Source organism: Allokutzneria sp. A3M-2-11 16, from assembly GCF_024213555.1.
Taxonomy (GTDB): domain Bacteria; phylum Actinomycetota; class Actinomycetes; order Mycobacteriales; family Pseudonocardiaceae; genus Allokutzneria.
This window is the reverse complement of record NZ_JANAVO010000011.1, coordinates 115,344-173,014: the sequence shown is the minus strand read 5'-3', so window position 1 is coordinate 173,014 and position 57,671 is coordinate 115,344. Positions and strand designations below refer to the sequence as shown.

Here is a 57,671-nt window from a genome sequence, read left to right as displayed (position 1 = left end):
GTGCGGGAGCTCGTCCGGCACCGCGCCCTCCGTTGCGTGGTGCGGGCTCTTGCCGTCCAGCACCAGGGTCACGCCGCTGGGGGACCGCACCTCCAGCCAGCGCGCGCCCTCGCCGTACTCGGCGTCGGTCTGCACGGTGAAGCCCATGCGCTCGACCCAGAACTCCTTGGCCGCATCGCAGTCGCGCACCGTCAGCACGACCTTGCTCACGCCAGAGATCACGGAAAACCCTCCTTGTATATCCATGGTGGATACAACGGGGGCGGACTGTATCCTGTTCGAGTGACCCCCGCAACGGCACCGCCGCTGACCCCGGCGGCCTTCCAGGTGCTGCTCGCGCTGGCGGGCGGCGCCGGGCACGGCTACGGCGTGATGGCCTTCGTCGAGCAGACCTCCGGCGGCACCGTCCGGCTCGGCCCCGGCACCCTGTACCGGACGCTGGCGCGGCTGGTCGCGGACGGGCTGGCCACCGAGACCGAGGGCGCCGACCCCGACGCCCCGCACGACGCGCGCCGCCGCTACTACGAGCTGACCGCGCTCGGCCGCGAAGCCGTGCGCCGGGAAGCGGAGTTGCTGGCCGCGTTCGTCGAGGCCGCGCGGACCGCGGGACTGCTCGGCGAGCGGCGGTGCGCGTGAGCACCCGCCCGACCGGTTTCGCACCGCACCTGTTCGTCAAGGACACCGAGGCCGCGATCGCCTTCTACACCAAGGTTTTCCATGCGCACGAGCTGTGGCGCAACCTGCTCCCGGACGGCACCATCCTCTTCGTCGAGCTGGCCATCGGCGACCACCGCCTGCTGATCAGCGAGGAGACGCCGTCGCTCGACGCGCTCGCCCCGCCGACCATCGGCGGCAGCCCGGTGCAGCTGCACGTGGAGGTCGAGGACGTCGACAAGGTCTACCGCAAGGCGCGGTGGGCGGGCGCGGAGGAGGAGATCCCGCTCCAGGAAGCGTTCTGGGGTGAGCGTTTCTGTGCTTTCCGCGATCCGTTCGGGCACCGGTGGGCGGTCTCGACGGCGCGGGAGCAGCTGAGCCCCGAGGAGATCTACGGCCGCACGCCGCCCGAGGTCTAAGGCAGGTACGAAGAGACTTCGGCGAGCACGTCGAGCGCTTCGCCGCCGACCTTCCCCTTGGCGGATTCGGCTTCCGCGATGGTGACTGTGCTGCCGTTGCGGCGAGAGCCGTAGTGGTGCGCGGTGAACCGAATGTCGGCCAGATCGAGGAGGCTGCTGGCCAACGGTTTGACGTCGCCGTTGCCGTGGACCTTGTGCAGCTTCTCGAAGCTTTCCGCGTGGCTCCGCGCGTGGAAGCGGACCCACACGACTGATACGACAGCGACGTTCCCCTCATCGTCGCCGATCGCGAAGATGTTGCGCTCCAAGGATTTGCACGGTGTGCGAGCGAAGAACCCGCGTATCTCGCCGAAGGAGTTGAGCAGGCAGTTCAGCTCGCTTTTCGCGTGCTTCTTCAGCTCGCGCAGTCCCATTCGTTGCCACGCTTGCCGCGCGTTGCCGCTCTTCGCCGCCTTCGTGCCGTCGGCCTTCTTCGCACTGATGTTGCGCAGTGCGGCCGACTCCGCCGCTGAGCCCAGGGTCGACACACCCCCGGCGCCCATGCCGCTCCCGATGACCAGCGCGCCAGCCGCGGCGATCGCCACGGCGGCAGGGGCCTTCGTGCCCGGATCCGAACCGCCTCCGGCGCCACCGATTCTTCTCTTCGCCATACGGCGTCAACGGAACAAGGGACAGGGCATGACGCGGAATCGGGCTGGCTCAGGCAGATGCCAAGAGTCCCGCACCCGGAGCGCGGATCCGGGTGCGGGACTCAGTGGTTCGTTACAGGCCCGCGGTGAACAGCAGGCGGTTGACGGTGCCGCCGGTGGCGCCGCCGTTGACGACGTTCGGGGTCGCGTTGGTGTTCAGCCAGTTGTGCACGGTGGCCGAGGGTGCGTCACCGAACTTGGACTTGTACAGCGCGGCGACGCCCGCGACGTGCGGCGTGGCCATGGAGGTGCCGCTCATCGTGCCGCTGCCGCCGGTGCGCACGGTGGAGATGATGCTGCCGCCGGGCGCGTAGAGGTCGACGCACGATCCCGTGCTGGAGAAGGACGAACGGCCGTCGTTGCTGTCCGAGGACGCCACCACGGTCGCGGTCTCCACCTTGCGGGGCAGCCGGTCGCAGGAGTTGCCGCTGGTGTTGCCCGCCGAGGTGGCCAGGAAGACACCGGAGGAGATCATGTTGCGGATCGCGGTCTCCAGCGAGGCCGACGCGGTGAAGTTCCACGAGGTGTTGGCGACCGCGGGCTTCTGGGCGTTCTGGGTGACCCAGTTGATCGCGTTGATCGCGGACGTGGTGGTGGCGCCGCCCGAGCAGTTCATCATCTTCACGCCGTGCAGCCGCGCGCCCTTGGCGATGCCGTAGGTGTTCGAGCCGATGGTGCCCGCCACGTGCGTGCCGTGGCCGTGGCAGTCGGTGTTGTTGGTGTCGATGGCGTTGTGGTCGAAGGTGGCCCGCCCGCCGTAGTCGGGATGGCTGGGCGTGATGCCCGTGTCGATGATGTAGGCGTGCACGCCCGAGCCGTTCACGTTGTACGTGTAGCTCTTCGACAGCGGCAGGTTCTTCTGGTCGACCCGGTCGATGCCCCAGGACGGCGGGTTCTGCTGCGTCGCGTCGAGCGCGTCGGTGACGAGCACGTCCTGCTCGATGCTCTTGACCGCTGGGTCGCGGCGGAGCGTGCGGAGCTGGGCCGGGGTCAGCGTGGCGGAGAACCCGGTGACCGCGGCGTCGTAAACGGCGTTCGGCACGACGTTCGCCGCGGCGGCGACGCTGTTCGCGTGGGCGCCCGCCTGGGCCGGGTCGAGCAGCACGATGTAGGAGTCCTTGACCGGCTGCACGGTCGCCGACGCGGCGGTGGTGATGAGCGGCGCCTCGTGCGGCGCGGCGGTCGCGGTCGTCATGGCCAGTGCGCTGAGGGTGGCCGCTGCCGAGAGGACGGCGACGCTTCTGCTGACAGGATGCACGTGTTGGCTCCTTTGGGTCACCAACGATCGCGCGCGCCCCGCCGCAGGGTTGGCGGGGCAGACCTTCACACGATCGTGGCGCTGCCCTTAGCGTGACCAGTCACGATCCTTTGGTCAACACTGTTGTTTCAACGCCAGGAATCATTCGTTCGGCCCTGGCGTCCGCGCCACCACCTGACTAAACGTGACCGCACTCCGCGTTCGCCCGTTTCGTACTCATAGCAGGGAAAAGAGCGCTCCCAAATCCCGATAAGAGTACGAAACGGGAGTTCTCTAGCCAGCCCGGCGGACGATGCGGGGGTCGGGGGCGAGAAGCACAGGACGGAGTGTAGTCGCTCAGGAGGAGACTTCCTTGTCCGCGGGCGGCAGCCAGTCCCGCGTGGGCTTGGGCAGATCGCCGCTGCGCACACCGAGATCCGCCCGCGCGCACCGGTAGAACTCGTCGCGGCGGCGGCCGGAGATCTCGTAGATGCCGATGAACTCGTCCCGGCCGATCGCCTGGCCCCTGGCCACCCAGCTGAGCTTCCAGATCGCCTCGTGCCAGCTCCGGCCCGCCGCGACGGCCTCGGGGGAGCCGAGCAGCAGCACCGCCTCCCACTTGACGGTGCGCTCGATCTCCGCCTCCGCCAACGCTTTCAGTCCCTCTTCGAGCTCGATCGGTTGTGCCCCGGCGGGGTGGCCGTGCGTCGCGGCGAGCCGGTATGACAGCTGCGAACACGTCTTCACGGCGTTGGCGTACTCGATGTACGCGGTCAGCCGCTTCTCGTCCCAGCGCGACGAATGCGTCCGCCGCCACTTGCTCCGCTCGACCAGCGTGGTGGCGGCGAACGACATCAGGCCGCCGACGAGGACACCGGCGAGTGTGACGATCTGCGGGACGGCGCTCATACCCGCAGTCTTCCAGCCCGGTGATCTACCGTGGACCCATGACCAGCGAGTCCCGCGAACAGCTCCGCGATTTCCTGCGCAGCCGCAGGGCCCGGCTCACGCCCGGCGACGTCGGCATGGTGGCCGCGGGCAGGCGCCGGACTCCGGGACTGCGGCGCGAGGAGGTCGCCGTGCTCGCCGGGGTCGGGGTGTCCTGGTACACCTGGCTCGAACAGGGGCGCGACATCACCGTCTCCGCCGAGGTGCTTGATGCGATCAGCACGGCGCTGCGCCTGGCCGAGCCGGAGCGCGAGCACCTCTACCTGCTGGCCGGTCTCAACCCGCCGTGGCCACGGGGTGCGCGCACCACGGCGGTCAGCCGGGAGCTCCGGCAGCTGATCGACGCGTGGTCACCGCGGCCCGCGATCCTGCACGACCGGTACTGGAACGTGTTGGCGGTCAACGATGCGACGCGGGCGGTGTTCGGCTACGGCGACGCCGACCACAACTGCCTGATCACGTTCTTCACGAGCGCCCGCTACCGCGACGCGCAGGTCCACTGGGCTTCGATCGCGCCCGATGTCGTCTCCGCTTACCGGGCCGACGCCGCGCACTTCCCGGAGGACCCGGAGTTCACCAGGGTCATCGACGACCTCAGCGCCGTGAGCCCCGAGTTCGCCGAGCTGTGGGCGCGGCACGACGTGGGCGCGCACAGCCAGGCGGTGAAGGCGGTGCACCACGTCGAGGTCGGGGACCTGGTCTTCGACAAGACGACCATGGTGGTCGCCGACCACCCCGACTGGCGTTTGGAGCTGTTCAACCCGCGCCCCGGCACCGAGTCCGCGGAGCGCGTCGACCGCCTCATGCGCATCCGGCTCGCCGCGCCCGCTTAGCCTGGTGGTGCCACACCCCGGATAGCTTCGCCCTGTTCGTCTCGCGCGGGCCGGTTCACGCTGATTTCCATGACCCGCTTCGAAAACAAGACCGCGCTCGTCACCGGTGGAACGAGCGGCATGGGCCTCGCGACCGCGCGGCGGCTGCTGTCCGAGGGCGCGCACGTCGTCATCACCGGCCGCGACAAGGCCCGTCTGGACTCCGCCGTCGAAGACCTCGGCAGCGACCGTGTCCTTGCGGTGCAAGGCGATGTGTCCGACCTCGACGACCTGTCCATGCTCGTCTCCGCGATCCGGGACCGCCACGGCCGCTTGGACGTCGTCTTCGCCAATGCCGGTGTCGCTTCGTTCGCGCCGATCCCCGACATCACCGAGGCCGAGTTCGACCGCGTCGTGGACATCAACTTCAAGGGCGTGTTCTTCACCATCCAGAAGACCATCCCGCTGCTCTCCGACGACGCCGCCATCGTGATCAACGCTTCGTGGACGCTGCACCGCGGCCTGGTGACCGGCACCCTCTACTCCGCGACCAAGGCCGCCGTGCACAACCTCGCGCACACGCTCGCCGCCGAACTCGGGCCGCGCGGCATCCGCGTCAACTCCGTGAGCCCCGGCTACATCGAGACCGCGATGTTCCACGAGGCCGTCTCCGAGGAGGTCAAGCCCACCGTCGCCGCCGAAGTGGTTTCCGGTCGCCTCGGCACCTCTGAGGACGTCGCGGGCGCCGTCGCCTTCCTCGCGTCCTCGGAAGCCTCCTACGTCAACGGCCAGGACCTGATCATCGACGGCGGCCTCGTCGCCGCCATCCCCGGCGCCCTGGTCTAGTGGTACCCGTCGGCCCGGAGTGTTCGTTCGGCGACCGAAACGCGCGCGGCGGCCTGCGGTGGCGAGCTGATCGTGACACCGGCCTTGGTCAGGATGTCCAGGTTCAACGTCCACGTCACCGCGGACCGCCGCTCCCACAAGGCGAATGCGGAACGGACATGCGTGTGAGCATCCTGTTCCGACATACCCGTCACGTTTCTGAGATGGCTGAACGCCTCGGCCGCAGTGCCCTTGATGGTCGCGAGCCCGAAATGGGTCACGGTGTGGCAAGAAGTGCACAGGCAGATCAGCCGTCGCAGGGTCTGCGTGCGATTCCGCTCCTCAAAAGTCCAGCGCTCGTGTGCCTCCAGCCAACGCCGTGCGGTCCGGTCCTCGCCCGCGCCGCACGCCTCGCACCGGTTGCCCGCCCTGCGTGTGATCATCCGTCGCAGGCGTTCCCAGTCGCGCGGGCTCACGCAGGAACGAACGTTGGTGAACCAGCACGATGACGGCACAAGATCCACGAACAGACCCGAACCGCACGATCGGTCTTCACCCGGGAGCAGGTCGGGAACGTCGGGGAGGGCCGCCCACCGCTCCAGCCCGGCGATCCCGGCCCGCGGCGAGTACCAGCGCTTGGCGTTCGGGTCCCAACGTGCCCCCTGCGCCTTTGCCTCGTTCTTTTCCGCGAACGGCACATCCAGCCACGCGCGTTCCGTCACGCTCTCAGCCCCCTGAAATGAGTGAACGGTCTTGGAGTACCCATACCAGTCGCGGACGGCCGATGTAATCGGGTGATTGCCTGGAACGTCAAGATGAGCGTATTCACGCGCGTTGTCGGGGCCTGTTCCTAGTATGCGGGCCATGCCGAAGAAGCGGAAGAAGTCGGATGAGCCGGAGAGCTCTGAGGGTGGGCAGCCCCACGAGTCAGGCCTGCCCGGCCGAATTGACTTGGCGCCGTCGATCTGGCCGCCGAGAGGGTACGGGTTTCTCCGGATCCTCCAGGACCGGGCTGAACGCGGTGATCCGGTGCCCACGCTGCGCGGCACACCCCCTCCTGGCTACACCTCGGACTTCGAGCCCGAGGTCGACGCCCCGCGAGCCCCGCTCCAGTCGGGCTGGTACATCCATCACGAGTCGGAGGTGCCCGTCTACGCGTGGGTTCACGACACGGTGGAGCTCGCCCGCGAGTTTCCGGAAGACGTTGATCTCTGGGCCAGAGGTTATGCGCCGTGCACCGTCCATTCCATATGGACTATGAAACGGGGGAAGAGGTCTGAGCGCGGGGAGGTCGACCACGTCAATCCGGTAAGGCTTGAAAGCTGGACGCCGATCGTCGCGCCGGATCCTGCGATTGTCGCGGCCGATCAACACGGAGTCGCGCCGGTGTACGCGACTCCGGTGGTCGGTCCACTTCCCGCTCTGATGCCTCACCGGATTGCCGCCATTGACGTCGACTACGCCCGTGTGGGCGGCGACAGCTTGCCGGAGAAATGGGACATCGACGTCGTGGGTGTCCTGGTCGTAGAACGAGAACCGGTAGGCGATCTCGTTGGCCACGGCCAGTGGAAGCAGGTGGAGTTCCATGTGCTCAGGGCCACCGACATCAGCCGCCTGGCCTCGATCGCCGCAGGAGTCGACCTCATCGTCGGGCACAACCTGTTCGACGCCGACTACCGCTGCCTGCGCACCTACGCGGACCAGGTGAACCTTGATCCAGTGTTGGAGAAGTCGGTCGACACGCTCTATTTCGCGAGGCGGGTCCTGTCGGGTGGCCACCGCAAACCGGCTGGGCTGGACCTGACGTCGCTTGTCGCTGTTCACCAGCTCAGGCAGCGGCGGAAGGTCCAGTCGCGAACCACTTCCCACCGTGGCATCACCAGCTTTCCGGATGCGGAGGAAAGATGGTTCTACGAGCCGGTTTCCGACGACTGCGAGCGCGTGCTGGAACTGTGGCTGGACATGGTGGCCAACGCTCGGCTGCTCGTTCCGGGCAGTGGTGGTCGTCCGAGCGAGCGGCCCCTCAGTCCGGAAGAACGACTCGGGCTGCTGACGCCGCCGTTGACCGGGTCTTCGTTTGCCGCCCTGCTGGCGGCTCGTGGAACCGTGTACGAGTTGCCGGGAAGCGCCTCCGAGGAGTCGGCCGCGCGCATTCACCGCCAGATAAACGAACTGCTCGCCTCCGGGGACTACGCGAATGATCATGGTCCGCTCGCGTCGACCCGGCGATGCCCCGCGCTGGCGGATGCGGCGGGAGGCCAATGCGCCGTTGTGGTCCATGGCGATGAGACGTACTGCCGGGCGCATCGCAAGTCGAGACTGTGTCGCGGCAATCCGGCGATCGACGAGCCGTGTGACGAGCACGTGGACGGTGAACGGTCACATTGTCACTGGCATCGCCGAACTGCCCTCTACGTGGCGCCGGGAACCAGGGTCCACGAGGATTTCCGCTGCCCTGTCGAACTGCCGGGGTGGGAGCAGATGAGCATTTGGGGGTTTGACACCGGATTGATGAGCTTCTTCGCGCAGCTGTGGCGAAACAGCGACAGCCCAGCCGACAACCCCCGCCATTGGCTCCACGGCGTGGACCCGGTTTACCAGAACATCGTTGAGCTTAGACCTGGTCTCAAAACTTAAGGGTGTGTCACTGCGTAACCTGCCGGTCCTGGTCGTCGATCGTGGGCAGTCGTGGCGAAGACGACGCAGCAGCGGCGGGTCGAAGACCGGCTCTGGGAGCTGATCGAACCCCTGATCCCGTCCCGACCAGCGCCGCGCGGTCCGGGTGGGCGGCCCCGGATCGATGACCGTGCCGCGCTAGAGGGGATCTTGTTCGTGCTCGACACCGGCTGCCGCTGGCGAGACCTACCCGAGCAGCTCGGATGCGGTTCCGGGCACACCGCGTGGCGGCGGTTACGTGAGTGGTAGGACGCCGGCGTGTGGGACCGGCTGCACCAGCTCGTGCTCGACGAGCTGTCCAACATCGACGAGCTTGACTGGACCAGAGGCTGCATCGACGCGGTGTCGGTGCGGTCGAAAAGGAGGGCGAGCTGACCGGCCGCAGCCCCACTGACCGGGGTAAAGCTGGCTCCAAGTACCACGTTCTGTGCGACGCGAACGGGCTACCGCTGCACATCATGTTGTCGGCGGCAAACACCCACGACAGCATGCTGTTCGAGCCGCTGATGGACACGAACCCGACCGTGCGTGGCCACCACGGCCGGGCGGGCCGGCCACGATGCCGACCGGACAAGCTGCACGCCGACAAGGGCTACGACTACCGCCGCTGCCGCCGCTACCTGACCCGCCGCGGTATCAAGGTCCGTATCGCCCGGCGCGGGATTGAGGGCAAGTCCCGCCTCGGCCGGGTCCGCTGGGTCGTCGAACGCACCATCTCCTGGCTGCTGCGGTTCAAACGCCTCGGGCTGCGCTGCGACCGGACCGAACGCACCACGCTGGCGCTACTCACGCTGGCCTGCACCGTGATCAACGTCCGCCGGCTCATAAGATCGAGCTCTGCGACCAGGTCTAACGCATCCATTCACTCGTTTGGGATACATCGGTAGCTCTGTGTCGTTGGGTGGGGGTGACTGGTGAGCTTCTGAGCGCGGAGCAGGTCCTCGGGTCGGCACGGGGCCCCGTCACCACGAGGGAGATCGATCTCCTGGAGGAGGCTGCAGCCGCGTTGCTGACGGCACCATCGACGGGGATGAACGAGCACTCTCGTCGGGAAGTGATCAGCCATCGGTGGGGCCGCCTCTTCAGAGGCGTTCGATGCGGTCGGCCTGCGGGCCCCGGTCGCTCTGACGCACCGCGTACCGGACCCGGTCACCCTTCTGCAGCGGCTCCGACCCCATGATCACGGACACGTGGGCGAAGAGATCGTCGCCGCCTGCGTCCGGGGTGATGAAGCCGAAGCCGCGGTCGCCGTCGTAGCGCGCGACGACGCCCTCGCCGCCTCGTACGGGCACGTCCCGCGCCGCCAGCCCTGCGGCCGCGGCAGGTGCCGACCGCTGCGGCGCCGTCTGGGGCTCGGCGCCCCGGACCAGGTGCACGTCGCGGGCCTGCGGGCCCTTGTCTCCACTAGCCACCTCGTAGGCGACGCGGTCGCCCTCCGCGAGCCACGTCAGCCCCTCGGCCAGGGCCCGGGCGTGAACGAAGACGTCCCCGGCGCCGGAGTCGGGGTTGATGAAGCCGAAGCCCTTGTCCTCGTCGTACCAGGCCACCGTGCCGTCGGCACCGTCCGCGATACCAGCCGCAGCGGGTGAGCCGGCCCCTGCTCCCAGCGGGATCACGTGCCCGGCCTGCGGGCCGCGCTCGCCTTCGACGATCAGGAAGGCCACCCGCTGCCCCTCGGTGACCACGCCGCCGGTCACGATGGCGGAGCTGTGCACGAAGATGTCGGCGCCGCCTCCGTCCGGCGACGCGAAGCCGTACCCCTTGCCCGGCTCGTACCAGTTGACGGTGCCGAGCAGGCCCACGGCGCTGCCGGTGGCCGCATCGGCGGTGACGCGAACGCGCAGCGCCTGGGGCCCGCGGTCGTTCTCGCCGACCTCGAACACGACGGCCTGACCCTCGCGGAGCACTTTCGCGCCGCCGTCCCCGACGATCTCGGAGGCGTGCACGAACACGTCCGGCGAGCCGTCCTCGGGCGCGAGGAAGCCGAAACCCCGTTCGGCGTCAAACCAACGGACGGTCCCTTGCAGCATCAAAGGCTCCAGGTCGAGAGGGCGGGCACTGGCCCCCAGTCTCTCTGACAGACCTCCGGTCCGTCGGGCCGGGCCCACAGGCGGGCGGTGCGGAGCCAGGGGCGGGCCGTTGGTTCACCTAGCGACACGCCGAGTTTTGAGACCAGGTCTTAGGGATGCGATCTGCCAGGTGACGGGTCTGGAGCGGGATGTCGTCAACAGGGCCCTCGTCTTTGAGCTGGATGACTGAACGGGCGCTTGAGTCCGCTGTCGCGACAACGGACGGGCCGCCTGAGGCGCTAGCGCCCCGTCCGGAAGCCCTCAGTAGCCGTGGTAGCGCCACTCCGCGAGGACACGTCGTCGATCAGTGACTCGAAGTCCTCGGGCGACCACGTCTTGCCGACCTCGCCAGGAAATACGGTGTTGCCACAGCGGTGAACAGCCGCTCTGGTGGTGTTACGGGGTTTCGTGTGGCAACCGGGGACGAGTCACCGGCACCACCGTCAGGAGATCCTGCAGCCCCTTGAAGTCATCTGGGTTCGTTGTGAAGAGGGGAAGACCCTCGGCCAACGCCGTCGCGGCGATCATGAGGTCCGTCATCCGGCGGCGTGGCTTGCGCCCGGCGGAAATCACGGCCGCGGTCACCCGGCCGTAGGCCCTGGCGGCTTCGGCGTCGAACGGGATGGGATCGAACTCGTTCTCCGCCCGCTGCAGGACGTCGAGCCGACGGGCGCGTTCGCCGTGTTCGTCATAGGTGCTCTGCTCGTCGTTCCTGCGAACCTGATGCGGCCCCGCCGAGAGTTCGGCAAGTGTGACCGCGCTGATCGCCATCTCATCCGGCAGTTCCGCCGGGTCGACCCAGCGACGCAAGATCAAGATATTGGTGTCGAGCAGCCCTTGGCGGTAGGCGTTACCGCTCATAGGGGTCACCGTGGTCCTGGTCGATCGCCGCTTCCTGGTCCAGACGGAACGCCTCGATGTCGACGGGGGCCGCTTTGCGAGATACGGAGGCGAACTGCGCCCGTGACACGAAACGCCGACGTCGGCGCAACGGGATCAGTTCGCCGATTTGGTGACCGTCGCGTGTGACTGTGAAGGCATTGCCCCCTTCAACCGCGTCCATGATCTCTTTTGACCGGCTGCGTAGATCGCGCTGCGTGATCTCGGGTTGGACGCTCATGGGTCAAGTTTAGCCCTGCGTGACGCAGGGTGCCACCATGTGGCACATGGTCAGTGGTACCGCCGTGCGCCGAGGTTTCTGCCCCGCAGTACGGTGCGAAGTTGACCTGAGTTGAGTGTAAAAGTACACTCAACTCAATGGAAGAAGGTTTTTATGAGCCGGGATCGCCCCTCCTGACAGGCGAGGATCTTCTCCGGCTTGAGGGGGTCGGCACGGTTCTGCGGCGACAGGAGGGGCATGTCTTCATCCAGGAGGGAGAGGGCACCAGCTTCGCGCTGCTGATCCGCAAAGGCCACGTCAAGGTGGTCGTCGGTGTGCCGGGTCGGATCGTGGCGGTCCGCGGTCCCGGCGACGTGGTGGGGGAAATGGCCGCGTTTCGGCGCAAGCCCCGGTCGGCGAGCGTGGTCGCCCTGGGTGAAGTCGAGGTTCTCCATCTACCCGCGTCTGCCTGGTTGGAGTTCATGTACGCCAATCCGCGGGCGATGCACGCACAGATCTTCGCCGCCGATGAGCGCCTCGAACAGGCGACGAAGAAGGTCGCGGAATCGGAGCTCGCCGTGGAGCAACGGTTGGCGAAGGCCTTGGTGGAGCTGATGGGGACTGGCTTGGGAAAGCAGGTGTACGCAGGTGTGGAGTTCCGGCTCAGCCAGGCGGATCTCGCGAGCCTCACCGGGGCATCGTTGGACTCGGTCAAGAAGGTCATCCGCGCCTTCAAGGAGAACGGAATCCTCACCACAGGGCGACAGTCCCTGGCAGTCCGCGACCGGGAAGCGCTCGAAGCGATCAGCTGCGGCAACCGCATAGCGGCGATATGAGGTGTGTGGATGCCCTGGAACCTGATCGGCAGTGCGGGATGGGTAGCAGCAGTGCTCGCTGCGACGACCGTCGCCAAGCACCTGTTTCTCCTGCTGAGGCACCGGATCAGCGAGTCGTCCGAAACACGCCGCTTCGTCACCGCGCTCAGGGGGAGCGCGCCTGGTGAGCGACCGGCGATCATCCGGGCTTACAGCAAGCTCGCCAAGCCGGGTGATGCCGACGAACCTCCCGCTGAGGGGAACTGACATGTCGACTCGCCTGTCGGACAACCGCCTGATCCAGCGGCTCCGCGACTTCTACTTCAACCCGGACGAGTTCGTCATCTTCGGCAGCGGACCCCTGCTCGCGCACGGTCTGCGAGATGACGTGCCCGATCTGGACATCGTTGCCTGTGGCGAGGTGTGGCGCCGCGTGTCCGCGTGCGGCTGCCCGTCGACCGGGGACATCACCGGTGATCGCGTCTGGACCTTCTGGAGCGGCCGCCTTCAGTTCTCAAACCGGTGGATATCCGAGGAGTGGGACGTCCGAAGCCTGATCGACCGCGCCGATGTGATCGAAGGGCTCCGCTTCGCCCCGCTGCCTGATGTGTTGAGGTACAAGAAGGTGCTCGGGCGGCCGAAGGACTCGGTCGATATTCGAAGGCTGATGAACGAGCTCGGCGATCACGGTTCCGAGGTGGCCTGACTCCCGAAGCGGCGGAGTTCGTCGACGAAACCCGACGGGCTACCCCGGTTGGCAGCCCGTCCACCGTGCCGCTCAGTAACCCCGGTCGCGCCACTCCGCGAGGTGCGGGCGCTGCTCGCCGAGGGTGGAGTCGTCGCCGTGGCCGGGGTAGAACCAGGTGTCGTCCGGCAGCGCGTCGAAGATCCGCGAGGACACGTCCTCGATCAGCGACTCGAAGTCCTCGGGCGACCACGTCTTGCCGACCCCGCCCGGAAAAAGGCTGTCGCCGGTGAACAGGTGCGGGTGGCCCGCCGGGTCGCGGTAGAGCAGGGCGATGGAGCCGGGGGTGTGCCCGCGCAGGTGGATGACCTCCAGCACGCACGCGCCGACCTTCAGCGTGTCGCCGTGCTCGGGCAGCAGGTCGCAGGGGACCGGCAGCTCGGGGGCGTCCAGGGGGTGCGCGGCGGTCTTCGCGCCGGTGGCGCCCGCGACGGCGCCGAGGGCCTGCCAGTGGTCCCCGTGCCGGTGGGTGGTGATGATCGTGCGCAGCTGCGGCCGGTCGGCGTCGTGGCCGAGCAGGTCGGACAGGCGCTCCGGGTCGTTCGCCGCGTCGATCAGCACGGCGTCGTTGGTTTGCCTGCACACCAGCAGGTATGCGTTGTTGTCCATCGGACCGACGGACAGCTTGGTGATCGTCAACTCGTCGAGGGTGCGCCGCGCGGCGGCCCCACCTGCGTCGACATGCCCCGTGTAGGTGTCAGCTACGTCCACGGGAGCACACGGTAGCCGGTGGACGTGACGGCCCTCAGCTCCGCTTCAGGCGGCGGCTCTAGGCTTACCGCCGTAGATCATGTTCCCCAGCCCCCAGTGAGTGCCGTGCTGAACTCGCGAACCGCCCCAGAGCGCCCCCGGCGACGGTCCGGCCGACGGATCAGCTGGGATGTGCTCCGCGTCGTGGCCATTCTCGCCGTGGTGGTGCAGCACGCCACGAACACCGCGCCGCACAGCCACCCGGAGCTCGGCGGGCTTCCCTGGGCGTTCACCCTTCAGATCGGCGCGAACTCGATCCTGATCATCTCCGCGTACTTCGTGTGCGTGACGCTGGCCCGCCGCCCGGCGATCTACTTCCTCAAACACCGCCTCGCCCGGCTGATCCCGGTGTACCTGTTCGCGGTCCTGCTCACCTTCGCGGCGATCAGGCTGGTGGCGCCCGCGGGCTGGAAAGCCGTGCAGGCCAGCGACATCCTGCCCAACATGATGCTGATGCAGCCCTGGATCGGCGTCGCCTACGTCGACTTCTCGTACTGGACGCTGACGATCCAGATCCCGGCGTTCATCGCGGCCGCGGCGCTCGCGGGCTCGGGACTGGTGCGCGGGCGGGCGGTCCCGGTGCTCGCGTGGTCGATCATCCTGGTCCCGCTCGGGCTGCGCTGGTTCCTCAACGACCCCTTCATCGAGCGGATCTTCGGCGCGCTCGTCCTGCACCACGCGCACTTCTTCGCCGTGGGCATCACGATCTGGCTGTGGTCGACCAGGCGCGTCGGCGCGGTGCACGCCCTGGCACTGCTGGGCGCGGCGGTGTACGCCCAGATCGTCCAGCTCGGCCACGACATCCCGTCCTCGATCGGTGTCGGCGTCATGGTCGTCCTCATGTGCTTCGCCGCGCTCGGGCCCGACTGGGACATCGCGCCGATCCGCGCGGTCAAGAAGCCGATCAGGTGGCTGGCGGGGATCTCCTACGGCGTCTACCTGGTCAACCAGGAGCTCGGGTACATCCTGGCGCGCAGGCTCGTCGACGTCGGGGTCGGGTCGTGGCCCCGCTTCGTCCTCGTCGTCGGCGCGGCGATCGCCCTCGGGTGGCTGCTCACGCGCTTCGTCGAGCAGCCCATCTACGACGCGCTCACGGCCGCCGTCCCGCCACTGCGCCGCGCCGCGCGCGTGCAGGTGCTGCGCACGATGCGGCTCGCGCTCGCGGTCCGCCTCGGCTGGGCGGTCCGCACCGGCGTGGCGGGTCAGATCCAGTCGGGCAGCCTCGGCGCGTCCCCGGACAGGGCGCTCGCGTCGCCGCGGCCGGTCAACCACGCGAGCACGGTGATCGCGTCGCCGCGCACCGCACCGACGGAGGAATCGTTGGTGCCGTTCACGATCCACTCCCGCTGAGAACCGTCGGCCAGGTCCGCGCGCAGGGTGAAGGACGGCACGCCCGCCATGCCGTCGTAGTGCGCGACGGCGTCGTCGATCAGCTCCTCCTGCACCTCCTCCGGCAGGTCGACCAGGTCGAAGCCGCACCGCAGGTCGGCCAGGTGGATCCACACCTCGCGCACCCGCAGCCACGGGATCTCGTGGCCGGTCAGCGGCCAGCCGTCACCGACGACCACCTCGGCCCGCCAGCCGGACGGCGGCAACGACCGGGCCGCGGCCGAGAAGCGCTCGCACGCCGCGATCAGGTCCTCCCGCAGCAACCGCCCCGACCGCCGGGCACCCTCGTCGATGTCCGCGTCGCGGTCCGCCCGGCTCGCGTACATCGGGTGCTCGACGCCGGTCCTGGCCCACGTCAGCAGGTTCAGCAGCGCGTCGGCGTTGCGCGCGAGGTGCGCGATGACGTGCCCGCGGCTCCAGCCCGGCAGGGCGCTCGCACCGCGGATGGTCCCCTCGTCGAGTCCCGCCACGGTGTCCAGCAGGCGCTCGGTCGCGTGCTCCAGTGCGGAGAGGCCATCGTTTGCGCGTCTCACGGCCTCGTCCGCGCTCATCCGCGGCCTGGGGACCCTGGCCCGTACGGCGCGGTCACGCGATCCGGTCTCAGTGCCTGCCATGGCGTTCCTCCCCGCTGGAAGGTGCTCGGATGGAATCAGCAAGCCTAGGTGGGACTTCCCCGTTCGGGTACCACCCGATCGTGGATGCTGCCTGTTTTGTCCGTCCCACGGACTGGAAGTCCGGAGTATCCCCGCGGAAATCCGCGTTCAATGCTGGTGCCAGTCGGTCCCGAGCCCGCGGAGGCGCCCGTGAGCAGCGAAGCAGCACCCCAGCACCGCAGGCGCGGACTCGTCGCCGCCTCGATCGGCAACGGCCTCGAATGGTTCGACTGGAACGCGTATGCGATCTTCGCGGTCTACTTCTCCGCCCAGTTCTTCCCCAAGGGCGGTGACGGCCTCACCGCGACGCTGAGCACCCTGGCGGTCTTCGCGGTCGGTTTCTTCTTCCGGCCGCTGGGCGGAATGCTGCTCGCCGCGTTCACCGACCGGCACGGCCGCCGCGCCGGGCTGACCCTGTCCGTGCTGCTGATGGCGGGCGGCAGCCTGGTCATCGCGGTCTCGCCGACCTACGAGCAGGCCGGGGCGCTGGCACCGGCGCTGCTCCTGCTCGGCCGGATCGCGCAGGGGCTGTCCACCGGGGGCGAGTTCGCGGCGGCGTCGACCTACCTCGCCGAGCTGGCCCCGCCCGGCAGGCGTGGCCTGTACTCCAGCTTCATCTACGTCAGCAACGTGCTGGGCACCCTGGCCGCGACGCTGCTCGCCACGGTGCTCGTGTCGGTCATGGGCAAGCAGGGGCTCGTCGACGGCGGCTGGCGCATCCCGTTCTTCATCGGCGCGCTGCTCGGGGTCTACGGCCTCTACCTCCGGCGCACCCTGGAGGAGACCGAGGCGTACCTGTCCGGCGGCCGCGAGCGGAAGGTCACCCGGCCGACCCTGGAGGTGCTGCGCCGGTATCCGTTGGCAGCGCTCAAGGTCGTCGGCTTCACGGCGGGCGCGACCATCGCGTACTACACGTTCGCGGTATATCTGCCCACCTACGCGAAGTCCGCGCACAAGGTCGGCGAGACGGACGCGCTGTGGGCCTCGACCGCGGCGCAGCTCATCATGATCGCGGTGTTGCCGCTGTTCGGAGCGCTCTCCGACCGGATCGGCAGGCGGCCGCTGCTGATCGGGTTCGCCGCCGGGTACGTGCTCCTGGTGGTCCCGCTGTTCTCGTTGCTGAACGCGTCCGCGTGGTCGCTGTTCCTGAGCATGACGTTGGGGCTGCTACTTTTCGCGCTGTACGGAGCGGTCGCGCCGACCGCGATGGCTGAGCTCTTCCCGACCGAGGTCCGCACCGCGGGCATCGGCCTGCCCTACGCGCTGACCGTCGCGATCTTCGGCGGCACGGCGCCGCTGGTGGTCGAGCAGCTGGGCGCGGTCGGCTCGGCGCACCTGTACCCGTGGTACATCGCGGTCCTGTGCTTGGTGAGCCTGGTCGTGTTCGTTCGTTCCCGGGAGACCAAGGACGTAGTCTTGGAACGGACGGTCGTCGAAGACCGCGCCTGACCTGCACGAACGGGCGGGAATCCGAGATTGTCAGACCCCCCGCCTAGCATGGGACCCGGCCAGTTGTGGACGCTCGCCCCGGTGGACCCCCACCCCGGGAGCGGGCCGCCCGCCGCCACCCCAAGCAGCCTTGAAGGGACCCCCGTGGCCGACCGCCTCGTTGTTCGCGGAGCGCGCGAGCACAACCTGCGCAGTGTTGATCTCGACCTGCCCAGGGACAGCCTGATCGTGTTCACCGGCCTGTCCGGGTCGGGCAAGTCCAGCCTCGCCTTCGACACGATCTTCGCCGAGGGGCAGCGCAGGTACGTCGAATCGCTCTCCGCGTACGCGCGGCAGTTCCTCGGGCAGATGGACAAGCCGGACGTCGACTTCATCGAGGGGCTCTCGCCCGCGGTCTCCATCGACCAGAAGTCGACCAGCCGCAACCCGCGCTCCACGGTCGGCACCATCACCGAGGTCTACGACTACCTGCGGCTGCTCTACGCGCGCGCCGGCAAGCCGCACTGCCCCACCTGCGGCCACCTGATCAGCAGGCAGACCCCGCAGCAGATCGTCGACCAGGTGCTGGCGATGCCGGACGGCGTCAAGTTCCAGGTGCTGGCCCCGGTCGTGCGCGGGCGCAAGGGCGAGTACGTCGACCTGTTCGAGCAGCTGCAGGGCCAGGGCTACTCCCGGGTGATGGTGGACGGGGCGGTGCACCAGCTCACCGATCCGCCCAAGCTGAAGAAGCAGGAGAAGCACGACATCTCCGTCGTGATCGACCGGCTCACCGTGAAGTCCAGCGCGAAGCAGCGGCTGACCGACTCGGTGGAGACGGCGCTGCGGCTGGCCGACGGCCTGGTGGTGCTGGACTTCGTCGACCAGCCCGAGGGTGGCGCGGAGCGGCAGCGCCGGTTCTCCGAGCGGATGGCCTGCCCCAACGGCCACGCGCTCGCCGTCGACGACCTGGAGCCGCGGTCGTTCTCGTTCAACTCGCCCTACGGCGCGTGCCCGGAGTGCACCGGTATCGGCGTCCGCAAGGAGGTCGACCCAGAGCTGGTCGTGCCCGACGACGAGCTGCCGCTGGCCGAGGGGGCCATCGCGCCGTGGTCGACCGGCCAGACCGCGGAGTACTTCCAGCGGCTGCTGGAGGCGTTGGCGGAGAACATCGGTTTCCGGATGGACACGCCGTGGCGCAAGCTCTCCGCCAAGGCGCAGAAGGCCGTGCTGCACGGTGTCTCGCAGCAGGTGCACGTGAAGTACCGCAACCGGTACGGGCGCGAGCGGGCCTACTACGCCAACTACGAGGGCGTGATCCCGTTCCTGGAGCGCCGCCAGGAGCAGACCGAGTCCGAGTACATGCGCGAGCGGTACGAGGGCTACATGCGGGAGATCCCGTGCCCGACCTGCCAGGGCAGCAGGCTCAAGCCGGAGATCCTCGCGGTCACCCTGGAGCACAAGCAGCGCGGCGAGAAGTCCATCGCCGAGGTCTGCGCGCTCAGCGTCGGCGAGTGCGCCGAGTTCCTCAACGGGCTGGTGCTCGACCGGCGGCAGAAGATGATCGCCGCAGCCGTGCTCAAGGAGGTGCAGGAGCGGCTGAGCTTCCTGCTCGACGTCGGCCTGGACTACCTGTCGCTGGACCGCGCCTCCGGCACGCTCTCCGGCGGTGAGGCGCAGCGCATCCGGCTCGCCACGCAGATCGGCTCCGGCCTCGTCGGCGTGCTCTACGTGCTCGACGAGCCGTCGATCGGGTTGCACCAGCGGGACAACCACCGGCTGATCGAGACGCTGACCCGGCTGCGCGACCTCGGCAACACGCTGATCGTCGTCGAGCACGACGAGGACACCATCCACTCGGCGGACTGGGTCGTCGACATCGGCCCCGGCGCGGGCGAGCACGGCGGCAAGGTCGTCCACAGTGGACCGTACAAGGACCTGTTGAAGAACAAGGAGTCCCTGACCGGCGCCTACCTCTCGCGCCGCAAGGAGATCCCGCTGCCGCTGGTGCGGCGGGCGGTGGACGCGAAGCGGCAGCTGACCGTGGTGGGCGCGCGCGAGCACAACCTGCGCGGCATCGACGTGTCCTTCCCGCTCGGCTGCCTGGTCGCGGTCACCGGCGTGTCCGGCTCTGGCAAGTCGACCCTGGTCAACGACATCCTGGCGACGGTGCTGGCGAACCGGCTCAACGGTGCGCGGCAGGTGCCCGGCAGGCACGTCCGGGTCAACGGCCTGGACGCCGTCGACAAGCTGGTGCAGGTCGACCAGTCGCCGATCGGCCGGACCCCTCGGTCCAACCCGGCCACCTACACCGGCGTGTTCGACAACATCCGCAAGCTCTTCGCCGCCACCACCGAGGCGAAGGTCCGCGGGTACCAGCCGGGCCGGTTCTCCTTCAACGTCAAGGGCGGGCGCTGCGAGGCGTGCGCGGGCGACGGCACCATCAAGATCGAGATGAACTTCCTGCCCGACGTGTACGTGCCGTGCGAGGTGTGCAAGGGCGCCCGGTACAACCGGGAGACCCTGGAGGTGCACTACAAGGGCAAGACCATCTCCGAGGTCCTGGACATGCCGATCGAGGAGGCGGCGGAGTTCTTCGAGCCGATCAACTCCATCCACCGCTACCTCAAGACGCTGGTGCAGGTGGGCCTCGGCTACGTCCGGCTGGGCCAGCCCGCGCCGACCCTGTCCGGCGGTGAGGCGCAGCGGGTCAAGCTGGCCAGCGAGCTGCAGAAGCGCTCGACCGGCAAGACCGTCTACATCCTGGACGAGCCCACCACCGGCCTGCACTTCGAGGACATCCGCAAGCTCCTCGGGGTGATCAACGGCTTGGTGGACAAGGGGAACACGGTGATCGTGATCGAGCACAACCTCGACGTGATCAAGACCGCGGACTGGCTGGTGGACATGGGACCCGAGGGCGGCTCCGGCGGTGGCACCGTGATCGCCGAGGGCACGCCGGAGGACGTGGCCGCGGTCAAGGGCAGCTACACCGGCAAGTTCCTCAAGCCCTTGCTGGCCAACGCCTCCGTGACGCCTGCGACGGAGACCGCGTCGGCCAAGGCGACCAAGCGCGCCGACGCCGCCAAGCGCACCCGCAAGGCCACCAAGGTCGCCGCCGCCCGCTGACCCTCGACCCCAGCCACACGCCCGCCGCTCCCCAACCGTCACGACCGACCCAACCGTCACGACCACAGTGACCGCGACCGTCACGATCGCGACTGCTGCGACGACACCCGCCGTCGCCGTGGCCGCCGTGGCCGCCGTGGGCACAGCCCGCCATGACCGTGGCCGGGGTTGGTGCGTCTTCAAGACCACCCAACCCCGGCCCCAGCGGTCGTTAACGATGCCCAACCCCGTGCCGCGCGGGCGGTTGGCGACGTTTCAGGTGGGTTGGGGAATACCACGGGTTGCCGCCGACGTCCTGCCTGGCCCACCACCGGGCCGAGACCGCCGCGGTGCTCCTCGCGTCGACGGACCACCCGATCGCCCGGGTTGGCGCGCAGGTCGGCTGGCCGGACCAGAGCCACTTCACCCGCCGCTTCAAGGCGCACTACGGCGTCAACCCGTCGACCTACCGCCGCCACTGCCAGATCTCCCCTTAGGCACCGGTGGACTGGGCGCCGTCGAGGGACTCGCGGATGAGGTCGGCGTGCCCGGCGTGCTGAGCGGTTTCCTTGATCAGGTGGAGCAGGATGCGACGCGCGGACCAGTAGTGGAGGCCCGGGTCCCACGGCGACTCCGGCAGGGGCACCGTCGCGGACAGGTCGAGCAGGGCGGCCACCGCCGCGTCGGTCTCCGCCGCCGCTGCCTCGTAGTCCGCGAGCAGCGACGCCAGCGACTCGCCGTCCAGGTAGTACTGGCCGGTGTCGAACATCCGGTCCGGCACGCCGGGGCGGGCGCACATGATGTGCGTCCACGCGCGCTCGCCCTGGGTGAGGTGCTTGATGATCCCGCCCAGGGTCAGCTCGCTCACCGTGGTGCGCTTGGCGACGTCGGCGTCGGTGAGGTCGCGGACCGTCACGCGCACGCCGGCGCGGAGTTCGGCCAGCGTGCGCGTCAGCTCGGTGCTCTCGAAGGTCGTCATACCGCGAACGGTAGGACCGATAGGTGTCAGTTCCTGACCTATACGACCGCCATCAGCGCGGCGGCCACGGCGAACCCGACGACCGACAGGATCGTCTCCTGCACGGTCCACGTCTTGAGCGTGTCCTTCGTGGAGATGCCGAAGTAGCGCGAGACGATCCAGAACCCGCCGTCGTTGACGTGCGAGGCGATGATCGAGCCCGCCGCGATGGCCGCGCCGATCAGGGCGAGCTGCGGCTGCGTCAGCCCGGCCTCGGCGACCTGCGGGCCGACGATGCCCGCCGTGGTCACGATCGCCACGGTCGCCGAGCCCTGGGCGATGCGCAGGCCGCAGGAGATCACGTAGGACAGCGCGATCAGCGGCAGCCCGGCCGAGGCCAGGGTGCCCGCGAGCACCTTGCCGACGCCGGTCGCCGACAGCACCGCGCCGAAGAAGCCACCGGCGCCGATCACCAGCAGCAGCATGCCGACCGGGCGCAGCGCCGCGCCGGAGAGCTCGCCGATGTCCTTGGCGGTCATCCCGCGCCTGGTGCCCAGCAGCCAGAACGCCAGCAGCACCGCGATGGTCAGCGCCACCGGCGGGCTGCCGAAGAAGGTGAACACCGACAGCAGCCTGCCCTTGGGGAGCAGGATGCTGCCGAAGGTGGCCAGCAGGATCAGCACCAGCGGCAGCCCGATGATGAAGCTGACCAGGCCGAGCGAGGGCTCCTGGCGGTCCTTGTTCTTCTCCGCGGCGATCTTGGCCGCCTCGACGAACTCCTCGGCCACCGGGATGTGGATGCGCTTGCCGATCCACGCCGGGAACAGCACGCCGCCGACGACCCACGCGGGGATCGCGCAGGCCAGGCCCATGATGATCAGCCAGCCGAGGTCCACCTTCAGCAGCCCGGCCAGCGCCACCGGACCGGGGTGCGGCGGCAGGAACGCGTGCATCACCGACAGGCCGCCCAGCAGCGGCAGGCAGTACAGCAGGATCGAGCGGCCGCTGCGCCGGGCGGCCACGTAGACCAGCGGGGCCAGCACGAAGATGCCGATGTCGAAGAACACCGGGATGCCGAAGATCAGGCCGGACAGGCCCATCGCCAGCGGCGCCCGGTTCTCCCCGAACGCGCCGAGCAGCCTGCGGGTCAGCACCTCGGCGCCGCCGGATGCCTCCAGGATCGCGCCGAGCAGCGTGCCGAGGCCGATGATCGCCGCGACGTGCCCGAGCACCCCGCCGAACCCGCTCTCCACCAGCGAGTTCTTACCGCTCTGCGCCGAGCCGACGATCGCCTCGATGGACAGCCCGGCGCCGAGCGCCACCAGCAGGCCCGCGATCAGCAGCGCGATGAACGGCTCGACCTTGAACTTGATGATCATCAGCAGCAGCACGGCGATGCCCACGCCGGACAGGGTCAGCAACCCGCCGGTGGAGTGCTGCAGCCAGTTGAGGAATCCGGTCACGCGACGACTCCAGAGGTGTGGGAGTTGCGCACTGCCCGGCCGGGCAGTGCCGAGGTCCTGGTGCCGTCGTCGACCACCGCGACCCCGTTGACGAAGACGTACGGAATACCAGCCGGACGGCTGCGCGGCCGGTCGAACGTGGCGGTGTCGGCCACCTTTCCGGCATCGAAGAGCACGAGGTCGGCCCGGTAGCCCTCGCGCACCAGGCCCCGGTCCGGCAGCCGCAGCCGCCGCGCCGCGTTCCCGGTCATGTGCGCGACGCACTCGGCGAGGCTGAGCACGCCGAGTTCGCGCACGTAGCGGGCGAGGTAGCGGGGGAAGGTGCCCCACGCCCGCGGGTGCGGGCGCTCGCCGACGAGGAGCCCATCGCTGCCGACCGTGTGCGCGGGGTGCCGCATGATCGCCCGCACGTTCTCCTCGTGGCCGACGTGCATCAGGCACGAGGTGCCCATCCGCTCGGAGATCAGCGTGTCGAAGTACAGCTCGCTCGGAGCGCGCCCGGCCACCCGCGCCGATTCGGCGACGCTGAGCCCGACCAGGTGCGCGTTCTCCTCGCGCCGGGTTCCGTTGATCTCGATGGTCGTCCAGTCCACCGGGACCCCGTGGCAGCCGTCTGAGCCGGTTTCCTCCAGCTCCACCCGGATGCGCTCGCGTGTGTCCACATCGGACAGACGGGCGAGCGCGGCGTCCGGGCCGCCCTCGGAGACCCAGCTCGGCAGCAGCGCCGAGAGGTAGGTGGCGCCCGGCAAGTAGGGGTAGGTGTCCAGGCTGATGTCGCAGCCCTCGGCGATCGCGTCGTCCACAATGGACAGCAGCTCGCCCGCCCTGCCCTTGTTCACCGGGAAGTTCATCGTCGCGTGCGCCAGGTGCAGCGGGCAGCCGGAGCCGCGCGAGACGTCGACCATCTCCGCGTACGCCTCCACCGCGCCCGCGCCGTAGCTGCGGTGGTGCGGGCTGTAGTAGCCGCCGTGCTCGGCCACCACACGGCACAGTTCCACCAGCTCAGCGGTGTCCGCGTACATGCCCGGCGTGTAGGTCAGGCCGGAGGACATGCCGACCGCGCCTTCCCGCAGTGAACGTGCGACCAGTTCTTTCATAGCGTCCATTTCGGACGGTGCGGGCGGGCGGTCGTCCCAGCCCACGCACATCATCCGCACGGTTCCCTGCGGCACCAGGTACGCCGCGTTCACCGCGATGCCCTGGTCGAGCCGGTCGAGGTACTCCGCGACGCTGCGCCAGTTCCAGTCGAAGCCCGCTGGATCGTCGTTCCACCCCGCGAGCTGCTGGCGGAGCTGGGCCAGCACCGCGTCGTCGGCGGGCGCGTACGAGAGCCCGTCCTGGCCGAGCACTTCGAGCGTGACGCCCTGGCACACCTTCGCCTCGTGCGAGGGCTCGGCGAGCACCTGGAGGTCGGAGTGCGAGTGCATGTCGATGAAACCGGGCGCGAGCACCAGACCGTCCGCGTCGATCACCCGCGAACCGATCAACCGTTCGTGGCGCGCGATCTCGACGATGCGCCCCTCTGCCACCGCGACGTCAGCGCGGAAGAGGTCCACGGCGGTGCCGTCCGCGATCTGCGCGCCGCGGAAGACCAGCATCAGAACCACGTCCTGACGTAGTCGACGACCGTGGTGCCGTCGACGACAGGGATCAGCTGCCACTTGTCGAAGACGGTGCACGGGTGGGACAACCCGACCGAGACCCAGTCGCCGATGTCGACCTGATCGTCCTCGGCCAGGCGGAGGAAGGCGTGCTGGTCGTTGAGCGCGCTGATCGTGCATCCGTCCAAAGTGGACACAGACTTGCCGGAGCGCAGCAGTTGCGGCTCCGGGAGGCCCTCGTCGAACGACACGTCGCGCTTGCCGACCGTGAGCAGTGCCAACCTCGGTTCGGGGTGCGAGGTCACCTGCGCCCACGCGTGCAGCGCCGGGAGGAACGCACTGCCGCCGCCGAGCCGGTGCTCGCGCGCGAACGGGGAAATCCCTCGGTAGAAACCGTCGTCGTGAGTCACGTAGGCGCCGCTGCGCAGCACTGGCACCACGTCCAGCCCGTCCGGCCACGGTTCGGTGATCGCGGCGGCGACCTGGTCGAAGTACGCGCTGCCGCCCGCCGTCACGATCGCCGGACCGGCGAAGTGGTCCGCGAGGCGGATCGTCAGCTCGCGCAGGTTCGCCAGGTAACCATCCACAGTGGACTGTTTCGTGACCCAGTCCCCATGCGCCACAGCGGCTTCGTAGCCGCCCGTTCCCGCGAGTCGCAACACCGGGCTGGCGGCGATCGCCTCGCCGACCGCGACCGCCGTGTCCAGGTCGCGTGCGCCGGTGCGCCCGTTCTCCCCGCCCAGCTCCACGAGCACGTCGACCGGCCGCGATCCGCCCGCCGCCGTCAGCGCCTCGGTCATCAGCCGCACCCCGCGCACGGAGTCGGCCCAGCACACGAACTCGAAGTCCGGATCGCGGTCGAGCTCGGCGGACAACCAGCGCAGCGCCGCCGGGTCGACGAGCTGGTTGGCGAACACGACGCGCTGCACGCCGAAGGCGCGGTAGACCCGCAGCTGGCTGGCGTTGGCCGCGGTGATGCCCCACGCTCCCGCGTCCAGCTGGTCGGCGAAGAGCTTGGGCGCCATGGTGGTCTTGCCGTGCGGGGCGAGCCGGAGGCCGTGCTCGGCGCACCACGCGGCCATGGTGTCCAGGTTGTGCCGCATCGCGGGCGCGTCCAGCACCACGACCGGTCCGAGGAACCCGTCCTCGAAGAGGTCGAGCCGCCGCTCGGCGGCCTCCGCGATGGTCAGCCCGTGCAGCGCGGCGGGCAGGCCCTTGAAGCGCCAGTCGATGCGTTCGGCGCGGCTCGCTTCGATCGCCGCGCGATCAATGGACGTCACGGGCACCCGCTCCTTCGTTGCGTGCAGTGCAACAACAATTGCGCTATGTGCTGCGAGGGTGTGTAGCATTCGCCGGGCTGGACGGTCAACACATGTGGGGAGCACGGTGAACACCTCGGGTGATGTGGTCTGCATCGGCGAGTCCATGGCCGTGTTCGTGCCCGCTCCCGGGGACCGGACCTGGATCGAGGGGGTCGGCGGCGCGGAGTCGAACGTCGCGTGCCACCTGGCCTCGCGCGGATTCCGCAGCCGCTGGGTGAGCGCGCTCGGGCAGGACTCCTTCGGCCGCGCCGTGCTCAGCCGCGTGCGCGCCGCGGGCGTCGACACCGCTGACGTCCACATCGACCCGACCCGGCAGACGGGGCTCTACTTCAAGGAACCCGGCGCCGTGACGTACTACCGGCGCGGGTCGGCGGCCTCGGCGCTCGGGCCCGACCTGCTCGACCGGATCTCCTTGGCGCACACGCGATTGGTGCACGTCAGCGGCATCACGGCGGCGCTGTCGCCGAGCTGCCTCGGCCTACTCCGCGCGGTGCTGCGGGATCGGCGCGGCGACTACCGGGTGTCCTTCGACATCAACTGGCGGCCCGCGCTTTGGGAGCACGGCGGGGGACCGGAGCTGTTGCGCGAACTGGCCGACTCCGCCGACATCGTGCTGGTCGGTTCCGACGAGGCGGAGGCGCTGTGGGGAACCGATGATCCCGCCGAGGTCCGGGCGTTGTTACCCGGGCCGGAAACCCTTGTGGTGAAACAGGGAGCGGACGGGGCAACCCTCATGGAGAGCGGCCAGCGGGTGTTCGAGCCCGCGCTCGCCGTCGACGTCGTCGAGCCCGTCGGTGCGGGCGACGCGTTCGCCGCAGGCTTCCTGGCGTCCACTTTGGACGGTCAGGGGGCTGGACGGCGGCTGCGGGCGGGGCACCTCAGTGCGGCCGGAACACTGCTCACGCACGAGGACGTCGGCGAGCAGCTGCCCGCCGAGCTGGCGTCGGCGCTGCTCGACGCCGACGAGCCCGCGTGGCGCGGCGCCCGCGTCAGCACGGAAGGGGTGAGGCTGGGATGAGTCAGAGCCTGGACCGCGCGCTGGTGATCCTGCGCGAACTGGGCGAGGGGCCGCGCACCCTCGACGACCTCGCCGCCAAGCTTGACGTGCACAAGTCCACGGTGCTGCGCCTGCTGCGCACCCTGGAGAAGCACCGCTTCGTGCAGCGCGAGGGCGCCCGCCACCACCGGCTCGGCACCGCGCTGTTCGACCTGTCCTTCCGCGCGCTGGAGGAACGCGACGTCCGCCGCGCCGTCGAACCGCACCTGCGCGAGCTCAACGCGCGCACCGGCCACACCGTGCACCTCGCCAGCTACGAGGCGGGCGAGGTGATCTACATCGACAAGTACGACAGCAGGCACCAGGTGCGGATGTACTCCCGCATCGGCAAGCAGGCCGCGCTGCACTGCACCGCGGTCGGCAAGATCCTCGTCGGCGCGCTGCCCGAACCCGAGCGCCGCGCGATCGCCCGCTCCATCCCGTACCCGAAGCTCACCGTGAACACGATCACCGACGCCGACGCGTACCTGGCCGAGCTGGAGCAGGTCCGGCAGTGCGGCTACGCGGTGGACCGCAGGGAGCACGAGGACTTCATCCACTGCATCGGCGCGCCCGTGCGCGGACCGCGCGGGGAGGTGCTGGCGGCGATGTCGCTGTCGGTGCCCGAGATGCTGCTCGACTTCGAAGGACTGCTCGGGTTGCTGCCGGAGCTGCTGGGGGCGGCCCGCGCCGCCTCCGCGGACTGCGGCTGGCGGCCCGACGCCCAGGGGAACACCTAACCGAGGAAGGACCATCAGATGACCAAGCAGGAGATCCGCACCGCCGAGGCGCCCACCCCGGTGGCCAAGTTCTCCCAGGGCGTGCGCAAGGGCAACATCCTCCAGGTCGCGGGCCAGGTCGCGTTCGACCCGAAGACCGGCGACGTCGTCGGCACCACGGTCGCCGAGCAGACCCGCCAGACCATGCGCAACGTCCAGGCCGTCCTCGCCGAGGCGGGCGCCTCCCTCGACGACGCCGTGATGATCCGCGTCTACCTGACCGACGTGGCCCACTTCGCCGAGATGAACGAGGCGTACGGCGAGTTCATGACCGAGCCGTACTCCGCGCGCACCACCGTCTACGTCGGCCTGCCCGCCGGGCTCCTCATCGAGATCGACGCCCTGGCCGTCCTCTCCTGACCAACGCCGCGTTCGGGGCGTTGAGCGCCCTGAACGGGTCGTTCGGGGCGTTGGATTCCCTGAACGGGTCGTTCAGGGAACGGGGTGGGGTCTCGCAAATTTGATGTTGAGGGCGGCGAATGGAGTAGCGCCGCTACGTTGGCGGCGTGAAGCTCTACGCGGACCAGGCGGGGCGGCGGGCCGGTCAACTGCTCGCGGACCTCGCCGCGGTCACCGTCATGGTGTTCGCCGTCATCGGGGCCACCAGGCTCTACGACAACGTGCTCAAGCTCCGGATGCCCGGTGACAAGCTCGCCGAGTCCGGGTCTGTGCTGCGCGGAGTGTTCGCCGGAGCCGCCGAGTGGGCCGCGCGCATCCCGCTGGTCGGGGAGTCGCTGGCCAAGGCGTTCACGCCCGGCGTCGACGCGGGTGACCAGCTCATCGCGGCGGGCGGCAGGCAGATCGACGCGGTCGAGCAGACCGGGTTCTGGCTCGCGCTCGTCGTGGTGCTGCTGCCGCTCGTGCTGCTGCTGGCGACGTGGCTGCCGTGGCGGATCCGGTTCGTACGGGAGGCCACGGCGGCGGTGACCCTGCTGCGCTTCGGCGACGCCCGCGAGCTGCTGGCCGCGAGGGCGATCGCCAACCTGCCGCTCAAGCGGCTGAGCAACGCCGACGCGCTGGCCTGGCGCAACGGCGAGCTGGACGCGCTGGCCGAGCGGGAGCTGGTCCGGCTCGGTCTGCGCCCGAACCGTCAGTAGACGGGGCCGGTGTACTTCTCGCCGGGGCCCTTGCCGGGCTCGTCCGGCACCGCGGACGCCTCGCGGAAGGCCCGCTGCAGCGACTGCAACCCGTCCTTGAGCGGGGCGGCGTGCGGACCGAGGTACTCGCCGGAGGCGGTGACCAGGCCGGCGAGGCCGCTGATCAGCCTGCGCGCCTCGTCCAGGTCGGGCTCCCGCGAAGGGGAGTCGGCCAGGCCCAGCTTCTCCGCCGCGGCCGACATCAGCAGCACCGCGGAACGGCTGATCACCTCGATCGCCGGGACGTCGGCGAGATCACGTACCTGCTGGTCGGGCTCGGTTTCCTGCTCCTGATTCACGCCTGGTACCCTTCCACGAGCGACCAGCCCCCGTGTATGCGGGGGCGGCAAGTGGAGCCCCGCTCCCACCCGAGTCATCGACCGTCGTCAGACACCAGATGTCCGGGTCCGGTCCCGCCCTCACCGCGGACGCGGTGCGCGGGTGGTGTGCGCCCATGTGGCGTGATCGGTAGGAACAGCGGGCCCCGCACGTGCGTTCACGTGACGGGGCCGGACTCGTTCCTGGGTTCGGCGCTTCCTGCGCCCCCGAGCACGGGGACACCACGAACCTAGGAGGCCACATCAGTTCCGAGACTCGCATCAACGACCGCATCCGGGTGCCCGAGGTCCGCCTTGTCGGACCGGCGGGCGAGCAGGTCGGCATCGTCCGGATCGAGGACGCGCTGCGACTTGCCGAGGAGGCGGATCTCGACCTCGTTGAGGTCGCCCCGCAGGCGCGCCCGCCTGTCTGCAAGCTCATGGACTACGGCAAGTTCAAGTACGAGAGCGCGCAGAAGGCCCGCGAGTCCCGCAGGAACCAGCAGCTCACGGTCATCAAGGAGCAGAAGCTCCGCCCGAAGATCGACTCGCACGACTACGAGACCAAGAAGCGCAACGTGGTGCGCTTCCTCGAACACGGTCACAAGGTCAAGGTCACGATCATGTTCCGTGGTCGCGAGCAGTCCCGACCCGAGCTGGGTTACCGGTTGTTGCAGCGCCTGGCGGAGGACGTCGTCGACCTCGGTGTCGTCGAGTCCAACCCGAAGCAGGACGGCCGCAACATGATCATGGTGCTGGCGCCGCACAAGCACATCAAGCCCCGCCCGCGCGGGCCGCTCCCGGCCGACGACTCGGGCGACTCGGGCGAGTCCGCTGGCGAGGACACGCAGCAGGGCTGAGCACCACGGCCACCCCGACGGGTGGCACGACCGCACAAGACTGAGGACACAATGCCGAAGAACAAGTCGCACAGCGGCACGAGCAAGCGCATCAAGGTCACCGGCACCGGCAAGCTCCGCCGCGAGCAGGCCGGCCGCAGGCACATCCTGGAGAAGAAGCCGAGCACGCTGACCCGGCGCCTCGAGGGCACCGAGGTCGTCTCCAAGGCCGACGCGCCGCGCATCAAGCGACTGCTCGGGCGCTAAGCCCTCCGCATCCCACGCACATTCCGGGTGGCCGCAGGTTGCCCGCTAGAACGACAGGACTGATCAGTGGCACGCGTCAAGCGGGCAGTCAACGCCCAGAAGAAGCGCCGGACGATCCTGGAGCGCGCCAGCGGCTACCGCGGCCAGCGCTCCCGGCTGTACCGCAAGGCGAAGGAGCAGATGCTCCACTCGCTCGGGTACGCCTACCGGGACCGCCGTGCCCGCAAGGGTGACTTCCGCAAGCTGTGGATCACCCGCATCAACGCGGCCGTGCGCGAGAACGGGATGACCTACAACCGGTTCATCCAGGGCCTGCGCCTCGCCGAGATCGAGGTCGACCGCAAGATCCTGGCCGAGCTGGCCGTCTCCGACCCCGCCGCGTTCACCGCGCTGGTCGAGGCCGCCCGCGCCGCGCTTCCCGCGGACAAGAACCAGGCCGCGGCCTGAGCACCCGGCACGAGCGACCCGCGGTGTGCACCGAGCGCACGCCGCGGGTCGCTGCCGCTCGGCAGCTCGCCCGCCGCGCCGGTCGCACCCGCGCCGGGCGGTTCCTCGCCGAGGGCGCCCAGGCAGTGCGCGAGGCCCTGCGGTGGCCGGGACGGGTGCACGAGCTGTTCTTCACCGCGCTGGCCGCCGAGCGCAACCCGGAGCTGCTCGACGAGGCCCGCGACGCCGGTGTGCCGCTGAGCGAGATCACCGAGCGCGCCGCCGCCGGGCTCTCCGAAACCGTTACGCCCCAAGGCATTGTCGCGGTCTGCGATACCGTCGACGTGCCCTTGGCGCAGGCACTGGCGGGCTCGCCCAGGCTGGTGGCCGTGCTCGTCGGCGTCGCCGATCCGGGCAACGCGGGCACCGTCAGCCGGGTCGCCGACGCGGCCGGGGCCGACGCGGTGATCTTCGCGGGGGACACCGTCGACCCGCACAACGGCAAGTGCGTGCGCGCGAGCACCGGCAGCCTGTTCCACCTGCCGATCGCGCGCGAGCGGGACCTGACCGCCGTGCTCGACGCGTGCCGCGCCGCCGGGCTGCGCCTGGTCGCCGCCGACGGCAACGCCGCGGACGACCTGGACACCGCCGACGCGCTCGCCGAACCCACCGCGTGGCTCTTCGGCAGCGAGGCCCACGGCGTCCCCGGCGAGGCCCTGGCCGCCGCCGACGACTCGCTGCGCGTCCCCATCCACGGCGCCGCCGAGAGCCTCAACCTGGCCACCGCCGCCGCGGTCTGCCTCTACGCGAGCGCCCGCGCGCAGCGCACCCCCTGAATGACTCCTTCAGCCCGAAAGGCTTGGGGGTTGGGGGCGGTTTGAGACGGTTGTGGGTGGGGTCGGGGGTACTTGAAGACTGTCCAACCTGGGCGGGGTGTGCGGTGAGTGCGAGCGGGTTGGGGCGGTCGCCTAGGATCGGCCTGTTGCCCGTCACCGCGGGTAGCGGCACGTCAATCGGCAGCGCGGACCTGATCAGGAGCGGCCTTCACCCATGTCCGGAGCCAACGACCCCTACGATCCCAAGGAAGTCGCCGCGCTCTCACCGGCGACCCTGACCGCCGCCGTCGAGCAGGCGGGCAAGGACTTCGCCGCCGCGGCCGACCTCGACGCGCTGGCCGCGGTCAAGCCCGCGCACCTCGGTGACCGGTCACCGCTGATGACCGCGCGCCGCGAGATCGGGGCGCTGCCGCCCCAGGCGCGGTCCGAGGCGGGCAAGCGGGTCAACGAGACCAGGGTCGCCGTCCAGACCGCCTACGACGAGCGGCTGGCCGTGCTGCGGGCCGAGCGGGACGAGCACGTGCTCCGCGAGGAGGCCGTCGACGTGACCCTGCCGTGGGACCGGGTCCAGCCCGGCGCGCGGCACCCGGTCAGCACGCTGTCGGAGTACGTCGCCGACGTGTTCGTCGCGATGGGCTACGAGGTCGCCGACGGGCCCGAGGTCGAGGCCGAGTGGCTGAACTTCGACGCGCTGAACTTCGTCAAGGACCACCCGGCGCGCACCATGCAGGACACCTTCCACGTGGCGCCCGCCGACTCGGGCCTGGTGCTGCGCACGCACACCTCGCCGGTGCAGATCCGCGCGCTGCTCACCCGCGACCTGCCCGTCTACGTCGTGGCGCCGGGGCGGACCTACCGCTCCGACGAGCCCGACGCGACCCACCTGCCCGCCTTCAACCAGATCGAGGGCCTCGCGGTGGACAAGGGCATCACCATGGCCCACCTCAAGGGCACCCTGGACGCCTTCGCGCGGGCGATGTTCGGCGAGAACTCGCGCACCCGGCTGCGCCCCGCCTTCTTCCCGTTCGTCGAGCCCGGCGCCGAGGTCGACGTCTGGTTCCCGGAGAAGAAGGGCGGCGCGGGCTGGGTGGAGTGGGGCGGCTGCGGCATGGTCCACCCCAACGTCCTGCGGGCCAGCGGGGTCGACCCCGAGGTCTACTCCGGCTTCGCCTTCGGCATGGGCGTCGACCGGACTCTCCAGTTCCGCAACGGAATCTCCGACATGCGCTACATGGTCGAGGGTGACGTCCGGTTCACCCTGCCCTTCGGAACGGAGGCGTAAGCCCGTGCGTATCCCAGTGTCCTGGCTGGCCGATCACGTCGCCCTGCCCGAGGGGACCACGCCCGAGCAGATCGCCGACGCCTTTGTCCGGGTCGGGCTGGAGGTCGAGGAGGTCCACCACCTCGCGGGCGTCACCGGCCCGCTGGTGGCGGGCCTGGTGATGGAGATCGAGGAGCTCACCGACTTCAAGAAGCCGATCCGCTACTGCAAGGTCGACGTCGGCAACCTCGAGGAGGACGGCGAGACCGTCAAGCCGCAGATGATCATCTGCGGCGCGCGGAACTTCCGCGAGGGCGACACCATCGTCGCGGCGCTGCCCGGCTGCGTGCTGCCCGGCGGGTTCGCCATCTCCGAGCGCAAGACCTACGGCCGGATGAGCCAGGGCATGATCTGCTCGGTCGCCGAGCTGGCCCTGGGCGAGGACCACTCGGGCATCCTGGTGCTGCCCTCGGGCACCGCCCAGCCCGGTGATGACGCCAAGGAGCTGCTCGGCCTCGACGACGCCGTCATCGAGCTGGCCGTCACCCCGGACCGCGGCTACTGCCTCTCCGCCCGCGGCCTGGCCCGCGAGCTGGCGTGCGCCTTCGACGCCGACTACCGCGACCCCGCGATGATCGACGTCGGCGAGGCCGACGACGCGGTGTACCCGGTGCACGTGGAGGACCTGGAGGGCTGCCGCCGGTTCGTGCTGCGCCGGGTGACCGGGCTGGACCCGACCTCGCCGACGCCGTGGTGGATGCGGCGCAGGCTGATGCTGGCGGGCATCCGGCCGATCTCGCTCGCGGTGGACGTCACCAACTACGTGATGCTGGAGACCGGCCACCCGCTGCACGCCTTCGACACCACCACGTTGCGCGGTTCCCTGGTGGTGCGCAGGGCGAACGCGGGCGAGAAACTGTCCACTTTGGACGGTGCGTCGCGCGAGCTGGACCCGGACGACCTGATCATCTGCGACGACTCCGGCCCGATCTCGCTCGCGGGCGTGATGGGCGGGGCCTCCACCGAGATCACCGACTCCACCACGGACGTGCTGCTGGAGGCGGCCAACTGGGAGCCCGCCACGATCGCCAGGGTGGCCCGGCGGCACAAGCTGCCCAGCGAGGCCAGCAGGCGGTTCGAGCGGCTGGTCGACCCGGCGCTGCCGCCCGCCGCGCTGGAGCTGGCCGCGCAGCTGCTCTCCCGCTACGGCGACGCGCGGATCGAGCGCGGTCGCACCGATGTGGGCCGCCCGCTGCTGCCCGCCGCGATCGCCATCCCGCTGGCGCTGCCGGACCGGGTGGCCGGGGTGAACTACGGCCGGGGCGTGACCGCGCGGCGGCTGAGCCAGATCGGCTGCCGGATCGAGGTCGGCAGCTCCGACGACGGCACCGCCGTGGTGGTCGCCGACCCGCCGACCTGGCGCGGTGACCTCAACCTGCCCGCCGACCTGGTGGAGGAGGTGCTGCGGCTGGAGGGCTACCACACCATCCCCTCCGTGCTGCCGCCCGCGCCCGCGGGCCGGGGGCTGACCGCGGCGCAGCGCCGCCGCCGCACCGTCTCCCGCGCGCTCGCCGCGACCGGGCACGTCGAGGTGCTGCCGATGCCCTTCGTCAGCCCGCAGACCTGGGACGCCTTCGGCCTGGCCGAGGACGACCCGCGCCGCAGGACCGTCTCGCTGCTCAACCCGCTGGAGGCCGAGCGCCCCGAGCTGGCGGGCACGCTGCTGCCGGGGCTGTTCGACGCGGTGCAGCGCAACGTCTCCCGCGGTATGCGCGATCTGGCGCTCTACCAGGTCGGCCAGGTCGTGCAGCCGGACGAGCGGCAGGTGCCAGCGCCGGACCTGCCGGTGGACCGCAGGCCCACCGACGCCGAACTGGCCACGCTGCTGGCCGCGCTGCCCAAGCAGCCGCTGCACGTGGCCGCGGTGTTCACCGGCCAGCGCGAGCGCGCGGGCTGGTGGGGCAAGGGCCGCGCGGCGAACTGGTCGGACGCGGTGGAGGCGGCCAGGACCGTCGCCCGCGCCGCCGGGGTGGAGCTGACCGTGACCGCGGGCGAGCTCGCGCCGTGGCACCCGGGCCGCTGCGCCGCGCTGCGGATCGGCGACGCCGTGGTCGGGCACGCGGGCGAACTTCACCCGAAGGTGGTGGAGGCGCTCGGGCTGCCCGCGCGGACCTGCGCGATGGAGCTGGACCTGGACGGGTTGCCGCTGACCGACGAGCGGCCCTCGCCGGTGGTCTCGCCGTACCCGCCGGTGCTGCTGGACGTGGCACTGGTGGCTGACGCGACCGTTCCGGTCGCCGACGTCACCGACGCGATCGTGGCCGGTGGCGGCGATCTGGTCGAGGACGTCCGGCTCTTCGACGTCTACACCGGCGAACAGGTCGGCGAGGGCAAGCGGTCGCTGGCCTTCTCACTGCGCTTGCGCGCGCCGGACCGCACCCTCACCGTCGAGGAGGCCACCGAGGCGCGCGACGCCGCCGTCGCGCTGGCCGCCGAGCGGACCGGAGCCGCGCTGCGCGGTTGAACCGCACCGCCCGCCGAAACCCCACACGCGCCCGCGTGTGGGGTTTCGCGCGTTCGACCGCTCCATCTGGGCTAGAGTGCTCCCGGCGGCACCGGCGAGGGGACGATCGCATGGGCTCGTCCGCTGTGTTCTGACGGAAGCTTCTTCTCGCTTCTCCGTCCACTGTGGATCCGTGACCTGTGGGGGTCTGGTGAGTTCGTCCTCAATCCAACGAACGTCGCGGCGCGCGGTTGTCGGCGCGCTCGCGCTGGCGGTGCTGGCGACCGGGTGCAGCGGTGAACCCGCCGCGCCACCGTCGCAGAACCCGGAGCAGGGCGGTGGTGCCGCGCCCGCGGGAGCCGCCTCGACCGACCTCGGGAGCGTCCAGGCGGACCCCGAGTCGCGCAGGAACATGGCTGAGATGGCCATCTACCGCACCTGGGACCCGTGCGCGCTGCACGACCCGACCGCGGCAGCGAAGGTCTTCGGCGACGCGGTCGCCCTGATCGAGCCGTCCGACTTCACGAGCTGCCTGCTGCGGGTGAACCTGGACCGCACCGGCTCGCGCGGCTGGCGGATCTACACCCGCGTCGGCTCGCCGTTCCTGGAGGACGACGTCGCGGGTGCCACCGTCCTGGACGCCGCGGGCCGGAAGTTCCACGGCAAGAAGAGCGCCCCGGGCAGCACGCCCGGCTGCGACTTCGTCATGCAGACCAGCAAGACGAAGACGCTCCAGCTCCAGGTCAACTGGGGCGGGATGTCCACCGAGACCCCGCCGAAGGACTCCTGCGAGGCGGCCAAGGAGTACATGACCGCGATCGCGCCGTTCTTCGCCAACCCGCCACTGCGCTCCGAGGCACAGACCGAACCGCAGCTGCCGCTGGCGAGCAAAGACCCGTGCGCTCCGGTCAAGGAGCTGGTCGAGAAGTTCAGGTCCATGTCCGTCGAGGGGGAGCAGCCGTCGGCGATCGTGACCGGGATGTCGCCCAACACCTGCACCCTGTCGTTCAGCAGCAGGTACGCCCCCGGCAAGAAGACCAAGCCGCAGATCTCGATCGACTACAAGTGGGGCATCGACCCGGCGGAGGGCATCAGCGGGGGCGCGCCGTCGCGCCAGGTCCAGATCGAGGGCAAGCCCGCGAAGGTGGAGGACCACACCGCCCGCTCCCTCGGCTCCTGCATGGTGCAGGTGCAGTACGACGCGATGAAGATCCCGGCGGTCGACCGGGTGCAGGTGGTCCAGGTGGCCGCCCCCGACTGCCAGACCGCCGAGGAAGCGGCGAAGATCGTGACGAAGGTGGCGCTGGCATGAGGAAGACGACTATCGCACTGAGCATGGTGGTGCTCACCGCGCTGGCCGGCTGCGGCCCGCAGATCAAGGGCGTCGCCGAGCCCGCGGGCGGTGCCGCCGCTGTCCCCTCAATCGGCGACATCCTCATCCAGGCCCCGGGCGGGCCGCGGCCGGAGCGCCCGAAGATCCGGCTCGGCGACCAGGTCCCGCCGCCGGACTGGAAGAGCGTCGGCGCGCCCTTCGACACGTGCACGACGTTGAAGTGGGAGGACTTCCCGCAGGAGGCCCGGCCCAAGCAGCCGAAGCCCCCGGAGCTGCAGGTTGTCCGCAAGGGCGACCCGTACAAGACGGCCTGCCGGTTCCACGCCAACGAGTCGATCAGCTTCGACGCGCCGACGCCGCCGGACCCCAACAACCCGGCCCCGCCGCCGCCCAGGACGACCGAGCAGAAGCCGCCGGGCTGGAGCCCGATGTTCGAGGTGACCGTGGTGTGGGGTACCGATATCTCACCGGAGGGTCTCGGCGGCACCACGACGACCCTCGCGGGCAAACCCGCCGCGTTCAAGGAGACCCAGACCGGCGGGACCGCGGTGAAGGACCCGTTCTGCACCGTGATCGTCAAGCTGGGCAACGGCTCCGCCGGGCTCCAGCTCCGCAACGGCCGGTTCAAGACGACGATGAACACCTGCGAGACGGCGAAGAAGTTGGCGGAGACGCTGGCCTCGCGGGTGCAGTGAGCGAGGGAATGGCATGAGGACACACCGGATCGCCACGGTCGGGCTGGTGTGCCTGACCGTGGCGCTCTCGACGGGGGCCGGGCCGCTGCTGGCCCAGCCCCCGGGCCAGGGGCCGACCGACGGTGTGGCGGTCGACTCGCTGACGAAGGAACGGCTCGCCGAGAACGCCGTGAAGCGCACGATCGACACGTGCGCGCTGCTGGACCCGGAGTCGGTGAAGGAGGTCTTCGACGCCCCGCCGAGGGACGTCACCCTGCGGGAGTTCGACTCGTGCTCGATGACGGTGGAGCCGACCCCGGGCACCACCTCGCGGTCGTGGTCGATCTCGGTCTCCACCTCGGTGACGGTGTCCAAGCGGGACAACGCGGAGACGATGGAGCTGCACGGGCGGACCTTCGCCCGCCGCGCGGACCGGGTCGGCGGCATTCCCGACCAGAGCTGCGCGTGGGCCGTGCTCGGTGACGCCACCACGCTCCCGGTGCAGCTGTCGGTGAGCTGGCGGGGCAGGAACGACGAGCCGCCGCCGAAGCCCCAGTGCGAGGTCGCCAAGGCGTACCTGATGAAGCTGGTGCCTTACTGGCTGACCCCGTCCAAGCGCGGCGAGGGCGCGACCAAGCCGGAGCTCGTCCTGCCCACCAAGGACCCGTGCGCGGCCATCCCCGAGTTGGCCAAGCGCTTCGCCAAGCCCGGCGTGCAGCCGAAGATGAAGTCGATCTCGCCGTACATGTGCGCGCTGGAGGTGACCCCGTTCAACATGCAGACGCGGACGCTGCCCGAGGAGATCCAGATCAGCTTCCGCTGGGCGGACAACCCCGCGCACCAGGCGAAGCAGCCGATCACCGTCGCGGGCAAACCGGGTTCGGTGGCGCCGGAACGGATGATCGACAAGTCGTGCCAGGTCGACGTCCAGTACGACCCGACGATGGTGCCCGAGCGGTTCGCGAGCGACCCCAACGGGCGGGACGTCCAGGTCATCACCGTGACGGCGAAGACGTGTGACGTGGCGCAGCCCGCGGCCGAACTCGTGGTCAAGGGGGCGCTGTGAGAACCCGACTGGTCGTCGCGGCTTTGTGCGCGTTGGTGTTGTCGGGGTGCACGAGCACCGTGGTCGGCTCACCGGCGCCGCAGGGCGCGGCAGAGGGCGAGAACGCCCCCGCGCAACCGGCACCGCCGAAACCGCCGCGCGCGGTGATCGCGCTCGGTGACCAGTACCCGGTCAAGGACTGGAAGGAGGCCGGGGCACCGTTCGACCCCTGCACCACCCTGAAGTGGGAGGACTTCCCCGCGCCGATGCGGGGCACCAACGCGGCGAAGGCGCAGCAGGTCGAACCCAGCTCGGCGTTCACCCTGCACTGCCGTTTCGAGAACAGCGGGAAGATCGCGGTCGACCCCGGTGGCGGGAACGCGCCCCAGGGCAGAACGATCTTCCTCGTCGATGTGTTGTGGGGCCCGCAGTACGGTCCCCAGTCGGTGAACAACGGCGTGCCCGTGACCATCTCCGGCAAGGCGGGCGCCCAGCGGGAGTCCACCTTCGGAGCGGCCAAGGAGCCGTACTGCATCGTGGTGATGCCGTTGTCCAAGGGAGGCGCGGGCATCGAGGTCCGCAACGGACGCTTCTCCGACAAGGGCGGCGCCTGCGACGTCGCCAAGGGCCTGATGGAGAAGCTGCTCTCCCGGGTGCAGTGACCTCCTTTCCTTTGCGGGACAACGCTAGGGCGGGGGTTTTCCCCGCCCTAGCGGTTTCACGTCACGTCGAAACGGGCCGCGATCCTGGGGAACCGGAGCACCAGGCCGTCCCAGTCGTCACCGTCGAAGGGCTCCCCGGTGGTGTCCCCCGGGGGCAGGGCCACCTCGGGCAGCTCCTCTCCGGTCAACCGCCGGTAGGCGCGCCCGGCCGCGCACATCAGCGCTTCGCCGTCGCCGAAGTCCTCGTCGTCGTAGCCCAGCCCGGCCATCGCGTCGGGATCGGCCAGCGCGACCTCGAACGCCTTGCGCCCCAACGAGATCAGCCACGAGCGGAAGTAGTCGAACCCGTCATCGCTGCACCCGCCGAGCGCCACGTAGGCCGCCGCCCACAGGTCCCACCGGTCGGCCCGCGCCAGCTGCACCTCGAAGAGGCGCTCGAACTCCACCACCTCGATCGGCGCCAGCCCGGTGAGCAGCTCGGTCAGCCGCTCCGCCTGCTCCTCGACGTCCGCGGCGCCCGCCGCCGCCTCCTCGACCAGCCGCCACAGGTTGTTCTCGTCCATGTCCGCGGACGCTACGCACGGGGTCTGACACTCACCGGCTTCCGCTCCCGCACCGTGCCGCGCTCGCGCCACTCCCGCCCCGCACGCCAACGCCGCGTTTGGGGCGTTGGATTCCCTGAACGGGTCGTTCGGGGCGTTAGGTTCCCTGAACGGGTCGTTGGGGGCATTGGGTTCCCCGAACGACCCGTTCAGGGCAAAACACCAGGGAGGGGGTTAGCGGGGGAGGGGGTAGTGGGGTGGGCGGATGATGTAGGCGATGCCGCCGGGGCCGCCGCCGATCGAGCCGTTGGCGAGGTGGCGCTTGGTGCGCTGCCAGATCGTCTCGAACTGGGCCCGCTTGTACACGTGCCGCACGGCCGGGTTGTTCGGCGAGGCCGGGTCGTTGGCGATCACGTCGCCGTCCTTGGTGAAGCCGACCACCACCATGATGTGCCCCGAGGTGCCGTAGCCCGCCCCGTCCAGCTCGCTGGCCAGGAACGACTGCGAGGTGATCACCGGGATGCCCTGGAGGATGTAGCGCTCCAGCTCGCGAAGCGAGGACAGCCGGGTGATGTGCCCGTCCATCCCGTAGCTGCCCGCGTAGGCGGTGTTGAACGGCCAGTTGCCCGCGCCCTCGTAGTCGTAGTCCCAGTTGTACCGCGCCGCGTGCGCCACCGAGGGGTCGACGTAGCCGGGCTCGATCCACGCCATGTCCTGTTTGGACGGACGACGGCCCCAGTACTCCAGCACCATGGTCGAGGAGGTCGGGCTGCACCAGACCTCACCGCCGCCGCCGTACTCCGGGTACTTGCCGCGGTGGATGTTCTGCGAGTACCTGGGCACCGGCAGTTCGACGCCCCACGCGCCGCCGGCCGGGCTGATCGGGACGGTGAACCGCTCCGGGATGGCCGAGGTCATCGCGCCGACCATGCGCACGTGCGGGCTGGCGGTGCTGCCGGGCAACCGGTACAGGGTGACCCGCAGCTGGTAGCCGCTGAGCGGCTGACCGCTCTTGGCCACGAAGGTGTCCACGTCGACGTTGCCGGTGGCGTCGCCCTGGCCGGGCACGCTGGTGCGGCGGATGTCGGTGTCCCCGGAGGCCCACCGGCCCATCACGTACCACTTCGTCTCCGCGCCCGCCGCGGTCTTCCCGCGCATCTCCACCTGGAGCCAGGTTCCGGCGGGGGTGCTGGCGTTCCACGACGCGACGAGTTCCGTCGCGGCGAACTTCTGCTGGTACGCGGGTGATGTCCACCGCGAGTACTCGTAGGTCCTGGTCGTCTGCGTGTGTGGGTCGGTGTAGTCCACTGTCCCTTGTGGACGGTTTATCACCACGCCGCCGGTCGGCACCACGGCGACGCCTTCGAGCTGCCCGGCGCGCCACGCCCACGGGGAGCGCCACTCGTGGAAGTCGACGGAGGAGTTGCCCGGTCGCGCCTCGGGTTCCGGCGAGCCCCCCGCGGGCGTCACCGTCATCGAGGTCAGCAGCGCCGTCCCGGTCAGCCCGGCCAGGGCCAGCCGCAGCCAGCGGATGGAGTGGTTCGGCATCGCACGCTCCCGCAGTCGCTCGTGGGTGGTCTCGTCGGTCAGGCGGTGATGGGCCGGGTTTTTCCGGCTGGTCCTTCATGGTGACCCCGGTCGACGGCCGTCACCAGGTACGTATAGGTGACACCGGGCCGCGCGGAGCGGTCGACGAACACCGCGCCACCGTTGGCATCCGCGCGCACGGTGTCCAGCATCGTCGCGCAGCCGCGTCGCTCCGTCCGGTAGACGGCGTAGTACGCGGACGGCAGCCCGGTGGGCCGGATGCGCACCTGGTGGCCGCCGTCGGCGCGCGCCACGAAGGCGGTGGGCGCCCAGGGCCGTCCCCAGCCCGGCACGGCGGAGCGCGGTGGCACGAGGGAAGGCGTGCGGTAGATGTCGTCGCTGAGCCGGTCCCGGAAGCCCAACGGGTTGGCCAGCACGCTGTGGACCTGGAAGTAGATGTGCCCGCCGACCTCGGGTACCGCCGAGGAAAGCCTGAGCTGGCGCGGCATCTCCTCCGGGTCAGTCCACTGTGGACTCGTGGCGGAGCCGATCCGGTACGCCGCCTGGCCGAGGTACAACGCGACGCCGGTACCGCGCACCTCGCGGCTCCACCAGTCCACCAGCTTCACGTAGTCCGCGGCCGGGAACCCGATGTGCCAGTAGGTCTGCGGCGCCACGTAGTCGATCCAGCGCTGTCTGATCCACTTCCTGGTGTCGGCGTAGAGGTCGTCGTAGGTCTCGATCCCGGCGGCGGTGTCCGAACCGGAGGAGTCGGTCTTCCCGTTGCGCCACACCGCGAACGGGCTGACGCCGAAGGTCACCCACGGTTTGGCCGCCTTGATCTTCGCGGCGAGCCCGGAGACCAGCCGGTCCACGTTGTCCCGCCGCCAGTCGGCCCGGTTCGGGAAACCCGCCCCGTGCTCCTTGTAGGCCCGCTCGTCGTCGAGTTGTTGTCCCGCAACGGGATAGGGGTAGAAGTAGTCGTCGAAGTGCACGCCGTCGATGTCGTAGCGGCGCACCACGTCGACGATCACCTTCTCGACGAAGGCCCGCACCTCCGGCACTCCGGGGTTGTAGTAGAGCCCGTCCCCGTACTTCAGCACCCACTCCGGGTGCAGCCGCGCCGGGTGGTTGGGCGCCAGCTTGGTGATGTCGCCCTGCTTGCTGACGCGGTAGGGGTTGAACCACGCGTGGAACTCGAGGTTGCGGGCGTGCGCCTCGCGGACCGCGAACGCCAGCGGGTCCCAGCCAGGGTCCTTGCCCTGCTCGCCGGTCAGCCAGTGCGACCACGGCTCGAACTCGGAGGGGTAGAGCGCGTCCGCGGTCGGCCGGACCTGGACGAAGACGGCGTTGGCCCGGATCCGCCGCGCGCCGTCGAGCAGACCGCGATACTCGGCGCGCACCTGCTCGGCGGGCTGGCCGGGGGCGCTCGGCCAGTTGATGTTGCCGACGCTGGCCAGCCACAGCCCGCGCAGCGACTTCTTCGGCGCCGGGCAGAGTGCCGCGTCCTGGTCCGCCGCCGAGGCGGGGATGACCAGCACCGCGCCCATGGCGAGCGTGCCCAGCAGTGCCGTCAGCGTTCGGCGCCAGCCCATGCGTGACCCTCCGACTGTGTCGTCTCCGAGATGTCAGCGATTTTCGTGATCAAGGGCTGACTTGTAAATACTTGCCGTACGGTTGGGTCCGACCGGCCCAACCGTGCCTCCACGCCCTTGTTCCCGGCTTGTCGCCCGGCTAACCGAGGGTGGCCAGCGCCGTCGTGAGTTCGGCCGCCTGCTCCTCAGCGCCCAGCTCACGCCACAACTGCCGGGCGAGCGCCAGGTGCGTGCGGGCCGGGTCGATCCGGCCAGCGGCCTGGTGCAGCTCGCCGAGCGACTGCGCGGTGCTCGCCTCGCCACGCCGGTCACCGATCCGCCGGTGCCCCTCCAACGCGGTACGCAGCAGCGCCGCCGCCCGCGGTTCGTCACCCAGCCGCGCGTGCATCCCGCCGAGCTGCTGGCGCGCGTAGACCTCGCCCTGGGTGTCGCCGATCGCCTCGAAGATCCCCAGCGCCCGCTCGGTCTCGGCCACCGCCGCCGAGGTGCGGCCGAGGGTGAAGTGCAGCATCCCCAGCTCGTGCAGCACGTGTGCCTCGCGGTGCCGGTCGGCCAGCGCCCTGGACAGCCGCAGCGCCGAGGAGAACTCGCCGAGCGCCGCCGCGTGCCTGCCCGCCCTCAGGTGGATCACGCCGAGCACGTTGCGCGCGTAAGCCTCGCCGTGCCGGTCCCCGGCGTTGACGAACATCCGCAGCGCGGCGGTGCAGTTGCGCAGCGCCTCCTCGGTGCGCCCGAGCACCCGGTCCACCGCGGCCAGCCCGGACACCGCGATCGCCGCGCCGTGCTCGTCGCCGACGGAGTCGAACAGCCCGCGCGAGCGCTGGAACTGCTCGATCGCCTCGGGATAGCGGTCCTGGTAGAGCGCGAGCTGGCCGAGGCCGCGCCGCAGCACCGCCTCGCCCCAGTGGTCCCGGTCCTCCCGTGCCCCGACCAGCGCGGCGTCGTGCGTGCGCCGCCACTCGTCGAAGTGGCTGCGCAGGTCGAACCACGGCACCAGGCACGCGGCCAGCTCCTGCGCGGCCCCGCGCGGACCCTGCTCGACCGCGGCGACCAGCGCCTGCGTCTCCGCGGTCAGCCAGCCGACCGGATCGGCGGTCACCAGCCGCAGCACCGCGGCCTCCGGGCTCCACCTCGGCGCGGCGCCGGTGGCCGGGGCGAAGATGCTGGTCGGCAGGTGCGCGCAGGCCCGCTCCGCCAGCGTCAGCCAGCCGCCCGCGACGCGCTCCAGCGCCGCCTCCCGCTCCGCGACCGGATCGGCGCGCAGCATCTCCCGCGCGTAGACCCGCAGCAGGTCGGCCATGGCGTAGCGCGGCTGCCCCGAGCAGTCCACCCCGGCCAACCGCAGCAGGTTCGCGTCCACCAGCTGGTCGAGCGCGTCGTCGTAGTCGGTGCCGCCTTCGGAGCCCAGCAGCGCGCCGACCACCCAGCCCGGCTGCGACGGGCCCTCCAGCAGGCCCAGCAGCCGCATGGCGCGGGCCGCCCGCGGAGCCAGGCCGCGGTAGCTCAGGTCGACGCTGGCCCGCACGCCCAGCTCGCCCAGCCGCAGCTCGTTCAGCCGCCGCGACTCGTCGTCCAGCCGGTCGGCCAGCACCCGCAGCGGCCAGCCCTGCCGCCCGGCGAGCTTCGCCCCGGCGATCCGGATCGCCAGCGGCAGCAGCCCGCACGCCTCCAGCAGCCGGTCGCAGGCGTCCTCGTCGCCGGAGACCCGCTCCCGCCCGGCGATCGAGCCGAGCAGCGTCATCGCCTCCGCCGGGGTGAACACGCCCAGCTCGACCTGGTGCGCCCCGGGCAGCTCGGCGATCCGCGAGCGGCTGGTCACCAGCACGGCGCTGCCCGCGGTGGCCGGCAGCAGCGGCCGCACCTGCGCCGCGTTCACCGCGTCGTCGAGCACCACCAGCATCCGGCGGTCGGCCAGCAGCGAGCGGAACCGCGCGGCCCGTTCGTGCGCGCCCTCCGGCACCGCGGCGCCCGGCACGCCGAGCGACCGCAGCAGCTCGGCGAGCACGGTCGCCGGATCGCGCGGGTTGCGCGTGGTCCCGCCGAGGTCGACGTAGAGCTGGCCGTCGGGGAAGCGCGAGCGCAGCCGGTGCGCCGCGTGCGTCGCGAGGGTCGTCTTGCCCATCCCGGGGGCACCCACCACGATCGCGATCGGCATCCGGTCCGGCTCGGCCAGGGTCCCCAGCAGGTCCCCGAGCTGCTGCGTGCGCCCGGTGAAGTCCGGGGTGTCCGGCGGCAGCTGGCAGACGTGCTGCGGTTCGATCTCGACCGCGCCCGGCTCCTCGGCCCGTTCCCCGCTGAGCACCAGCCGGTGCACGTGCCGCAGCTCCGGGCCCGGCTCCACGCCCAGCTCGTCGGCCAGCCGCCGCCGCACCACGGTGTAGGCGTGCAGCGCCTCGGCCCGCCGCCCGCTGCCGTGCAGCGCCAGCATCAGCTGCCGCCACAGCTCCTCGCGGAACGGGTGCTCCTCCAGCAGGCCCTGCAACTCGGCGATCGCGTTGGTGTACTCGCCCGTGGCGACCTGGAGCGCCAACCGCTCCTCGGTCGCGGCCAGCCTGCGCTCGGCCAGCCTGCCCAGGGCCGACTGCCACCCCGGGCTGGACGGAAGGCCCTCCAACGGCCGCCCCCGCCACAGCGAACCCGCCTGCCGCAACAGCTCCAGCGCGCGTTCCGGCCGCCCGGTCGAACGGTCCCGCTGCGCCTGCTCGACCAGCTGGTCGAAGCGCAGCAGATCCAGCTCCTCGGGCTCGACGTGCAGGCTGTAACCCGAGGTCAGCGCCCTGATCCGGTCCTCTTTGCGGTCCCCGTGGCCGTCGACGCCGCCGCGCAGGCCCGCGCGCAGCGTGCTCACGTACGTGCGCAGGTTCGCCACGGCCGAGCGGGGCGGGGAATGTGGCCACAACACCTCGACCAGCAGGTCCGTCGAGACCAGGCGGTTGGGGTTGAGCAGCAGGCTGCCCAGCAGCATCCGCGGTTTGGCCCCGCCGAGCGAGAGCGCGCGGCCGCCCGCGGCGACCTCCAAGGGTCCGAGTACCCGGAAGCTCATCTCGGTCGTGCTCATGGCCCACCGCCCCCGCGCTCGGGTCGCTGCTGTACGTAACGCGATTTGTACGTCGTCACGGGCCCTTCTGGTTGCTCGCTCGCAAACCTTTTCAGCCAGGTGGCCGTTCGGTCCAGCACAGCATGCACCAAGCGGCTCAGTGGCCTCGGTCACACCAGCGTGACACAAGTGCCCGGCAGTTCACTGCGCGCCACCCCTGCCCTTTCACCCTGCCGAAAGGACGTGCGGTCATGCGTGCACTCATGGCGACGACGATCGTTGGCGCGAGCCTCCTGGTGAGTCTGACTCCAGTGAACGCCGCCACTGCATCAACAGCCGACCCCGCAAGCAGGTCGACGAACTTCCAGTTCCCGTTCCCCTGCGGGCAGAGCTGGACGGGCAACTCCAGCAACAGCAGCGCGCACCGCTCCTACGAACTCGACCTCAACCGCGGCAGCAGCCCGGACGCGGACCTCGGCGACACGGTCGTCGCGGCCGCCGCGGGCACCGTGGTGATCTCCTCCCACCAAGGCTCCGTCAACGGCTACGGCAACCTCGTGAAGATCGACCACGGCGGCGGCTGGGCGACCTACTACGCGCACCTCAACGTCCGCAGCGTGTCCGTGGGCCAGGCCGTCGCGCAGGGCCAGCGCATCGGCACCGTCGGCAAGACCAGCAGGCCGGGCAACAACATCAGCGCACACCTGCACTACGAGGTCCGCCAGGGTGAGGGCTACCCCGGCAACATCCGCAAGGCCGTGTTCAACGGCGTCACCTTCGGCTACCCGACGCAGACCCTGACCTCGAAGAACTGCTAGCGGGGTAAGGCCCCCGTACGGGTTAACCGCGGGTAAGTAAGGGGGTGGGGGCGGGAACTTACGTGATCATCTGATGTGACCGCCCCCGCCTTACCGCGAACCTCTTCTCCATGAGCCACTACAGCAACAACACCGACGCCATCCAGGCCGAGATCGACTACCGCAGGGAGCGCCTGACCGCCGATCGCGGCGCGGCGTACCGCACCACCTTCGAAAGCTGGTGGCAGCACCTCGCCGAAGCACGAACACGCGGCCGGGCGGAGCGAGGCGAGTCACCCGCAATTCGGCCGCGCAGTGTCTGACCCCTGTGCGAGCATCCTGGATGTGTCGCGCCTAGGGTCCGGAATTCCGCTGGTGGGGCGCAGTTCGCAGCTACGGCGACTGCGCTCCGCCCTGCAGCAAGCACAACGCGGGACGGCCGCCGCCGTCCTGCTCGCGGGTGACGCCGGGGTCGGCAAGTCCAGGATGGTCGCCGAGCTCTCCGACCACGCGCTCGCCGAGGGCGCCAGGGTGCTCGTCGGCCGGTGCCTGGACGCGGGCGAGACCGGCCTGCCCTACCTGCCCTACGTCGAGCTGCTCGGCCAGCTCGGCGAGGACGAGGTGCACCTGGTCAAGGCCCGCCCCGCGCTGGGCAGGCTGGCCCCCGACCTGGTCGAGGCCCCACCGCACGTCTCCGGCGCCGACCGCAGGCTGGAGCAGGACCTCGGCCAGCTCCAGCTCTTCGACGCCGTGCACGGGCTGATCACCGAACTGGCCACCGAGCGCTGCGTCGTGGTGGTGCTGGAGGACCTGCACTGGGCCGACAGCTCCACCCGCTACCTCACCTCCTTCCTGCTGTCCCGGCTGCGCTCGCAGCGCGTGCTGGTGGTGGCCACCTACCGCACCGACGACCTGCACCGCAGGCACCCGCTCCGGCCGCTGCTGGCCGAGCTGGTCCGGCTGCCCGCGGTGGAGCGGCTGGACCTGGCTCCGTTCGACGCCAAGGAGGCCCGCTCCTTCGTCGCCCAGCTGGCCGAGCGCGACCTGCCCGAGGAGAAGATCGCCGAGATCGCGGCCAAGTCCGAGGGCAACGCGTTCTTCGCCGAGGAGCTGGTCGCGGCGTGGGCGGGCACCGACTCCTGCCGGAACATGCCGATCGGCCTCGCCGACGTGCTGCTGGCAAGGGTGGAGGCCCTCGGCCCGCACGCGCAGCAGGTGGTCAGGACCGCCTCGGTGGCGGGCCGCTGGGTGCGGCACTCCCGGCTGCAGGAGGTCTGCGACCTCGCCGAGGCCGATCTGGAGGCGGCGCTGCGCGAGGCGGTCGCCCACCACGTGCTGGTCTTCAGCGAGGGCGAGGAGCGCTACGTCTTCCGGCACGCGCTGCTGCGCGAGGCCGTCTACGGCGACCTGCTGCCTGGCGAGCGCGTGCGGCTGCACAGCGCCTACGCCCAGCGCGCCGCCGGCACCCTGGACAAGCGCGGGTCCGCCGCGGCCCTGGCCCACCACAGCCTGGAGAGCCACGACCTGCCGCGTGCGCTGTCGGCCTCGGTGCGCGCCGCGTCGGAGGCCAAGGCCTCGGGCGCGTACGCCGAGGCGCTGTACTACTACGAGCAGGCGTTGAAGCTGTGGCAGGCCGTGCCCGATCCGGCGACGGTGGCGGGCACCGACGAGCCGACCCTGACCAGGAAGGTCGCCTACATGGCGTCCCAGGCGGGCGAGGTGGACCGCGCCGTCGCGTACGCCCGCTCGCTGGTCCAGCTCACCGAGGAGGACAGCGACCGCACCGTGCTCGCGGACTCGCTGCGGATGTACTCCCAGTACCTGCTCTGGGCCGACGCGAAGCTGGAGAACGCGGCCACGGCGATCGAGCGTGCGTGGGAGCTGGTCCGCGACGAGCCGGACAGCGCGGTGAAGGCGTGGGTGCTCTCGGTGCGCTCCCGCGTCGCGACCCACCTCGGCGTGGCCGACGACGTGGCGATGGGCTACGCCGAGGAGGCGCTGCGCGTGGCCAAGGCGTCGGGCGCGCACGGCGCGGAGGCCGACGCGCAGATCTCGCTGGCGATCTTCGACGAGTTCGCCGCCCGGCCGGAGAAGGCCCGCGAGCGGCAGCTGATCGCCCGGGACCGGGCGGTGCAGGCCGGGGCGCTCTCGGTGGAGCTGCGCGCCTGGTACAACCTCTGCGTCAACCTCTACGACCAGGGCGACCTGGCCAGCGCGCAGGTCATGATCGACGAGGGCGCCGCGCGGGCCGAGCAGGTCGGCCTCACCTGGAGCGTCTACGGCCTGGAGGTGCGCCTGCTCCAGGTGGTCGTGCGCTACATGCTCGGCGACTGGGACGGCGCGGAGGCGGCCGCCGAACTGCCCGGCCGGGCGGTCCCGGACCTGGCCGCCGCCGAGGTGGCCGCCGCGGACCTGCACGTGAAGGTGGGCCGGGGTCGCTACGCCGAGGTGCGCTCGATGCTGCGCCAGTTCGGCGAGCAGTGGCGGCGCGACCCGCTCACCCTCGTGCTGATCGACCCGTGCGTCACCGAGATGGAGCTGTGGCGGGGCAGGCCCGCGGAGGCCGCCGCCCGGATCGAGAACGCGGTGCGGGTGCAGCGCGAGTACGACGAGTGGGGCATCCGCGGCATCTGGCTGGGCACCCTCGGCGTCGTCTCCTACACCGAGCTGGCCAAGCAGGCCCGGCACCGCGGCAACACCGAGGCCGAGCAGGACGCGGTCCGCTCCGGCATGGAGATGCTGGAGTTCGTCCGCGACACCGTCCGCCTCGGCAGGCCGCGCAGCGGTCAGCTCGGACCGGAGGGGCGGGCGTGGGTGGCCAGGGCCGAGGCGGAGGCGCTGCGGCTGCGCGGCCGCAACGATCCCGAGGCGTGGCGCGAGACGGTGCGCGCCTTCGGCTACGGCCACGTCTACCAGGAGGCCGTCGCCCGGTGGAGGCTGGCCGAGGCCCTGTTGCAGTCGGGCGACCGCGAGGCCGCGACCACGGAGCTGTGCCTGGCGCACGAGGTGGCCGAGCGCCTCGACGCGGTCCCGCTGCGCGACGCGCTCCGCCAGTTCGCCAAGCGCGGCAGGCTGGCCCTTGGCGAGGCCGTCGCGCAGGAGCGCCCGGTGATCAACCCGCTGACGCCCCGCGAACGCGCGGTGCTGGACCTGGTCGCCAAGGGCAACACCAACCGCCAGGTCGGAGAGAAGCTCTACATCAGCGAGAAGACGGTCAGCGTGCACCTCACCCGGATCATGGCCAAGCTCCGCGCGGGCAGCCGCACCGAGGCCGTGGCCGCCGCCTACGAACGCCACCTCCTCACCTGAGTACAGCAGTCTTCAAGTACAGCGGTCTTCAAGTACACCGAACCCCCCGCGCGACACACCACTAACCACAGCAAACCTGCGGCTCAGCGCACTGGCCCGCGCAGGGGTACCGACGTCTTCAAGTACCACGAACCCCCGCCTCAGCAGTCTTTTTCCGCCCCCAACCCGAGGCGCTCAGCGAGGTTGGGGGCGGTTGAAGACGCTGGTGGGTGGGGTGCGGTGTACTTGAAGACGCCGGAACTTCAACGGTCACTTCGCGTCGGCGTAGCAGTCGACGACCTTGGCTTCGAGGGGGAAGCGCACGGGGGTGTCGCCGAAGAGCAGGCGGGTCGCGGTCACCGCCGCGTCGTGCACCGCGGTCACCACCTTGTCGGCGTTGCCCGCCGCGCAGTGCACGATCACCTCGTCGTGCTGGAAGAACACCAGTTCCGCCTCGCCCATGTCGTGCAGGGTGGCGCGGAGGCTGGCCAGCATCGCCAACGCCCACTCCGCCGCGGTCGCCTGCACCACGAAGTTGCGGGTGAACCGGCCGCGGGCGCGGGCGGCGGACAGGGCTTTGCGGTCGTCCGAGGGACTCTCCGCTGCTTCGAACGCGGGCTCGGAGCCCTCCAGGGACACCGAAACCGAGGCGGGCGGGCAGGTGCGGCCCAGGTAGGAGCGCACCAGGGCACCGCTCTCGCCGAGCTGCGCCGCGTGCTCCACGTACCCCATCGCGGCCGGGAACCGTTGCCGCAGCGTGGCCAGCAGCGGGCCGATCCCGCCCGAGGTCTGGCCGTAGAGCGCCCCGAGCATGCCCAGCTTCGCCCGCGCCCGGTCCCCGTCGAAGGCATCCGCGGCCAGCGCCGCGTACAGGTCCCCGTCGCCCGCCGCCGCGGCGAGCCGGTGGTCGGCCGCCATCGCCGCGAGCACCCGCGGTTCGAGCTGGCTGGCGTCGGCCACCACCAGTTTCCAGCCCTCGTCGGCGATCACCGCGCCGCGCACCTTGCGGGGGATCTGCAGCGCTCCGCCGCCGCGCGTCGCCCAGCGGCCGGACACCACGCCGCCCGGCACGTACTCCGCGCGGAACCGTCCACTGTGGACCCACGAGGCCAGCCAGGACCAGCCGTGCGCGACGTGGATGCGGTAGAGCTCCTTGTACTCCAACAACAACGGCACCGCCGGGTGGTCGACGTCGCGCAGCACCCACGAGCGGGTCGAGCTGAGCTTGAAGCCCGCCTTGGCGAAGGCGCGCAGCACGTCGGCGGGGGAGTCCACGTGCATCCGGTGATCGCCGAACGCCTGGCTGATCTTCTCCGCCAGCTCACCGAGCCTGCGCGGCGGGGCGCCCGCGGCCGAGCGCGACCCGAGCATCTCCACCAGCAGCGCGTCGTGCACGTCGGCGCGCCACGGCAGACCGGCCTCGCCCATCTCCACCGCGATCAGCGCGCCCGCCGACTCGGCGGCCACCAGCAGCCGGAACCGCCCCGGCAGCGCCACCTCGGCGATCCGTCGTTGCTGGTCGGCGTGCACCTCCAGGAGCGCGTCCATCGGGTCGGCCCCGCCGGGCAGCGCCGCCTCCCCGGTCTCGAAGAGCGTCGGCTGGAGCTCCTTGGTCCTGGCGGGCGGGTCCGGTGGCACCGGCCAGCCGCGCAGCCGCGCCAGCGCCGCGGCGAGCCCCCTCGGCTCGCCCCACCGCCCCGCGTGCCCGCTGAGCAACGCCTCGGTCAGCTCCACGTCGTGGCAGCGGTCCACCCGCACGCCCGCGGCCAGCAGCTTCGGGTAGGTCTCCGTCGTGCTCGCCCACACCCAGCGCGGGCCGTCGGCGTGTTCCCGCTCACGCACGGCGGCCACCGCGTCGGGCACGCGCGACACCGGACCGGCCGCCGTTCCGTCCTCGGTGAGCGGGCACATCAGCCCACCGCCATCCGCAGTCATCACCAGCGCCACCCGCACACCCCGGATTGTGCTCGCCACCCCCGACAGTCCGCCCAGCAGTGACACCAACGCCCGCTTCAGCACATCTTCAGCCCGCGGGTTCCCCCGTCTTCAAGTACACCGAACCCCCCTCTCAGCGGTCGCAAACGACAGCGAACGTCGGCGGTGGGCGGGGGTTCGGGGGACTTGAAGACCGGCCAACTCCGGCCCGGAAGGAGGCGGAGGGCAGGTGGGGAGAGGTGTCAGTGGCGTGACCTACTGTGGTGACAGCAGAACTTGGTCGACCTCCTGAGGCAACCTTCGGGCCGCCTGCCGCGACCTATAAGCGGGGGAGAGTCGATCCGCGCCGCCCGGACCGGGCGCGCTCGCTGATGCTCGACCCTGCGAGCAGGTCTTCGGTCCCGAGGACGCGAAGCCCAGAAGCAGTCGTGGAAGGGGTTGTCGAGAAGTGGTTGCCGCCCGCGTGACGGGACTGGCGAAGTTGATCGGGTTGTGCGTCGTGGCCGGGGTCCTGGTCGCGGCGATGATGTTCCCCGTCGTCGGGGGCGTCGGCCTGATGTCCAACCGCGCCAGCGAATCCGTTGACCAGATCTCCGCCGACCTGGTCAGCGTCGACCCGCCGCAGGTGACGTCGGTGCTCGACAAGAACGGCAAGGTCATCGCCTCGCTGTTCGAGCAGGACCGCACCATCGTGCGCGGCGAGGACATCTCGCCGAACATGAAGGCCGCGATCGTCGCGGTCGAGGACCGCCGGTTCTACGACCACAACGGCGTGGACTGGCAGGGCATCTTCCGCGCCGCGGTGGACAACGTGGTGCAGGAGGGCGAGGGCGGCGGTGGTTCCTCGCTGACCCAGCAGTACGTCAAGAACTACCTGGCCTACGTGGTGGCCAAGACCGAGGACGAGCGGGAGAAGGCCACCGAGCGCAGCATCGCGCGCAAGCTGCGCGAGGCGCGGATCGCGCTGCAGCTGGAGCGCGAGGTCAAGAACAAGGACGAGATCCTCACCCGCTACCTCAACATCGTGCCCTTCGGCGGCCAGATCTACGGCGTGGCCAGCGCGGCCCGCACCTACTTCAACACCTCGCCGAAGAACCTGACCATCCCGCAGGCCGCCTTCCTCGCCGGGCTGGCCAACCAGCCGAGCAGGCTCAACCCGGTGAACAACCCCGAGGGCGCCATCAAGCGGCGGAACTGGGTGATCGACAAGATGGCCGAGAACAAGGCCTTCCCGATCGCCGACCCGGCGAAGCTCAGGCAGGAGATCGACAACCTCAAGGCGACCGAGCTGGGCACGCAGAACCCGTTGCGCACCCTGTCCAACGGCTGCGTCGGCACCGGCGGCGGCAACGTCAACGGCTTCTACTGCGCCTACGTGATCGACTACCTGCAGAAGGCGGGCCTCCCGCTGGAGCAGATCAAGCGCGGCGGTTACACGATCAAGACCTCGCTCGACCCGGTGGCCACCGAGGCGGCGAAGTCGGCGGCCGAGGGCGAGGTCTCCAAGACCACCGACGGCATCGCCAACGTGATCGCGGTCGTGCAGCCGGGCAAGGACAAGCACCGCGTCGTGGCGCTGGCGGCCAACCGGGACTACGGCACCAAGCAGGACCTCGGCCAGACCTCCTACCGGCTGCCCAGCGACGTCGCCCGGTTCGGCGCGGGCTCGATCTTCAAGGTGTTCACCGCCGCCGCGGCCATGGAGGAGGGCAAGGCGGGCATCAACACCAGCATCCCGACGCCGCCCACCTACACCTCCTCGGTCTACAAGAACGGCGGCCGCGGCTACACCGTGAAGAACGCCGGGGACTACGGCGAGGCGATGTCGTTGCAGCAGGCGCTGGCCATGTCGCCGAACACCGGCTTCATCTGGCTGGAGGAGCGCGCCGGGCTGGGCAACGTGGTCGACATGTCGATCAAGCTCGGGCTGCGGACCAGCATGCAGGGCGTGAACAACGCGGGCACCAAGCCCAACCCGGACAGCAAGAACCGGCAGTACAAGCTGACCCAGGAACAGCTGATCAAGCAGGACAACGCCGGTTCGTTCACCCTCGGCGTCACCCCGGTCAGCCCGCTGGAGCTGGCCAACGTCGGCGCGACGCTGACCTCCGGCGGCGTCTGGTGCCCGCCGAGCCCGATCGAGCAGGTCCTCGACCGCAGTGGCAGGCCCGTTCCGGTGAAGGAAGCCCCGTGCGAGCAGGTGGTCAGCCCCGAGCTGGCCAACAGCATGGTGCAGGCGCTGAGCAAGGACCACGAGGCCAACGGCACCGCCGCCGCCGCGGCGCGGGGCTGGGACCGGCCGATGCTCGGCAAGACCGGGACCACCCAGGACCACAAGTCGGCGGGCTTCCTCGGCGCCACCCCGCAGTACTCCGGCGCGGTGCTGACGTTCAGCGACAGCGATTCGCCCCGTCCGATCTGCGACGGCAACCAGCCGACCCTGTGTCGGAGCGGCAACATCTACGGCGGCAAGGTGCCCGCGCGGACGTGGTTCGAGGCGATGAAGAAGATCCACAAGGACAAGAAACGGGAGGAGCTGCCCCCGGCCTCCCCGCAGTACATGCACTGACACCCGCGTCTAACCAAGCACCGCACCCAACCGTGCACCGCACCTGACCAAGCACGGCACTGACCGAGCACCGCAGCGTGACTGAGCACCGCGACCGCCGACCGGGGTTGGGGCGTCTTCAAGACCCCCGAACCCCGGTCGGCGCGGTCGTCAACGGTGCTGAACCCGGTGCGGCGCTGGGGTTAGGGGCGGTTTGCGACCGCTGGGGTGGGGGTCGGGGGTACTTGAAGACGCCCTGACCTCGGGGGCGGAGAGCGACGTGAACCGGGCCGCACCGGGGTTCTCCTCCCAGAAACCCCCGGTGCGGCCCGGTTGTGGTGTCAGCGCCTGTGGTGGCTCGACGTTGTCCTTTCTATGTCGGGCTGCGTGGCGCCGGGGGAGCCGAACGGGTTAACGGCTGGGGCGGATGCCGGTCAGGCGGAGCTCGTCCACGGCGGGCGCAGCGACAACAGCCGCATGGTCACCGCGTCCAGCTGGAACTGCGCGTCGCGGCGCAGCGCGTCCTGGGCCGGGCGCACCCGCCGCTTGCCCTCGAAGTACACGCCGTTGACGTCCTGCCGCGTGGTCGCCGCGTGCAGCACGTGGTCGGCGCCCGCGGCCGGAGGCGCCCCGGAGAAGCCGAAGGTGGCGCGCAGCAGCTTCGTCTCGATCGCGCCCGGGTCCACGCTCACCGCCGACATGTCCGTGCCGTCCAGCGCGGCGGCCAGTGAGCACGTGTGCACCGCGAGGGCCAGCTTCGACCGCGCGTAGGCGACCTTCGGGTGCTGCGCGACCGCGGGCCACATGTTCGGCCAGGCGAAGCGGACCGAACGGTGCTGCGCGCAGGACAGGTTCACGATCTTGCCGGCCTCGCCGCGGTTGAGGGCCCCGAAGAGCCGGGCCGTCAGCAGCACCGGGGCCAGGTAGTTGACCTGGAACGCGGGCTCGTGGCCGTCCCGGCTGCTGGAGCCGGGCTGGCCACCGGGGATGGCGGCGTTGTTGATCAGCAGGTCCAGCTTCTCCAGCCGGTTCAGCACGGCATCGGCCAGCCCCTCCACCTGGGCCAGGTCGGTGAAGTCGGCCAGCAGCGGGACCACGGTGGTGCCGGGGTTGGCCGGGGCCAGCTCCCTGGCCAGCTCCTCCAGCGCGGCGGGCCGCTTGCCGTGGATCAGCAGCGTGTCGACCAGTCCGGCCAGCCGCCGCGCGGTCGCCCGGCCGATCCCGTCCGTGGCTCCGGTGACCAGTGCCGCCGCGAGGGGACTCACCGGCGCCGTCTTCCATACCCCGAGCCGATTTCCGGCGGGCTATCCGTTCGTGCGTCTTGCAGTACGCAACGAACTTTTCCGGTTTTCCGGAAGACCGTTCCCGGAAATGCGGTAAGTCGGATAGTGGAAATGTGTCCCGCGCTCCTGCGGGAAGGTGGGACCGTAGTGGCGGCCATCCGGGCTCCCCCCGGCTGACGGCGGACGTCTACGCAGGTGGTGCGCCTGGTCGAGGCGTAGGCGTGACATACCGACAGCGTTTTCGCCGAAATCACCGAGCACGACTCCTGGTGGAATTGCATACCAGGCGAGAGGGCGGCCTCGGGACGGCCGCCCATTCCTCGGCCTGGCATCCCCTTATCGTGCTCCGTGAACCGCGCCCACCAGAACCGCCGCGGGGGTGAGCGCGAATTGAGGCCGTTCGCCTCAATGGGAACTACTTCGGACGGCCGCGCCGGTGGGCGGGTGGCGGAAAGCGCGACGCCGGTACCCCTGGGACGGGTACCGGCGTCGTTGGTGTGTTCGCTGGGTCAGCGGGGCTCGGTCGGCCTGGCCGCGGCGTGCACGGTCGGCGGCCACTCCTCCGCGTCGAGCAGTCCGAGCGCGTACGCGTGCGAGACCAGCGCGGTGCGGCTGGGGGCCCGCAGGCGGCGGCGCAGGACCGCGAGGTGGTAGTCGATGCTCTGCCGGGACAGGTTCAGCGCGCGGCCGATCGCGGCGTTGGAGTCGCCGATCGCCACCCGCTCCAGCACCCGGGCCTGGACCTCCGACAGCAGCGGCGTGGACCCGGCCATGGTGGCCCAGCGCATCTGCCGCACCGCCTCGACGGCGAAGACCACCGAGGCGGGCTGGCCGTCCGGGCTGCGCGAGACCGACGCGGTGAAGCGGACCTCGACCGGGGCCTCGGTCTTGCGGTCCAGCAGCACCCTGGCCCGGTGGCTGGGGATCTTGCCGCCGAGCAGGTCGCCCCACCACGCGCCGCACTGGGGGTTGTTCCGGTTGAACAGCAGCGAGCCCGCGGTCGCGCCGCGCAGGTCGTGCAGCTGGCGGCCGAGCAGCTCGCACAGCGCCGGGTTGGCGTCGCTGACCGTGCCGTCGGGATCGCAGACCAGCACCGGGATGGTCGAGCGCTCCGCGACCGCGCGGTGCCGCTCGCGCATCTGGAACAGCTCGCGCTTGGCGCGCATCTGCTCGGTCAGGTCGAGGTAGAAGCCCGCGACGAAGGCCCGACCGTTGCGGGCGCGCACCGCGGCGAGGTAACCGGCCACGTGCCGGGTGCGGCGGCTGTTGAGCCGCAGCGCGAACCGGTGCGGCCGGATGATCGTGGTCTCGCAGGCCCTGGTGAGCATCTCCGCGTCCAGCCACTGCTGCTCACCGGCCAGGGCGCGCGGGCCGAACTCGTCCATCGGCGCGCCGATCATGTCCGAGGCCGCGCGGTCGTAGAGCGCCGCGTACGCCTGGTTCACCCAGCGGTAGCGGCCGTCGGGGTCGCGCACGCAGACGGCGACCGGGCCGTGCGTGATCAGGTGGACCAGCAGCCGGTAGACCGCGGGCTCGTCGAGCACCGGGGTGTTGCCGTCCTTACGTGCCATTGCGTCCATCGGGCGGCTCACCGGGACCAGCCCCCGATCCGCCGCGAGCCCCCACTCGCGCGCCGCACCAGCGTCAACGTCTCGTTGCGCGTCGACATCGCCCACACCTCTCCCACGCGAATCCGCCTCGCTCGCGACCTGGCCCCAAAGATACCGACCAACCGGTATCCAAACGCCAAGACGTCCCCCGTGTCAATCACCGTGCGTGAGTGAACGACTTCGTTATCGCAACGGGACGTGCCCGAATCGAGAAGGTGGCGGGTTCTATAGAGAAGGGCTGGTGACCCTCGGGCGCTCCAGCGCGGGCGGCTCCAGCCGCAGGTCGGCGGGGGCGCCGTCGGGGCGCACGCCCGGCAGGAAGCAGACCCACAGGTGCCGGATCCGCTCGATCATGTCCTTGCGGCCGGTCAGCGACTGCGCCACCAGCTGGCTGCCGGTGAACACACCGACCAGCAGCTCGGCGGTGGCGGTGAGGTCGAGGCCGTCCCGGGTGTCGCCCTGCGCGCGGGCCTGCTCCAGCAGCGAGCCCACCGCGGAGATCCAGCCGGAGAAGGCGCGCCGGGGCTCGGGCTCGTCGAACTCGGACTCGAAGACCAGGCGGACCGCGGCGCGGATGACCGGATCGCCGACGAGCTGGCTGCCGAACTGGAAGGACAGGTCCACCAGCGCCTGGAGCGCGCGGCCGTCGCTGGTCAGCAGCAGGCTGTCCACCGAGGGCGGCCAGCCCCGGTAGTGCTCCTCGATGACGGCGAGCGCCAGCGCGTCCTTGGACGGGAA

General features: G+C 70.5%; 51 protein-coding genes and 3 pseudogenes (2 of these 54 cut by a window edge). 31 read left to right on the top strand and 23 right to left on the bottom strand.

The annotated features are described in order from the left end of the window. On the bottom strand, positions 1-222 hold the 5' portion of the coding sequence (locus NLX83_RS33870; RefSeq protein ID WP_254239321.1) for a glyoxalase superfamily protein. The gene continues 159 nt to the left of window position 1, outside the view; the window shows 222 of its 381 coding nt (coding positions 1-222); it begins with the start codon at positions 220-222; its stop codon lies off the left edge, out of view. A 60-nt stretch (positions 223-282) separates the two neighbouring features. Between NLX83_RS33870 and NLX83_RS33865 the strand changes: the two genes are divergently transcribed. Further along, positions 283-636: a PadR family transcriptional regulator gene (locus tag NLX83_RS33865; protein ID WP_254239320.1), complete on the top strand. Its 354-nt coding sequence runs from the start codon at positions 283-285 to the stop codon at positions 634-636. Continuing rightward, entirely contained in the window at positions 633-1,073 is a 441-nt protein-coding gene (locus NLX83_RS33860; RefSeq protein WP_254239319.1) for a VOC family protein, read from the top strand. The genes NLX83_RS33865 and NLX83_RS33860 overlap by 4 nt, the downstream gene beginning before the upstream one ends. Here the strand turns inward: NLX83_RS33860 and NLX83_RS33855 are convergent. The 3 genes from NLX83_RS33855 to NLX83_RS33845 all read right to left on the bottom strand — a co-directional run bounded on the left by NLX83_RS33855 (position 1,070) and on the right by NLX83_RS33845 (position 3,908). Continuing rightward, on the bottom strand, positions 1,070-1,723 hold the full coding sequence (locus tag NLX83_RS33855; RefSeq protein WP_254239318.1) for a hypothetical protein: 654 nt from the start codon (positions 1,721-1,723) through the stop codon (positions 1,070-1,072). The two genes, NLX83_RS33860 and NLX83_RS33855, sit on opposite strands and share 4 nt — an antisense overlap. Before the next feature lie 112 nt (positions 1,724-1,835). Next, positions 1,836-3,020, bottom strand: a complete 1,185-nt coding sequence (locus tag NLX83_RS33850; protein ID WP_254239317.1) for a S8 family peptidase — start codon at positions 3,018-3,020, stop codon at positions 1,836-1,838. Positions 3,021-3,356: 336 nt separating this feature from the next. Continuing rightward, positions 3,357-3,908: a hypothetical protein gene (locus NLX83_RS33845; RefSeq protein ID WP_254239316.1), complete on the bottom strand. Its 552-nt coding sequence runs from the start codon at positions 3,906-3,908 to the stop codon at positions 3,357-3,359. Between the two features lie 38 nt (positions 3,909-3,946). On the opposite strand from NLX83_RS33845, the gene NLX83_RS33840 reads away from it, so the two are divergent. After that, the gene (locus NLX83_RS33840; protein ID WP_254239315.1) at positions 3,947-4,780 is read left to right on the top strand and encodes a helix-turn-helix transcriptional regulator; all 834 of its coding nucleotides are present in this window, start codon (positions 3,947-3,949) and stop codon (positions 4,778-4,780) included. A 69-nt stretch (positions 4,781-4,849) separates the two neighbouring features. After that, complete coding sequence (locus NLX83_RS33835) at positions 4,850-5,605, top strand: glucose 1-dehydrogenase (protein WP_254239314.1); 756 nt, start codon at positions 4,850-4,852, stop codon at positions 5,603-5,605. Here NLX83_RS33835 and NLX83_RS33830 read toward each other — a convergent pair. Beyond that, entirely contained in the window at positions 5,602-6,306 is a 705-nt protein-coding gene (locus tag NLX83_RS33830; protein WP_254239313.1) for a DUF5710 domain-containing protein, read from the bottom strand. The two genes, NLX83_RS33835 and NLX83_RS33830, sit on opposite strands and share 4 nt — an antisense overlap. 142 nt (positions 6,307-6,448) lie before the next feature. Between NLX83_RS33830 and NLX83_RS33825 the strand changes: the two genes are divergently transcribed. Then, positions 6,449-8,221, top strand: coding sequence for a hypothetical protein (locus NLX83_RS33825; RefSeq protein WP_254239312.1), 1,773 nt, complete (start codon positions 6,449-6,451; stop codon positions 8,219-8,221). Between the two features lie 51 nt (positions 8,222-8,272). Continuing rightward, positions 8,273-9,147: pseudogene (locus tag NLX83_RS33820) on the top strand (IS5 family transposase). A 195-nt stretch (positions 9,148-9,342) separates the two neighbouring features. On the opposite strand, the gene NLX83_RS33815 reads toward NLX83_RS33820, so the two are convergent. The 3 genes from NLX83_RS33815 to NLX83_RS33795 all read right to left on the bottom strand — a co-directional run bounded on the left by NLX83_RS33815 (position 9,343) and on the right by NLX83_RS33795 (position 11,449). Beyond that, the gene (locus tag NLX83_RS33815) at positions 9,343-10,290 is read right to left on the bottom strand and encodes a cold-shock protein (RefSeq protein WP_441296820.1); all 948 of its coding nucleotides are present in this window, start codon (positions 10,288-10,290) and stop codon (positions 9,343-9,345) included. 435 nt (positions 10,291-10,725) lie between these two features. Then, complete coding sequence (locus NLX83_RS33800; protein ID WP_254239311.1) at positions 10,726-11,190, bottom strand: type II toxin-antitoxin system VapC family toxin; 465 nt, start codon at positions 11,188-11,190, stop codon at positions 10,726-10,728. Then, positions 11,180-11,449 (bottom strand): type II toxin-antitoxin system Phd/YefM family antitoxin, encoded by a 270-nt coding sequence (locus NLX83_RS33795; RefSeq protein ID WP_254239310.1) that lies wholly within the window; start codon positions 11,447-11,449, stop codon positions 11,180-11,182. The genes NLX83_RS33800 and NLX83_RS33795 overlap by 11 nt, the downstream gene beginning before the upstream one ends. A gap of 137 nt (positions 11,450-11,586) precedes the next feature. On the opposite strand from NLX83_RS33795, the gene NLX83_RS33790 reads away from it, so the two are divergent. Genes NLX83_RS33790 through NLX83_RS33780 form a run of 3 tightly spaced genes read left to right on the top strand, consistent with a single transcriptional unit; the run spans position 11,587 to position 12,949 of the window. Beyond that, a complete protein-coding gene (locus tag NLX83_RS33790; RefSeq protein WP_254239309.1) occupies positions 11,587-12,264 on the top strand; it encodes a Crp/Fnr family transcriptional regulator in 678 nt (225 codons plus the stop codon). A 9-nt stretch (positions 12,265-12,273) separates the two neighbouring features. Beyond that, positions 12,274-12,510, top strand: coding sequence for a hypothetical protein (locus NLX83_RS33785; protein WP_254239308.1), 237 nt, complete (start codon positions 12,274-12,276; stop codon positions 12,508-12,510). A gap of 1 nt (position 12,511) precedes the next feature. Beyond that, on the top strand, positions 12,512-12,949 hold the full coding sequence (locus NLX83_RS33780; RefSeq protein WP_254239307.1) for a hypothetical protein: 438 nt from the start codon (positions 12,512-12,514) through the stop codon (positions 12,947-12,949). Positions 12,950-13,021: 72 nt separating this feature from the next. Here NLX83_RS33780 and NLX83_RS33775 read toward each other — a convergent pair whose 3' ends face one another. Further along, positions 13,022-13,699 carry an MBL fold metallo-hydrolase gene (locus NLX83_RS33775; protein WP_254239306.1) on the bottom strand — a complete coding sequence of 226 codons (678 nt, stop codon included), beginning with the start codon at positions 13,697-13,699 and terminating at the stop codon, positions 13,022-13,024. 18 nt (positions 13,700-13,717) lie between these two features. On the opposite strand from NLX83_RS33775, the pseudogene NLX83_RS33770 reads away from it, so the two are divergent. Next, a pseudogene (locus NLX83_RS33770) lies at positions 13,718-14,788 on the top strand (acyltransferase family protein); the annotation flags it as partial. A gap of 152 nt (positions 14,789-14,940) precedes the next feature. Here NLX83_RS33770 and NLX83_RS33765 read toward each other — a convergent pair. Further along, entirely contained in the window at positions 14,941-15,660 is a 720-nt protein-coding gene (locus tag NLX83_RS33765; protein WP_254239305.1) for a maleylpyruvate isomerase family mycothiol-dependent enzyme, read from the bottom strand. A 270-nt stretch (positions 15,661-15,930) separates the two neighbouring features. On the opposite strand from NLX83_RS33765, the gene NLX83_RS33760 reads away from it, so the two are divergent. From NLX83_RS33760 to NLX83_RS33750, 3 genes and pseudogenes are all read left to right on the top strand, one after another. Beyond that, complete coding sequence (locus tag NLX83_RS33760) at positions 15,931-17,229, top strand: MFS transporter (RefSeq protein WP_254239304.1); 1,299 nt, start codon at positions 15,931-15,933, stop codon at positions 17,227-17,229. Positions 17,230-17,373: 144 nt separating this feature from the next. Next, a complete protein-coding gene (uvrA, locus tag NLX83_RS33755) occupies positions 17,374-20,334 on the top strand; it encodes an excinuclease ABC subunit UvrA (protein ID WP_254239303.1) in 2,961 nt (986 codons plus the stop codon). 269 nt (positions 20,335-20,603) lie between these two features. Then, a pseudogene (locus NLX83_RS33750) lies at positions 20,604-20,810 on the top strand (helix-turn-helix transcriptional regulator); the annotation flags it as partial. On the opposite strand, the gene NLX83_RS33745 reads toward NLX83_RS33750, so the two are convergent. Genes NLX83_RS33745 through NLX83_RS33730 form a run of 4 tightly spaced genes read right to left on the bottom strand, consistent with a single transcriptional unit; the run spans position 20,807 to position 25,606 of the window. Continuing rightward, on the bottom strand, positions 20,807-21,292 hold the full coding sequence (locus NLX83_RS33745) for a DinB family protein (RefSeq protein WP_254239301.1): 486 nt from the start codon (positions 21,290-21,292) through the stop codon (positions 20,807-20,809). The pseudogene NLX83_RS33750 and the gene NLX83_RS33745 overlap by 4 nt on opposite strands. Before the next feature lie 38 nt (positions 21,293-21,330). After that, a complete protein-coding gene (locus NLX83_RS33740; protein WP_254239300.1) occupies positions 21,331-22,734 on the bottom strand; it encodes a GntP family permease in 1,404 nt (467 codons plus the stop codon). Next, a complete protein-coding gene (locus NLX83_RS33735; protein WP_374118843.1) occupies positions 22,731-24,332 on the bottom strand; it encodes an N-acyl-D-amino-acid deacylase family protein in 1,602 nt (533 codons plus the stop codon). The genes NLX83_RS33740 and NLX83_RS33735 overlap by 4 nt, the downstream gene beginning before the upstream one ends. Next, positions 24,332-25,606, bottom strand: coding sequence for an amino acid deaminase (locus NLX83_RS33730; protein WP_254239340.1), 1,275 nt, complete (start codon positions 25,604-25,606; stop codon positions 24,332-24,334). Before NLX83_RS33730 ends, NLX83_RS33735 begins: the two co-directional genes overlap by 1 nt. A gap of 142 nt (positions 25,607-25,748) precedes the next feature. Here NLX83_RS33730 and NLX83_RS33725 point away from each other — a divergent pair, with 142 nt between their 5' ends. The 4 genes from NLX83_RS33725 (at position 25,749) to NLX83_RS33710 (ending at position 28,569) form a co-directional block, all read left to right on the top strand. Beyond that, a complete protein-coding gene (locus NLX83_RS33725) occupies positions 25,749-26,675 on the top strand; it encodes a sugar kinase (protein WP_308209424.1) in 927 nt (308 codons plus the stop codon). Further along, complete coding sequence (locus tag NLX83_RS33720; RefSeq protein ID WP_254239299.1) at positions 26,672-27,433, top strand: IclR family transcriptional regulator; 762 nt, start codon at positions 26,672-26,674, stop codon at positions 27,431-27,433. Before NLX83_RS33725 ends, NLX83_RS33720 begins: the two co-directional genes overlap by 4 nt. Positions 27,434-27,451: 18 nt before the next feature. After that, complete coding sequence (locus NLX83_RS33715; RefSeq protein WP_254239298.1) at positions 27,452-27,832, top strand: RidA family protein; 381 nt, start codon at positions 27,452-27,454, stop codon at positions 27,830-27,832. 146 nt (positions 27,833-27,978) lie between these two features. After that, positions 27,979-28,569 (top strand): hypothetical protein, encoded by a 591-nt coding sequence (locus NLX83_RS33710; protein ID WP_254239297.1) that lies wholly within the window; start codon positions 27,979-27,981, stop codon positions 28,567-28,569. Here NLX83_RS33710 and NLX83_RS33705 read toward each other — a convergent pair. Continuing rightward, the gene (locus NLX83_RS33705) at positions 28,563-28,907 is read right to left on the bottom strand and encodes a DUF1844 domain-containing protein (RefSeq protein WP_254239296.1); all 345 of its coding nucleotides are present in this window, start codon (positions 28,905-28,907) and stop codon (positions 28,563-28,565) included. The two genes, NLX83_RS33710 and NLX83_RS33705, sit on opposite strands and share 7 nt — an antisense overlap. Positions 28,908-29,188: 281 nt before the next feature. Here NLX83_RS33705 and infC point away from each other — a divergent pair, with 281 nt between their 5' ends. From infC to NLX83_RS33655, 10 genes are all read left to right on the top strand, one after another. After that, complete coding sequence (infC, locus tag NLX83_RS33700; protein WP_254239338.1) at positions 29,189-29,785, top strand: translation initiation factor IF-3; 597 nt, start codon at positions 29,189-29,191, stop codon at positions 29,783-29,785. A 51-nt stretch (positions 29,786-29,836) separates the two neighbouring features. Then, positions 29,837-30,031, top strand: a complete 195-nt coding sequence (rpmI, locus tag NLX83_RS33695; protein ID WP_254239295.1) for a 50S ribosomal protein L35 — start codon at positions 29,837-29,839, stop codon at positions 30,029-30,031. Positions 30,032-30,097: 66 nt separating this feature from the next. Then, positions 30,098-30,478 (top strand): 50S ribosomal protein L20, encoded by a 381-nt coding sequence (gene rplT, locus NLX83_RS33690; RefSeq protein ID WP_030431922.1) that lies wholly within the window; start codon positions 30,098-30,100, stop codon positions 30,476-30,478. A gap of 23 nt (positions 30,479-30,501) precedes the next feature. Beyond that, the gene (locus tag NLX83_RS33685; protein ID WP_254239294.1) at positions 30,502-31,293 is read left to right on the top strand and encodes a TrmH family RNA methyltransferase; all 792 of its coding nucleotides are present in this window, start codon (positions 30,502-30,504) and stop codon (positions 31,291-31,293) included. Between the two features lie 214 nt (positions 31,294-31,507). Then, positions 31,508-32,575, top strand: coding sequence for a phenylalanine--tRNA ligase subunit alpha (gene pheS / locus NLX83_RS33680; RefSeq protein ID WP_254239293.1), 1,068 nt, complete (start codon positions 31,508-31,510; stop codon positions 32,573-32,575). Between the two features lie 4 nt (positions 32,576-32,579). Beyond that, a complete protein-coding gene (gene pheT / locus NLX83_RS33675; protein WP_254239292.1) occupies positions 32,580-35,078 on the top strand; it encodes a phenylalanine--tRNA ligase subunit beta in 2,499 nt (832 codons plus the stop codon). A 190-nt stretch (positions 35,079-35,268) separates the two neighbouring features. After that, a complete protein-coding gene (locus NLX83_RS33670; protein ID WP_254239291.1) occupies positions 35,269-36,369 on the top strand; it encodes a hypothetical protein in 1,101 nt (366 codons plus the stop codon). Next, positions 36,366-37,085 carry a hypothetical protein gene (locus NLX83_RS33665; RefSeq protein WP_254239290.1) on the top strand — a complete coding sequence of 240 codons (720 nt, stop codon included), beginning with the start codon at positions 36,366-36,368 and terminating at the stop codon, positions 37,083-37,085. The genes NLX83_RS33670 and NLX83_RS33665 overlap by 4 nt, the downstream gene beginning before the upstream one ends. A gap of 13 nt (positions 37,086-37,098) precedes the next feature. Beyond that, positions 37,099-38,130: a hypothetical protein gene (locus tag NLX83_RS33660; protein ID WP_254239289.1), complete on the top strand. Its 1,032-nt coding sequence runs from the start codon at positions 37,099-37,101 to the stop codon at positions 38,128-38,130. Then, a complete protein-coding gene (locus tag NLX83_RS33655) occupies positions 38,127-38,771 on the top strand; it encodes a DUF3558 family protein (RefSeq protein WP_254239288.1) in 645 nt (214 codons plus the stop codon). Before NLX83_RS33660 ends, NLX83_RS33655 begins: the two co-directional genes overlap by 4 nt. Positions 38,772-38,827: 56 nt before the next feature. Here the strand turns inward: NLX83_RS33655 and NLX83_RS33650 are convergent, their stop codons facing one another. The 4 genes from NLX83_RS33650 to NLX83_RS33635 form a co-directional block, all read right to left on the bottom strand. Further along, a complete protein-coding gene (locus NLX83_RS33650) occupies positions 38,828-39,334 on the bottom strand; it encodes a DUF4240 domain-containing protein (RefSeq protein WP_254239287.1) in 507 nt (168 codons plus the stop codon). 213 nt (positions 39,335-39,547) lie between these two features. Further along, positions 39,548-40,789: a C39 family peptidase gene (locus tag NLX83_RS33645; RefSeq protein WP_254239337.1), complete on the bottom strand. Its 1,242-nt coding sequence runs from the start codon at positions 40,787-40,789 to the stop codon at positions 39,548-39,550. A gap of 110 nt (positions 40,790-40,899) precedes the next feature. Next, a complete protein-coding gene (locus NLX83_RS33640; protein ID WP_254239286.1) occupies positions 40,900-42,435 on the bottom strand; it encodes a glycoside hydrolase family 10 protein in 1,536 nt (511 codons plus the stop codon). 139 nt (positions 42,436-42,574) lie between these two features. Continuing rightward, entirely contained in the window at positions 42,575-45,493 is a 2,919-nt protein-coding gene (locus NLX83_RS33635) for an AfsR/SARP family transcriptional regulator (RefSeq protein WP_254239285.1), read from the bottom strand. Positions 45,494-45,783: 290 nt separating this feature from the next. Between NLX83_RS33635 and NLX83_RS33630 the strand changes: the two genes are divergently transcribed. The 3 genes from NLX83_RS33630 to NLX83_RS33620 all read left to right on the top strand — a co-directional run bounded on the left by NLX83_RS33630 (position 45,784) and on the right by NLX83_RS33620 (position 49,578). Then, entirely contained in the window at positions 45,784-46,290 is a 507-nt protein-coding gene (locus tag NLX83_RS33630; RefSeq protein ID WP_254239284.1) for a M23 family metallopeptidase, read from the top strand. Between the two features lie 110 nt (positions 46,291-46,400). After that, positions 46,401-46,592, top strand: a complete 192-nt coding sequence (locus NLX83_RS33625; protein WP_254239283.1) for a hypothetical protein — start codon at positions 46,401-46,403, stop codon at positions 46,590-46,592. A 22-nt stretch (positions 46,593-46,614) separates the two neighbouring features. After that, positions 46,615-49,578 (top strand): helix-turn-helix transcriptional regulator, encoded by a 2,964-nt coding sequence (locus NLX83_RS33620; RefSeq protein WP_254239282.1) that lies wholly within the window; start codon positions 46,615-46,617, stop codon positions 49,576-49,578. A gap of 249 nt (positions 49,579-49,827) precedes the next feature. Here the strand turns inward: NLX83_RS33620 and NLX83_RS33615 are convergent, their stop codons facing one another. Then, positions 49,828-51,492, bottom strand: coding sequence for a bifunctional 3'-5' exonuclease/DNA polymerase (locus NLX83_RS33615; RefSeq protein ID WP_256564858.1), 1,665 nt, complete (start codon positions 51,490-51,492; stop codon positions 49,828-49,830). A gap of 463 nt (positions 51,493-51,955) precedes the next feature. Between NLX83_RS33615 and NLX83_RS33610 the strand changes: the two genes are divergently transcribed. Further along, positions 51,956-54,061: a transglycosylase domain-containing protein gene (locus NLX83_RS33610; RefSeq protein ID WP_254239280.1), complete on the top strand. Its 2,106-nt coding sequence runs from the start codon at positions 51,956-51,958 to the stop codon at positions 54,059-54,061. Positions 54,062-54,474: 413 nt separating this feature from the next. Here the strand turns inward: NLX83_RS33610 and NLX83_RS33605 are convergent, their stop codons facing one another. The 3 genes from NLX83_RS33605 to NLX83_RS33595 form a co-directional block, all read right to left on the bottom strand. Continuing rightward, complete coding sequence (locus NLX83_RS33605) at positions 54,475-55,305, bottom strand: SDR family NAD(P)-dependent oxidoreductase (protein ID WP_254239279.1); 831 nt, start codon at positions 55,303-55,305, stop codon at positions 54,475-54,477. A gap of 527 nt (positions 55,306-55,832) precedes the next feature. Further along, complete coding sequence (locus NLX83_RS33600) at positions 55,833-56,894, bottom strand: helix-turn-helix transcriptional regulator (RefSeq protein WP_254239278.1); 1,062 nt, start codon at positions 56,892-56,894, stop codon at positions 55,833-55,835. A gap of 264 nt (positions 56,895-57,158) precedes the next feature. After that, positions 57,159-57,671, bottom strand: the 3' portion of a protein-coding gene (locus NLX83_RS33595) for a ScbR family autoregulator-binding transcription factor (RefSeq protein WP_254239277.1). It continues 147 nt past the right edge of the window; 513 of the gene's 660 nt are visible here — the last part of the coding sequence; its start codon lies off the right edge, out of view; its stop codon occupies positions 57,159-57,161.

Coding starts and splice junctions, on each gene's coding strand:
- NLX83_RS33855 (WP_254239318.1), bottom strand. CDS start 1,723: ATGGCGAAGAGAAGAATCGGTGGCGCCGGAGGCGGTTCGGATCCGGGC.
- NLX83_RS33845 (WP_254239316.1), bottom strand. CDS start 3,908: ATGAGCGCCGTCCCGCAGATCGTCACACTCGCCGGTGTCCTCGTCGGC.
- NLX83_RS33840 (WP_254239315.1), top strand. CDS start 3,947: ATGACCAGCGAGTCCCGCGAACAGCTCCGCGATTTCCTGCGCAGCCGC.
- NLX83_RS33835 (WP_254239314.1), top strand. CDS start 4,850: ATGACCCGCTTCGAAAACAAGACCGCGCTCGTCACCGGTGGAACGAGC.
- NLX83_RS33825 (WP_254239312.1), top strand. CDS start 6,449: ATGCCGAAGAAGCGGAAGAAGTCGGATGAGCCGGAGAGCTCTGAGGGT.
- NLX83_RS33815 (WP_441296820.1), bottom strand. CDS start 10,290: ATGCTGCAAGGGACCGTCCGTTGGTTTGACGCCGAACGGGGTTTCGGC.
- NLX83_RS33800 (WP_254239311.1), bottom strand. CDS start 11,190: ATGAGCGGTAACGCCTACCGCCAAGGGCTGCTCGACACCAATATCTTG.
- NLX83_RS33795 (WP_254239310.1), bottom strand. CDS start 11,449: ATGAGCGTCCAACCCGAGATCACGCAGCGCGATCTACGCAGCCGGTCA.
- NLX83_RS33790 (WP_254239309.1), top strand. CDS start 11,587: ATGGAAGAAGGTTTTTATGAGCCGGGATCGCCCCTCCTGACAGGCGAG.
- NLX83_RS33785 (WP_254239308.1), top strand. CDS start 12,274: ATGCCCTGGAACCTGATCGGCAGTGCGGGATGGGTAGCAGCAGTGCTC.
- NLX83_RS33780 (WP_254239307.1), top strand. CDS start 12,512: ATGTCGACTCGCCTGTCGGACAACCGCCTGATCCAGCGGCTCCGCGAC.
- NLX83_RS33745 (WP_254239301.1), bottom strand. CDS start 21,292: ATGACGACCTTCGAGAGCACCGAGCTGACGCGCACGCTGGCCGAACTC.
- NLX83_RS33735 (WP_374118843.1), bottom strand. CDS start 24,332: ATGCTGGTCTTCCGCGGCGCGCAGATCGCGGACGGCACCGCCGTGGAC.
- NLX83_RS33720 (WP_254239299.1), top strand. CDS start 26,672: ATGAGTCAGAGCCTGGACCGCGCGCTGGTGATCCTGCGCGAACTGGGC.
- NLX83_RS33715 (WP_254239298.1), top strand. CDS start 27,452: ATGACCAAGCAGGAGATCCGCACCGCCGAGGCGCCCACCCCGGTGGCC.
- rpmI (WP_254239295.1), top strand. CDS start 29,837: ATGCCGAAGAACAAGTCGCACAGCGGCACGAGCAAGCGCATCAAGGTC.
- pheS (WP_254239293.1), top strand. CDS start 31,508: ATGTCCGGAGCCAACGACCCCTACGATCCCAAGGAAGTCGCCGCGCTC.
- NLX83_RS33665 (WP_254239290.1), top strand. CDS start 36,366: ATGAGGAAGACGACTATCGCACTGAGCATGGTGGTGCTCACCGCGCTG.
- NLX83_RS33660 (WP_254239289.1), top strand. CDS start 37,099: ATGAGGACACACCGGATCGCCACGGTCGGGCTGGTGTGCCTGACCGTG.
- NLX83_RS33650 (WP_254239287.1), bottom strand. CDS start 39,334: ATGGACGAGAACAACCTGTGGCGGCTGGTCGAGGAGGCGGCGGCGGGC.
- NLX83_RS33645 (WP_254239337.1), bottom strand. CDS start 40,789: ATGACGGTGACGCCCGCGGGGGGCTCGCCGGAACCCGAGGCGCGACCG.
- NLX83_RS33640 (WP_254239286.1), bottom strand. CDS start 42,435: ATGGGCTGGCGCCGAACGCTGACGGCACTGCTGGGCACGCTCGCCATG.
- NLX83_RS33635 (WP_254239285.1), bottom strand. CDS start 45,493: ATGAGCACGACCGAGATGAGCTTCCGGGTACTCGGACCCTTGGAGGTC.
- NLX83_RS33625 (WP_254239283.1), top strand. CDS start 46,401: ATGAGCCACTACAGCAACAACACCGACGCCATCCAGGCCGAGATCGAC.
- NLX83_RS33615 (WP_256564858.1), bottom strand. CDS start 51,492: ATGACTGCGGATGGCGGTGGGCTGATGTGCCCGCTCACCGAGGACGGA.
- NLX83_RS33600 (WP_254239278.1), bottom strand. CDS start 56,894: ATGGCACGTAAGGACGGCAACACCCCGGTGCTCGACGAGCCCGCGGTC.